We start from the raw sequence: 45,896 nt of genomic DNA on the forward strand, positions 1-45,896 counted from the left end.
CTCCCCCTCTTTCCTCTCCCCCCCCCCCCGTCTCCGAACCCCCCCCCCCCAGGCCCCAGGGCAGCCGGGCCACCTGATGGTGGCTCAGCTGTGTGCGGGTCACCCGTACGCGGGTCAGCCGATGCCCTGGCGGTCGGGGGTGAGGGCGTATGCCCGGTTGTCCGGGTCGGTGACGTGGTCGGCGACGGCCCGGGCGAGCAGCTCCTGCTGGCGCAGCAGCGGGGCCACGTGCTCGGGCGGGGTGATCCGCAGCAGGTCGTCCAGTGCCGCCGCCAGCCGGCGGGTGACCTGCGGCTGGCCGGCGCCGCAGCCGCGGATCTCGGTGAACGCCAGCTCGACCAGGCTCGCCCACGCCGGGACCGGCTGGACCAGGCGGACCGTGCCGTCCCGGTCGCGGTGGCGCAGTTCGCCGAGTTCGCCGAAGCCCTGCCGGCCGAGGGCGACCAGCAGCACCTGGATCCGGTCGATCGCCTGGACCGCCGTGGTCGGGTCGTTGACGGCGGGGGAGAGCGCCCGGATCGCGATGTCCACCAGCTGGCGGAAGCCGAAGCCGATGTCCTGGTGCATGGTGCGGTCCACGCCCACGTTCAGCGCCGAGGCGATCCGGCGCGGCCGGGGCGGGCTGCCGCCGGTCACCAGCACGGTGGGGGTGCCGGGGGCGATGAAGTCGCCGATCCGGGGCACCAGGTGGAACACCGTGCCGTGGCGGCGGGCCAGCCGGACCAGCCGGTACGGGTTGATGTCCCGCAGCACGCCCGAGTGGCCCTCGTGCAGCAGGGTGGTGCCCGGCCCGGGACGGCTGCGCGGTTCGACCTGCGGCCCCAGCCGGCGGTACTGGGCGAGCACCGTCAGCGACTCCCGGGTGACCCGGTCGATCACGTGCGGCACCCGCAGCAGCCGCATGGTGGCCTGCACGTACAGCACGAACAGCCCCAGGCTCAGCAGCACCAGCAGGACGGCGGTGAAGGTGGAGACGATCGGCACCGCCGCGGTGCGCTGCGGGTCGTTGGTCTCCTCGTAGCCGAGCTGCACCAGCAGGGTGAAGAGGAAGGTGGCCAGGCAACTGGCGAAGGTCGCCTTGGTCAGCCGGCTGCGCACGTACAACCGCAGCACCCGCGGGCTGAACTGGCTGGCCGCCATCTGCAGCGAGACCAGCGAGATCGAGAACACCACGCCGATGAAGGTCAGCATGGCCGAGCTGACCGTGGAGACCACGCTCTTGGCGGCCGCCGTGAAACCGGTCAGCTCGGCCGAGGAACCGGTCTCCGACACCATCAGCCGGACCAACTGGTCGTCCAGCCAGGCCGTCAGATCGGCGAGCACCACCGCCCCCAGGCACCCCAGCAGCGGCGCGACCCAGAACGACTCCCGCAGGTGCTCCCGCAGCGGCGACAGCGGCCGCTGCCGCAGTGGGCGGAGGTTCATGGTGCGAGGCTAGGCGGCCCGACGGCCCGGGAGGCCGAGCGTTGCGCAGCGTGTCCGGTGGTGGTCGGGGCGGCCGGGCCCGGCCGGGGCCCGTGTCGGGGGAGTGTCGGTGGCGGTCGCTAGTGTTCCTCACCTGATCAACCGTTCGAGGAGAGGGGCGGGCTGTGCGGCGCTGGGAGTTCGTCGAGGGCGGCTCGGAGAAGTTCTGGGAGGCCACGGTCGACGGGGCCGTGGTGACCGTGCGTCATGGCCGGATCGGCACGGCCGGGCGCGAGCAGGTCAAGGAGCTCGCCACGGCCGAGGCGGCGCAGGCGCACCTCGCCAAGGCCGTGGCGGAGAAGGAGCGCAAGGGGTACCGCGCAGCCACCGGCGGCGCCCCGGCGGTGGCTGCCGTGGGCGCCCCCGCGGAGCCCGCCGCGCTGATACCCGCCCCCGCCGCCCCGACCGCCGATCCAGCCGAGCCGGCCGCCCCCGCCGCTCCCGAGGTGCGCCCCGACGAGGACACCCTGGTGTTCTCCGAGTCCTGGCGCCGGGCGCTGTTCCCGCGCCGCGGGGGCGTCCGCCGCACGCCGCCGGCGCTCGCCCGGGACGCCGTGGCGCGCTCCGGGGCCCGGCTCGACGCCGAGCGGGACTGGGTGGAGCAGGCGCTGGCGGCGCCGCGCAGCGACCCCGGCCTGGTGGCGGCCGCCCGGGCGCACCAGGCGGGGAACCCGGACCCGCGCGGCGCGGCGGTGCTTGCCGTGCTGGGCGAGTCGGGCCAGTGGGACCACAAGGTGACGGCCGACGCCTGGGTGGCCGAGTACGGCCTGCCGTTCGCCGCGCGGGCCTGCGTCGAGCTCTTCGAGATCCAGGTCGACTTCGTCTCGACCAACCACCAGCGCCGCAACCCGAGCCTGCGGGCGGTCCCGGCCGGCTACCACTGGTCGGCGCAGCGCCGCCCGGCGGCCGACCGGGTGCGGGCCCGCCTCGCGGCGTGCGACGAGCAGACCTACCGGGCGGCGGTGGCCGCCCTGGCCGACTGCCGCGGCGAGCTGCCGAAGCTGGTGGCGGCGGCCTACCTGGTGCCCACCGAGACGGCCTGGGTGGACGCCTGCTGCCGGCCCGGCCTCAAGCTGGCCGAGGCCGAGTGGTCGATGCTGCTCTGCTCGCTCTCCTCCGCCGAGCAGCTGGCCCGGCTGGAGCAGCAGCCCGACCTGGGGTGGCAGGGCTGGTCGACGGCGGTCATCGCCACCGCCGCGGAGGGCCTCGGTGGTGCGCTGGCCCCGGTGCTGCTGGCGGCGCTGAGCGCCACCTACCTGTACAGCGACACCGTGCGCGGGCTGTTCGCCGCGCTGGGCGAGCTGCCCTCGGACGAGGGCTTCCGCGGTCTGCTGGCGCGTCAGGCCTCGTACAAGCCGGCCCGCGGGGTGCTCTCCGCCGCCATGCGCCGCTACCCGGTGCGGGCGCTGCGGCTGCTGGCCGACGCGGTGGTCGCGGTGCCCGGCGGCGACGCCGCGCAGCTGCTCGCCGCCCACGTCGCCGTCCACCGCGACCTGGTGCTGGAGCGGCTGCCCGAGCTGACGCCGGCCCAGGCCGCGGTGGTCGCGCCGCTGGTCGACCACGCGGACCGGGTGCCCGAGGTGGCCCCGGAGACGCTGCCGGAGCTGCTGACCAGCCCGCCGTGGACCCGCAAGCGCGTCGCCGCCAAGCCGCGGGTGGTCGCGGGCCTGACCCTGCCCCCGGAGCAGCGGATGCACTGGTTGCCCGAGGAGCGGGCGGCCTGGGCGGCCTCGCCGTCCGGCTTCGACTACTTTCGGACCGGGCAGGACTGGGGCGCGCACGCCGAGCGGCTCCGGGCGGGCAAGCTGGATGCCTACCTGACGATCGGGCTGTTCCTCTTCGGCGACGAGGCGCTGGCCCGGCCGCTGGTGCGGCAGTGGACGAGCGACGACTACGGCTGGGACCACGCGATGTGGGTGATCGCGTCCCGGTTCGAGCTGGACGCGCTGCCCGCCGTGCTGCACGCGGCGCGGCTCACACCCGCCAGTCACGGGCCGCTGCTGCTGCCCTACCTGGACCTCGAGGTGGCCGGGGTGATGGCGGACTGGCTGGTCCGGCTGAAGTCGGCCGGGGACACCGCCCGTGCCTGGTTCGCCCGGCACGGCTTGGCCGCGGCCCGGCTGCTGGTGCCGGCCGCGGTCGGCAAGGCGGGCACCGCGCGGCGCGGCGCCGAACAGGCGCTGCGGCTGGTGGCCCTGGAGCACGGGGTCGCGGCGGTGCACGCGGTGGCCGCCGAGTACGGCGCCGCGCCGGCCGAGGTGGTGGCCGACCTGCTGGCCGGCGACCGGCTGGTGGACGCGCTGCCCGCCAAGCTGCCCGCGGTGGGTGACTGGGCCGACCCGCTGCTGCTGCCGCAGGTGCTGGTGCGCGGCGGCGGGGCGCTGCCGCACGACGCGGTCCGGCACCTGATCACCATGCTGTCGCTGTCCCGGCGGGACGCCTGGTACCCGGGGCTGGCGCAGGTCGAGGAGCTGTGCGAGCCGGCCTCGCTGGCGGAGTTCGGCTGGGCGCTGTTCACCCAGTGGCAGCTGGCCGGGCTGCCGGCCCAGGACGCCTGGGCGCTGTTCGCGCTGGGTCGGATCGGTGACGACGGGACGGTCAGCCGGCTCGCCCCGGTGATCCGCAGCTGGCCCGGCGACGGCGCGCACCAGCGGGCGGTGGACGGCCTGGACGTGCTGGCCGCGATCGGCAGCGACCTGGCGCTGACCCAGCTGCACGCCATCGGTCAGCGGGTGAAGTTCAAGGCGCTCAAGGCCCGCGCCCAACAGAAGATCGGCGAGGTGGCGGCGGGTCTCGGCCTGTCCGGCGAGCAGTTGGCCGACCGCCTGGTGCCCGACTTCGGGCTGGACGCGAACGGCACGACCGTCGTCGACTACGGCACCCGGACCTTCACCGTGGGCTTCGACGAGCAGCTGAAGCCGTACGTGCTGGACGCCGACGGGCGCCGCCGCAAGGACCTGCCGGCCCCCGCCGCCAAGGACGACCCGGGGCTGGCCCCCGCCGAGCGCAAGCGCTTCGCCGCGCTGAAGAAGGACGTCCGGACCGTGGCGGCCGACCAGCTCCGCCGGCTGGAGACGGCCATGGTGGAGCAACGCTCCTGGACCGCGGCCGAGTTCCGCCAGCTGCTGCTCGGCCACCCGCTGCTCCGGCACCTGGTGCGACGGCTGGTCTGGCTGGCCGAGCCGGCCGGCACGGATCAGGATGCCGGTGCGGTGACCGCCTTCCGGGTCGCCGAGGACCACACCCTGGCGGACGTGCAGGACGAGGAGTTCGAGCTCCCCGAGCAGGCGGTGGTCCGGCTGGCCCACCCGCTGCTGCTGGGCACCGAGCTGGCCGCCTGGTCGGAGCTGTTCGCCGACTACGAGATCCTCCAGCCGTTCCGCCAGCTCGGCCGCCCGGTCTTCGAGCTGACCGAGGAGGAGAAGGCGGGCCACCGGCTGACCCGCTTCGAGAACACCGGGACGGTGCCCACCGGCCGGCTGCTCGGCCTGGAGCGGCGCGGCTGGCTGCGTGGCGAGCCGCAGGACGCGGGGGTGGAGCGCTGGCTCTCCCGCCGGGTCGGTCCGAACCGGTACCTGGTGCTCGCCCCCGAGTTCGGCATCGCCGCCGGCTACCACGACATGTACCCCGAGCAGCGGATCGAGAGCGTCTGGCTGGGCAGCAGTCCGGAGGACTACTGGTCGGGCCGGAGCGACTACCCCACGCTGGCGGAACTGGACCCGGTGCTGGCCTCCGAGCTGCTCGCCGACCTGACCGAGCTGACCACCCCGTGACGCGCCGAGGGAGCGACCCCGTGAACCCCACCGCCGCCGACCCCGGCACCGCCGTCGAGCCCGGCACCGACGCCGACCCCGGCACCGACCCGCGGTTGCAGCGACCGCCCGCCGAGGTCCGGTACGCCGACGAACTGGCCGCGCTGCGCGCCGACGACCCCGATCCGCGGCCGCCCGGCTGGCAGTTGAGCCTGCGCGGCGCCCGCCGGTTCATCGTCGGCGACCCGGCGGCCGGCGTCAGCCGCAAGTTCGTCGGCGACCCGGCCCTGGTCGAGCGCGCCCTGGTGACCCTCGCCACCAACCGCGGCCTGCTGCTGGTCGGCGAGCCCGGCACCGCCAAGTCGCTGCTCTCGGAGCTGATCGCGGCCGCGGTCAGCGGCACCTCCACGCTCACCGTGCAGGGCGGCGCGGCCACCACCGAGGACCAGATCAAGTACTCGTGGAACTACGCCCTGCTGGTCTCCGAGGGCCCCTCGCCGCGCTCCCTGGTGCCCGCGCCGATGCTGCGCGGGATGGCCGAGGGGCTGATCGTCCGGTTCGAGGAGATCACCCGCTGCCCGCTCGAGGTACAGGACTCGCTGCTCTCGCTGCTCTCCGAACGCGTGGTGGCGATACCGGAGTTGGACGGGCCGGACGGCATGGTCTTCGCCCGCCAGGGCTTCAACGTGATCGCCACCGCGAACACCCGGGACCGCGGCGTCAACGAGATGAGCTCGGCGCTCAAGCGCCGGTTCAACTTCGAGACGGTCTTCCCGATCCCCGACCTGGACACCGAACTCGCCCTGGTGGCAGCCGAGTCCGAGCACCTGCTGCGCAGCTCGGGGGTGCCCGCGCCGGCCGACCGGGACCTGCTGGAGGTGCTGGTCACCGCCTTCCGCGAGCTGCGCGCGGGCGAGGGCAGCGACCGGTTGACCGCCGTGATGAGCACCGCCGAAGCGGTCTCGGTGGCGCACGCCGTCGGCGTGCGCGGCTGGTTCCTGCGCGGTGAGCCCGGCAGCGCGGCCGACCTGGTCGCCTGCCTGGCCGGCACCGCCGCCAAGGACAACCCGGACGACCTGGCCCGGCTGCGCCGCTACCTGGAGCAGCGGGTGCCGCGCCGGGGCGGCGCCCACTGGCAGGCCCTGCACGACGCCCGCCACCTGTTGGCGGGCTGAGACTCCCCACCCAGGCCACCGCTCCGCCGCCCACCCACCATCCGCCGCGAGGTCCCATGACCGTCGTCCTCCTCGGGATCCGCCACCACTCGCCCGCCTGCGCGCGGTTGGTGGCGGACACCATCCGGCAGCTGCGGCCCGCCCACGTGCTGATCGAGGGCCCGGCCGACCTGAACGGCCGGCTGGACGAGCTGCTGCTCGGCCACCGACTGCCGATCGCCGTCTTCAGCCACTACCGGGACGAGCTGCGCACCGCCACCTCCTGGGCACCGCTGTGCGACTACTCCCCGGAGTGGGTCGCGCTCACCGAGGGCCGGGCGGCCGGCGCCGAGGTCCTCTTCGTCGACCTGCCCTCCTGGCACCCGGCGTTCGCCCACCGGATCAACCGCTACGCCGACGCCGAGGCCCGCTACGAAGCGGCCACCGCCCGGCTCTGCGAGCACTTCGGCACCCAGTCGGTCGACGCCCTCTGGGACGACCTGGTCGAGGTCGCGCCGCCGGAGGGCCTGGCCGAACGGCTGGCCGCCTACTTCGAGCTGGTCCGCGGCGATGCCGAGGCCGACCAGGGCGACCGGGCCCGCGAGGCCTACATGGCCGACTGGGTGCGGGCGGTGGCCGCCGAGGCGGGGGAGCGGCCGGTGCTGGTGGTCACCGGCGGCTTCCACCGGCCGGCGCTGCGCAGGCTCCTCGAGGGCGCCGCCGCGGCCGGGCCGAGCGGGCGGCCCGCGCTGCCCGAGCCGCCCGCCGGCGCCGTCTGCGGCAGCCACCTGGTGCCGTACTCCTTCCGCCAGTTGGACGCCTTCGCCGGCTACCAGTCCGGCATGCCCTCGCCCGGCTACTACCAGCGGCTCTGGGAGGCGGGCCCCGCGGCGGCCGCCGACACGCTGCTGCGCACGGTGGTCAGCCGGCTGCGCGGGCGCCGCCACCCGGTCTCCACCGCCGACCTGGTCGCCGCCGAGGCCCTGGTGGGCGGTCTGGCGGCGCTGCGCGGCCACCGGGCCCCCGCCCGCACCGACCTGCTCGACGGCCTGGCCGGCGCGCTGATCAAGGACGACCTGACCCACCCGCTGCCCTGGTCGGAGCGAGCCCCGCTGGCCCCGGGCTCGCACCCGGTGGTGGTCGAGATGGTCGCCGCCTGCAGCGGCGACCTGGTCGGCCGGCTGCACCCCGACACGCCGGCGCCGCCGCTGGTGCACGACGTGGCCGCCCGGCTCGCCGCGCTCGGCGTCACCGCCGAACAGCCGGTGAGCTGCGACCTGACCACCGAGGACGGCCTGCGGGTCAGCCGCACCCTGCACCGGCTGCGGATCCTCGGCATCCCCGGCCACCGCCGCACCGCGGGCCCGGCGCACGGCGCCGACCCGGTCGCCACCGAGCAGTGGGAACCCGGCCCGGCCACCGGCCGCGAGGCCGCGCTGATCGAGGCCGGCGCGCACGGCGCCACCCTCGACGCGGCGGCGCTGCGGGTGCTCACCGACCGGATCCACCGCACCGGGCCGGCCGATGCCGAGCTCGCCGAGCTGCTCTTCGACACCGTGCTCTGCGGCGCCACCGCCGGCACCGACGAGCTGCTCGCCGCCCTCGCCGCCACCGTCGACCAGCACCCCGACCCGGGCGCGCTCGGCGCGGTGCTCGCGACCGCGCTCGGCCTCTGGCGGCACGACCGGGTCTACGGCACGGCGCGCAGTCCGCTGCTCGCCGCGGTGCTGGACGGCGCCGTCAGCCGCGTCCTCTGGCTGGTCGAGGGCGCGCACGACCGCACCGGCGGCGACCCCGCCCGGCTGCTGGCCCTGGCCGCGGTCCGCGACGCGCTGCGCCACGCCCCGGAGCTGCTGACCGTCACCCCGCGGGTGGCCGGCGGCATCGCGCTGCGGGTGCTGCGCGACCCGGCGGCCCCGGCCGAACTGCGGGGCGCGGCCTTCGGGTTGCACCTGGCGTTGGCGCCGGCGGGTGCGGGTGCGGGTGGGGCTGCGGATTCCGGGGCGGGGGAGGTCGACCTGCGGGCGGCCGCGCTGCGGGCTGCCGGTGACCTGCGGACACTCGGGGACTGGCTCGGCGGACTGTTCGCGCTGGCCCGGGAGGAGACCACGGCGGAGAGCGGGGACGGCTCGCTGCTCGCCGTACTGGACGGCGTCCTCGGCGCCATGACCGACACCGAGTTCCTGATCGCCCTGCCGGCGCTGCGCCAGGCGTTCGGCTGGTTCCCGCCGCGCGAACGCGAGCGGATCGCCCGGGAGCTGATCGACCGCCGCGGCCTGCGCGGCTCGGCGCGCGCCCTGCTGCGCACCACCGCCGACCCGCTGCAGATCGCCACCGCGCGCGCCCTGGAGGAGATCGTGACCGTCCTGCTCGACCACCACGGCCTGCGGAGCGAGCGATGAGCGGGGCGAGCGGGGCGGCGGTGCCCGGCGCCGCCGCGAGTGGCACCGGGGCGAGCGGCTCGGCGCCCGTCCCTGCCGTACCGGCCGCCGGCGCCCCCACCCCCGCCGCGCCCGATCAGGCGCTGGAGCGTTGGCGGCTGGTGCTCGGGGCGCCCGCGGAGCAGTGGACGGGCCCGCTCGGCCCGGCGGCCGCCGCGCAGGACGCCGCCCTGGACTGGCTCTACGGCCGCGACGAGGACCTGGCCCGGCGCGGGGTGCGGCGCACCCCGCCGCCCACCCGCGAAGGTGGCGACGGGCCGTCCCAGCTCACCGCCGTGGACTGGCTGGAGGACGTCCACCGCCTCTTCCCGCGCGAGACGATCGAGCGCCTGGAGCGCGACGCGGTCGAGCGGTACGGCATCGAGGAGATCGTCACCGACCCGACCGTGCTGGAGCGGGTCGAGCCGAGCGCCACCCTGCTGCGGGCGGTGCTGCGCACCAAGCACCTGATGGACGAACGGCTGCTCACACTCGCCCGCCGGATCGTCGAGGCCGTGGTCCGGCAACTGCTGGAGCGGCTCCGGCCCGAGCTGCGGCAGGCGCTCACCGGCACCCGCTCGGCGCGGCCCGGCACCCGCCGGCTGGCCCGGGACTTCGACTTCCGCCGCACGGTGCGCGCCAACCTGGGCCGCTACCAGCCGGCCGAGCGGCGGATCCTGATCGAGCGTCCGCACTTCCACTCCCGCACCCGCCGGCACCTGGAGCAGTGGCAGCTGATCCTGCTGGTCGACCAGTCGGGCTCGATGGTCGGCTCGGTGATCCACTCCGCGGTGACCGCGGCCTGCCTGTGGGGCCTGCCCGGGCTGAAGACCCACCTGATCGCCTTCGACACGGCGGTGGTGGACCTCACCGCCGACGTCACCGATCCGGTCGAGCTGCTGATGCGGGTGCAGCTCGGCGGCGGTACCGACATCGCCCGCGCCGTCGACTACGCCGCGGGACTGGTGGAGAACCCGCGGCGCACCATCGTCGCGGTGATCAGCGACTTCTACGAGGGCGGCGACCGGTACCGGCTGGTCCGCGCGGTGCGGGCGTTGGTCGAGCAGGGCAGCACGGTGCTCGGCCTGGCCGCCCTGGACGAGGAGGCGGCCCCCGCCTACGACCGCGACCTGGCCGCCCAACTGGCCCGGGTCGGCGCCCACATGGGCGCGATGACGCCGGGCATGCTCGCCACCTTCGTCGCCGAGAGGCTGGGCCGATGACCGCCACCCGCAGCGACCTGCTGGCGCTGGACGCCGACACCCTGGCCGCGCTCGCCAACCGCGGGCTGGTCAAGCGGGCGGCCAAGGAACTCGCCGCCGGCGCCGGCCCGGTGACCTGCGTCGAGCCGGACGGCACCCTGCGCGGCCGCTTTCCCGACGGCACCGCCACCGCGTTGCCGCCGGGCGCACCGCTGGACGGCGGCAGCTGCAGCTGCGCCGCGCCGGGGGTCTGCCGGCACCGGGTCGCCCTGGTCCTCGCGTACCAGGAGGCCGGCGTGGCGCCTGCCAACGACGCGCCTGGCACCGACGCGCCCGCCACCGCTGAGACACCCGCGGCCCCGGCCCGTCCCTGGACCCCGGCGGTGGTCGACGACGAAGCGCTGACCGCCGCCGTCGGCCCCCGCGCCCTGGCGACCGCCCGCCGCACCCGGGACCGCGGCTACACCGCCCGGCTGCGCCACCCCACGCCCGCCGACCCGCAGGCCGTCGCCGAACTCCCGGCCTGCACCGTGCGGTTCCCGGTCCCCGGCGAACTCGGGTTCGCCCTCACCGACGCCACCGCCGCCCGCCGCGGGGAGATGGTCGCGCTCGCCGTCTGGGCCTTCCGGGCAGCGGAGGGCCGGCCGAGCGTGACCGTCGGCGGTCGCCCGGCAGCGGACGCGGCACCGGCAGCGGGCGCGGGACCGGGACCGGACGCGGCACCGGCATCGGCGGGACCGGCAGCGGCTGCCGCCGGCGGACCGGACGCATCCCTGGACGCCGTGCTCCGGCTCGTCCACGACCTGCTGCTGGACGGCGCCGTGCACACCGGCCCGGTCGCCCTGGCCAACCTGCGCCGGCTCGGCGACGAACTCACCGCCCGCTCGCTGCACTGGCCCGCCGGCGCGGTCACCGAGCTGATCGCGCAACTCGAGGCGTACGCCGCCCGGTCCGCCGCCCACCGACCCACCGACCACGCCCTGCTGCTCGCCGAACTGACCGCCCGCCGGCGCGCCGCCGCGCACGCGGGCGGGGCCGCCCGGGCCCAGGTGCTCGGCCTGCGGGAGCCGGCCGAAACCGCGCTGCGCCGGGTGCGGCTCACCGCGCTGGGCTGCCGGATCCGGGGCGGTGCTGCGGGCGGCGGAGCCGGGGTGCACGCCGAGCTCTACTTCGCGCACCCCGGGGCCGGCAACGTCCTGCTGCTGCGCCGCTCCTGGCCCGCGCCGGCCGACGGCCCGCCGCCCACCGGCGCCGCGCTCGCCGCCCGCCGGCTGGCCGGCCACCGCCTGGACGCGCTGGCGACCGCGAACGTGGTCAGCGAGAGCATCACCCGCACCGCCGCCCGGACCCTCACCCTGGGCCGCAGCCGGGTCGCCGCCACCAGCGTCACCCCCGTCGGCGCCGCCTGGGCCGACCTGCCCGAGCCGCTGCTGGTCCACGACCTGGCGGCGCACCTGCGCACCCAGGACGGCCTGCCGCCCCGGCTGATCCGCCCCCGGATCGCCGCCGAGGCGGTGCGGGTGGTGCAGCTCGGCGGGGTCGAGGAGGTCGGCTACGACCCGGCCGAACAGCTCCTGGAAGCCACCGTCCGGGACGCCGCCGGCAACCCGGCGGTGATCCGCGCCGAGTACCACCCGACCTGCCCGGGCGCCCTGGACGCACTGGCCGCGGCGCTCTCCGGCGGCGGGGCGAGCCACCTGAGCGCCGTGGTGCAGCGGGTGGGCGGCCGGACCGTGCTGGACCCGATCGCCGTGCTGGCCGACGGCGTGGTCACCGTCCCCGACCTCGCCAAGGGCGGCGGCGATGCACGGCCCACCACGGTCGGCCGACCGCCCGGCCCGGCCGACCCACTCGCGGCGGCGCTGTCCGAGGCGCTGGCCGCCCTCGCGGAGGCTGCCCACCGCGGCCTGCGGCACCTGACCGCCCCGACCCACGACCGCCTCGCCGACGCCGCCGACACCCTCGCCCGCGCCGGTCTGACCACCGCGGCCTCGCTGGTGCGCGAGGTCGCGGCGGCGGCTCGTGGCGGCGATCCGGATGCGGTGGTGGCGGCCTGGGCGGACGCGGCGATCCGGGTCGCGGTCAGCAGCGAGCAGCACGCGGGTCGGCCGGCGGTCTGAGGTTCGCTCAGGCCGCCCGGGCCGTGGCAGGCGGTCGGGCCGGGCGGGCGAGGCCGGTCAGCCGCCCCAACCGTGGCGCCGCGTGCCCGCCCCACGAGCGCTGCCGCCCTCACCCCCCGTCAGGCTGCCCGGCGGGGGCGGGTGAGCAGGCCGGCGACGGCGACGGCGGTGCGACGGGAGACCAGGCGCGGCCCCAGCGTCATGAGGCGGTTCTGCAGGCCGTCGACCACGGTCGGGCGCCGCTTGGCCAGGGCGGCGAGCGTGGCGGCGACCACCTGCTCAGGGCGGCGCCGCCTGCCCAGGTCGGGGATGCCGTCGCCGGCCGCCGCGAAGAACGGCGTCTCGGTGGCGCCGGGGCAGACCGCCAAGGCCTGGACCCCGGTGCCGCGGACCTCGGCGGCCAGTGCCTCGGTGAACGAGAGCACGTAGGCCTTGGTGGCCGCGTACACGGCCATCCGCGGGACGGGCTGGAAGGCCGCCGTGCTGGCGATGTTGACCACGGCGCCGCGCCGCCGCGCCAGCATCCCGGGCAGCAGCCGGGCGGTGAGGTCGGTCAGGGTCAGGCAGTTGAGCTGGACCTCCGCCGCCATCCGGTCCGGGGCGCTCTCGGCGACCGGGCCGAAGGTGGCGAAGCCGGCGTTGTTGATCAGGACGTCGACCTCCCGGCCCAGCTCGGTGACCCGCTGCACCAGCTGCTCGGCCGCGCCGGGCCGGGCCAGGTCGAGCGGGAGCACCTCGACGGCGACGCCGTGCGCGGTGGTCAGCTCGTCGGCCAGTGCACGCAGCTTGTCCGTGCTGCGGGCGACCACGACCAGGTCGGAGCCGCGGGCGGCCAGCTCACGGGCGAAGGCCGCCCCGATCCCGGTGGAGGCCCCGGTGATCAGGGTGGTGGTGCGGGCGAAGTCCATGACTCTCCTCGGGCGATGTAGTCGGCGCCAACAAAGTAGTCACTGGCAACAAAGTAGTCAACGCCAACATCCACGTATGCTGCTCTCATGCGAACGGGCAGCTACCACCACGGAGACCTGCGCGCCGCGCTGCTGGACCGCGCCGAGCAGACACTGCGCGAGCAGGGCGTCGACGCGCTGTCCCTGCGCGAGCTCGCCCGCGGGTTGGATGTCAGCCACGCTGCGCCCAGCCGCCACTTCAAGGACAAGCGTGCGCTGCTCGACGCCCTCGCGTTCACCGGCATCCAGCGGCTGACCGCCTCCTGCCGGGCTCGGCTGGCCCGCAGCGGCGAGGACTTCCGGGCCCGGGTGTTCGCCTTCGCCCGCGCCTACGTCGACTTCGCCGCCGACCACTCGGCCCTGCTGGAGCTGAGCTTCGCCCGCAAGCACGACCCGGTCGTGGAGGAGGCGCTGCAGCTCGCCTGGCAGCCGTTGGAGGCCGACATCACCGCGCTGATCACCGTCGGTCAGCAGGCCGGGGAGATCCGCCCGGGCGGCGTCGACCGGATCGCCGGCGCGGTCTTCGCCGCCGTGCACGGCGTGGCGACCCAGGCGGCCACCGGCATGCTCCAAGGTGAGGCACTCGACCAGGTCTTCGACGACCTGCTGACCCACCTGCTGCGCGGTCTGCGCCCGGCTCCGGGCGACGAGCCGCTGGCGGGCGCCGCACTCTTCCGCTGCTGAGGCCGACCGTTCCGCCGCCGGGCCGGCCGCGTGTCGGGGTGCGGCGGCCCCGACCGGGCGGCCGCTACAACTTGTAGCCGATCAGCCGCAGCAGCCCGTGCCGCTCCGCCACGTCCTCCTCGGTCTCGACGCCGACCGGCGGTTCGCCGTCGATCACCCCGAGCACGCCGCGGCCCCGGTCGGTGACCGCGACCAGGACGTCCACCGGGTTGGCGGTGGCGCAGTAGACGCCGCACACCTCGGGCACCAGCTTCACCGCGTTGAGGACGTTGACCGGGTAGCCCTCGCGCAGCACGATCACGAAGCAGTGGCCGGCCGCGATCGCCTGCGCGTTGCGCACCGCCAGGGCCACCAGCGCGTCGTCGTTGCCGGACCGGCGGACCAGCCGCTTGCCGGAGGCCTCGCAGAAGGCGATGCCGAAGCGCAGCGGGCCGCCGACGCCGACCATCGCCTCGTGCAGGTCCTCGACGGTCTTGATGAAGTGCGACTGACCGATGATCACATTCGCGTCGTCCGGCTTCTCGACGCCGACCACCTCGAAGGACAATCCGCCAACGGCCACCGGGGCACCTCCTGTTCGGGCGCGGCACCGGACGGTGCCCGCCGCCCCGATCATGGCCACACCCGCGCCGTCCGCCCGCCCGGCACGCGGGCGGGGCGGCGCCGAGTCAGCCCACTGGCCTTCCGCGCCGCCCCGCGCCGCCCCGCGCCGGGCGGCGGTCAGCAGCGGCCGTCGGCGATGACGTAGTAGTCCGGTCCGGTCTGTTGCAGGGTGTGCGTGGTGAACACGTTCCACAGGCCCATGGGCTGGTCGGAGCCGTCGGCGTACACGTACCCGCCGCTCTGGTGGGCACGGCCGGCGAGGGTCTGGTCGTAGTTGTCGGTGGTGAAGCAGGGCGCACCGCCCGCCGTGGTGGCGTCGACCGGGGCGGACCGGTCGCCGACGGTGCCGGTGGCGTCGACGGAGGCGACGGTGTAGCCGTAGGTGGTCCCGGCGGCCAGGCCGGTGTCGGTGTAGCCGGTGCCGGTGACGGGTGCGGAGTCGGCCAGGGTGCCGTCGCGGTAGACGTCGTAGGACACCGCGCCCGGGACCGGGTTCCAGCTCAGCGAGGCGCTGCTCCCGGTGGTGCCGGTGACGGCCAGGCCGGTCGGTGCCGCCGGGCCGGGGCCGGGGCCGGGGTTGGTCCCGTCGAGGCCGAAGAAGGCGGCGGTGTAGTAGCTGGAGCAGATGGTGTCGAGGTAGTAGGTGCCGGTGGTGCCGCACTGGTCGGGGCCGGAGCCGGGGTGGACGGCCAGCCCGTGCGCCATGCCGGCGACGGAGTACGTCTCGACCGCAGGCCTGCCGGTGGCGTCGTCGTAGCTGTTCTCGGTGGTGCCGCCGGTGAGGGTCCGGGTGCTGGAGGGGGTCTGGCCGATGCCCCAGACGTCGGTCCAACCGTCCAGGCTGTAGGTCAGTTGGGCGGGGTTGACGGTGGTGTCGGCGCTGCCCTGCCAGATCGCGACGCGCGGGTAGCGGCCGGTGTAGCCGGAGTCCGCGTCCCTGATGGCGCTGCCCCACTGGGCGACCGTGCGATCGGTGGTGCCGGAGAGGCAGTCGGTGTCGGTGATGCCGCTGGTCGAGCACTCGGCGGCGGGGCCGGAGTCGATCGAGCCGGCCGCGAACACGTCCGGGTAGTCGGCGAGCAGGTCGGCGGCCATGCCACCGCCGGCGGACAGTCCGGTGACGTAGATCCGGGACGGGTCGACGTGGTAGGTCGTCTCGGCGTACTGGATCATGTCGTAGATCGACAGCGCCTCGCCCTGGCCGCGGCCGTCGTCGGACGGGGTGCCCCAGTCGAAGCACTTCATGATCGGGCTGACCTGCGAGGGTTGCTCCGGCAGGACCAGCGCGAAGCCGTCCAGGTCGGCGTACTTCGGCCAGCCGGAGTTGGCGTAGTAGTCGGCGGCGCTCTGGGTGCAGCCGTGCAGCGCGACCACCAGCGGCGCGTCGGCCGGCAGGCCGGCCGGCAGGTAGCTGTACATGTTCAGGCCGCCCGGGTTGGCGCCGAAGTCGCCGACCTGGCTCAGGCCGGCGGCTGCGGCTGCGGCTGCGGCTGCGGCCGGGGCCGGGGTCGGGGCAGCGGCGGTGGCGGTGGCCGGAGCGGCCGCGGCCAGTCCCGCGACCAGCAGGGCCGCTCCGGCGAGGAGCGCGCCGAGGCGCCGCGCCCGGCCGGTTCTGACGTCGTGCCTGCTTGCTGAACGCACCATCGGGTACTCCTGGGTGGGGGTGAGTACGCAGGGGGAGCCGGACCCTCCCACCCTCCCGAGCGCGACGGGTGCTGTCCATGTCGACCGCCCACACCCGCCCACCCCGCGATGCGGGTGCCACCCACCTGGCCCGCGTCACCGGCGGCCGGTCAGCAGCTCCAGGCGCAGGGCCAGTTGGAGTTCCAGCCCGCGCTCCGGGCTGTTCCAGTCGGCGCCCAGGATCGCCTGGATGCGGTCCAGCCGCTGGGCGACGGTGTTGACGTGGATGTGCAGCTCGTCCTTGGCCAGGGTCAGGTTCTGCCCGCAGGCGAAGTAGGTCCGCAGCGTCCCGACCAGGTCGGTGCCGCGCCGGGCGTCGTACTCCAGCAGCGGCCCCAGCACGCCCGCCACGAACCCCGCCACGTCGTGCCCGTCCCCGAGGAGCACGCCGACGAACCCCAGGTCCGCTGCGCACCCGCCCTCGCCGGTGCGACCCAGGGCGTGCATGGCGTGCAGGCACCGCTGGGCCTGCGCGTGGGCGGTGGCCAGCGCCGCCGGTCCGGCGGCCGGTCCGGCGGCGGCGACCGTGACCGGCGTGCCGGTGAGGCGGGTGAGCCGCTCCGCCGTGCCGCGGGCCGCCGCCGAGGGGTCGGTGCCGGGCTGGTGCGGGAGCAGGATGACGGTCGTGCCGGCGTGCTCGGTGCAGATGCCGCCGCGGCCGAAGAGGTGTTGCAGGCCCGCCGCGGCCAGCTTGGTCGGGCTGCCGGCCGGGGACTGCGCGACCAGGATCAGGTGCGCGGCGTCCAGGTCGGTGCCCAGCCGCCGCCCGCGCTCCACCAGCCCGGCGGGGTTGCGGTCGGGGCTGGTGAGCAGCTCCGTGAGCAACTCCCCGCGGACCCGGTTCTCGGTCTCGGCCACGGTCCGGCGCAGCAGCAGGAGCAGCGCCGTCACCACGCCCGCCCGCTCGAACAGCCGCCGGTCCGGGGCGTCCAGGCCGGGGTGGTCGAACAGCACCAGGCTGCCCAGCGGATCGGGACCGGCGAGCACGGCGCAGACCCAGTGCCCGCCGGGCCCCAGCGGCACGGCGCGGGCCGCGGCGCGGGAGTCGGCCGCGGCGGCCACCACGGCGTCCGGGGCGAGCTCGGGGCAGTCGCCGGCCCGGGCGAGGCCGTGGCCGGTGGCGTCGTGGACGGCGATCGGCCGGCCCAGCAGGTCGGCGACGGCGGCGGCCACGTCGGCGGTCGCCGCGCCGTTCAGCACCAGGTCGGTGAGGCGGTCGTGGGCCTGTTCGGCCTGTTGGATCGCGGCGGCGTGCGCCTGGATCACCGCGTTGGCCCCGGCCAGCTCCGCGAGCGCCGCCTGGTTGGCGGCGAGGGCGCGCGCGGTGTCGATGGCGATCGCGGCGTGCGCCGCCAGCGAGCCGAGCAGGGCCACCTCCTCGGGGGAGAAGGTGCGCGGGGCGCGGTCGGCGGCGAACAGCACGCCGATCACCTTGCCGCCCTCGGTGCGGCTGGAGCCGAGCAGCAGCGGGACGCCGAGGATGGCGACCAGGCCCTCGTCCAGCACGCCGGCGTCGATCCGGGTGGTGTGGTTGAACCGCGCGTCCGTCCGGTAGTCGGGCGTGGCGTACGGGCGGGCGCTCTGGGCGACCAGGCCGCCGAGCCCGCTGCCGAGTTCGAGCCGCAGCGACTGGAAGAGCGGCGAGATCGAGCCGTCGGTCACCCGCATGTAGGTGTCGCCGGCCTGCTCGTCCGGCATCGTCAGGTAGGCGGTGTCGGTGCCCAGCAGCAGCCGGGCCCGGCGGACGATGGACTGCAGCACGGCGTCCAGGTCGCGCAGCGCGGCGAGGTCGCTCGCGGTGTCGAAGAGCGCGGTCAGCTCGCGCTCCCGGCGGCGGTGCTGGCGCAGCGTCCGGTGGACGCGCAGCGCCAGCCACGTCGCCTCCTCGATCTCGGCGAGCTCGGGCGGTTGGGCACCCGCCGCGCGGGCCCGGGCCGCCGGGCGGCCGAAGTCCTCGGTGCCGGCGGCGCCGTCGGCCAGCAGTTCCAGCAGGCGGCGGTGGGCTGCGGTGACGGTTCGCTCGGACATGGTGGCCGCCATCGTCGCACGGGAGGGTCGGCGGCCGCTGCGCCGACGGAGGGTCAGGAGCCGGTCGCGGTCCGGGCGGGGCCGGCATCGGCATCGGCTCCGGTGCCGGTGTCGGCTTCGGCCGCTGCCTCGGCAAGTCCCGTTCCGGCGGCGCCGGTTGTCCGGCCGGAGCTGGGGGCGACGGCCGTCAGGTCGCGGTCGCGGGTCTCCTTGGCACAGAGCAGCGCGACCACGGTGAGCACCGCGGCGCACCCGACGTAGATCGCGATCGGTGTGGCGTCGCCGTACGCGGCCAGCAGCGCCACCGCGATCAGCGGTGCCGGGGCGCCGGCGGCGACCGAGGCGAACTGGGCGCCGATGGAGGCACCGGAGTACCGCATCCGGGTGCCGAACAGCTCGGTGAAGAACGCGGCCTGCGGGGCGTACATGGCGCTGTGGCAGACCAGGGCCACCGTCACCGCGAGGGTGATCAGCGCGAAGCTCCTCGAGTCGACCAGGGCGAAGAACGGCCCGATCCAGAGGCCGATGCCCACCGCCCCGGCCAGGTAGACCGGCTTGCGCCCGACCCGGTCGGAGAGCGCGCCGAACAGCGGGATCAGGCAGAACTGGATCGCCGAGCCGATCAGCACCGCGTTCAGTGCGGTCTGCTTGGGCAGCTTCAACTGGTCGACGCAGTAGGCCAGGACGAAGGTGGTGATCACGTAGTACGAGATGTTCTCCGCCATCCGGGCGCCCATCGCGACCAGCACGTCCCGCCAGTGGTGCCGCAGCACGGCCACCAGCGGGGTCTGCTCCGCCCGGCCCGCGGCCCGGCGCGCCTCGCTGCTCGCCAGCGCCTGCCGGAAGAGCGGGGACTCCTCCACCGACAGCCGGATCCACAGCCCGACGCCGACCAGCAGCGCCGACAGCAGGAACGGGATCCGCCAGCCCCAGGCCAGGATCCCGGCGTCCGTCTGCACGTGGGACAGCAGGGTCAGCGCGCCGACCGCGAGCAGGTTGCCGAGCGGTGCGCCGCCCTGCGGCCAGGACGCCCAGAACCCGCGTCGCGCCGGCTCGCCGTGCTCGGACACCAACAGCACCGCGCCGCCCCACTCGCCGCCCAGTGCGAAGCCCTGGACCAGGCGCAGCACGGTGAGCAGCACCGGGGCGGCGACCCCGATCGAGGCGTAGGTCGGCAGGCAGCCGATCAGCGCGGTCGCCGAACCCATCATCAACAGGCTGACCACCAGCAGCTTCTTCCGGCCGACCCGGTCGCCGAAGTGGCCGAAGACCAGGGCGCCGACCGGGCGGGCGGCGAAGCCGATGGCGTAGGTGAGGAAGGCGAGCAGGGTGCCGGTCAGCGGGTCGGACTCGGGGAAGAACAGATTGCCGAAGACGAGGGCGGCGGCGGAGCCGTAGAGGAAGTAGTCGTACCACTCGATGGTGGTACCGATCAGGCTGGCGCCGACCACGCGGGCCAGGCCGCTCGGTCTGGCGGGCGCGGGCGCGGCGCTGGGGGCATCGGCCATGGGATCACCGTCTCGGGGGAGTGGGCGGGCGGGGGCGCGCGGGTCAGTGGGCGGTCCAGCCGCCGTCCAGCGGCAGCGAGGTGCCGGTGACGTACTCGCTGGACGGTGAGCAGAGCCAGAGCGCGGCCCGGGCGACCTCGTCCGGCTCGATCAGGCGCTTGATGGCGGAGCGTTCGAGCATGATCCGCTCGACGACGTCCCGGGCGGGGATCCCGTGGGCGCGCGCCTGCGCCGCGATCTGGTCCTCGACCAGGGGTGTCCGCACGTACCCGGGGCTGACGCAGTTGCTGGTCACCCCGTGCGGCGCGCCCTCCAGGGCCACCACCTTGCTCAGCCCCTCCAGGGCGTGCTTCGCGCTGACGTAGCCGGCCTTGAACGGGCTGGCCCGCAGGCCGTGCACCGAGGAGATGTTGACGATCCGTCCCCACCCGTTCGCGTACATGTGCGGCAGCGTGCGGCGGATGATCCGGAACGGCGCCTCCACCATCACCCGGTGGATCACCTGGAAGCGCTCCGGCGGGAAGTCGTGCACCGGTGCGACGTGCTGCAGGCCGGCGTTGTTGACCACGACGTCGGCGCGGTCCGGCAGCCCGTCGACCGCCACCGGGTCCGCCAGGTCCACCACGAGCGCGGTGCCGCCGCACTGTTCGGCCACCGCCTGCGCGCCCTCGGCGTCGCGGTCCACGACCAGGACCCGCGCGCCCGCCCCGGCCAGCGCCAGCGCGCAGGCCCGGCCGATCGCGCCGGCCGCCCCGGTGACCAGGGCGGTGCGGCCGGTCAGGAACGTCGCTGCGGGTGGTGCTTCTCTGCTGCTCGGCATGCCCGTCACGGTAGGGACGGCCGAGGGCCGGGCCCATGTGGTCCGTGGCCACAGTGGTCCGTCGAGATGTGGGTGCGGCCCCCATAGGCGAAGCCCCCGTCACGCGGTCCGGGCGGTGCCCACCTCGCGCAGGACGCAGCACCGCAGCAGCGCGTCGCCCAGCACCAGGGCGGAGCCGGCGAGCAGGAAGGCGATGCCCGGGCCGAGCGGTACCGGCGCGAAGCAGAGCACCAGCAGGAAGCCGAGCGTGCCGGCCGCCGAGGTCAGCGCGCCGCGCATCAGGTCCGCGGCGGCCCGCGGGCCGGCGGTGCGGTGCACCGAGGTGCCCATCACGGAGAGCAGCACCGGCAGCGCGGACAGCACGCCGCCGACGAAGGACCCCAGGGCGGTGGCGGCGGCCAGCGCCGCCAGCACGGTCACGGCCGAGAACGCCATCCGCACCGGTATCTCCCAGGCCCGGGGCCGGCCCGGCGGCAGCGCGCCCGCCGCGGTGGCGGGCCAGGTCAGCAGCCCGCCGCCGACCACGGCCACCGTCAGCGCGGCGGTCAGCCAGACGTTCCCGGCGGCCGCGCAGCCCAGGGCCGCCAGCAGCGTCCGGAGCGGCCGGCGGGTCGCAGCGAGGCGCCCGTAGGCCAGGCAGAAGCAGGCCACCACCAGGGTTCCCGTGACGGTGCCGTGCGCGGCCGCGGCGGCCCGGCCGGGCCCGGAGCCCAGCCAGGTCAGCGCGAGGAACGGTCCCGTGCTGGTCGGGGCGCCGAGCAGTTGCCCGCCCCGGCGCGGCCCCGAGCGGCGTGCGACGAGGGAGGCGAGCAGGACCAGGGAGGGGGCCAGGGCGGCGCGAAACAGCAGCAGTTCCATGCCTGCGATTCTTGCGCCGAAGGCCCCGAAGTTGTCTCGGATCTCTCGGCAGCTGAGCCCCCGGTGCCGAGGAATCCTCGCTGATTCTGCTGATCTGGCGACGAATCCGTACCATGGTGCCGTGGACCGCATCGATCGAGAGCTCCTCGCCCTGCTGCTGCGCGACGGCCGGGCGACCTACCAGGAGCTGGGCCGTCAGGTCCGGCTGTCGGCCAACACGGTGGCCGAGCGGGTGCGCCGGCTCCAGGCGGCCGGCGTCGTCCAGGGCTACCGGGCCGAGCTGAACCTGGAGGCGTTCGGCCGCGGCATGCAGATGGTCAGCGACATCCGGCTGGGCGAGCGGGTGGACCGCAAGGCCTTCGAGTCGCAGCTCGCCGGGGTGCCGCAGGTGATCGGTGCGATGCGGCTCACCGGCGACTACGACTTCCAGCTCCGGCTGGCCTGCACCGACGCCCGCGAGTTCGAGGCCGTGATCGACCGGCTCAAGGCCGAACTGGGCGTGCGGGAGCTGCGCAGCCGACTGGTCCTACACGAAGTGTCCCTGGGCCTCGACCGCATCCTGGAGCCCTGATCCAGGGGCCTGACGCCCACCCAGTCGTTTGTGGGCGGGCGGGAGTCGGCCTGTCAGTGGCGCCTGGCACCATGTCCGCATGTTCGCCACCCCTCCCGACCTGGCCCGTTCGGCCGCAGCCGCGGCGACCCCCGATCCGGGGGTGGCACTGAGCGGTGACTTCGAGGTGCACCTGACCGTGGGGGCGGCGGCCGCCGACGCGCTCGCCGCGTGGGCGGCCGAGCACGAGCTGAAGTTCACCCACATCCTGCTCGCCCGGGGCGCCGCCGTCTCCCAGCCGATGCTCACGCTGCGCGCGTCCGGCAGCTTCGAGGAGGTCGCCGCGGCGACCCGGCGCACCGCCGACCGGGTGGCGGGAGCGGGGTTCGAGGTGCTGCGGGTGAAGATCGAGGCCACGCCGTGGGCCGAGGGCGTGCCGCAGTCGGACGCCGAAGGGGCCCGCCTCGGCCCCCACCGGTACTTCGAACACCACGTCAAACTCCTGCTCTCCGCAGCCGAGTCCGAGGCCGAGTTCGAGTCCGGAGCCGCCGGGCGCCTGGGCCGGCTGGCCGACCGCCACGGCGCCCACCTGTCCCGCAACGCCCGCCGGGTGCGCCCCGACGGCCTTCGCGAGCGGTTCGTGACCCAGCGCTGCCGCCTGGTGGGGCTGGCCACCGCCGGCCGGCGGCTGGACGCACTGCTCGCCGAGCTCGCCGCCGACGGGCGCCGGACGGCCTCGGTGGAGCGGGAGTTCGTGGCCCTGGACACCGACGAGACGCTCGACGCGGGCTGGATCGACGAGGCCCGCCCCGCCGAACACCACCCCGCCGAACACCGCGGCGCCGACGACCGCACCGCACGGCAGGACACCACCGGGCACGACCGACAGGGAGCACCGCGATGACCAGCGACCAGAACGCCCCGGCCGCCGACTGGGAGGGCTTCGAGTACGGCCCGTGGGAGGAGGTCGTGCTCCCCAAGCAGACCCCGAGCGAGGAGCTCCGCGAGCGCCTCGGCCTGCCCAGGGGCGTCCACCCGATCGACCACGAGGCGGTCACCCAGCAGCCGGTCTTCGACCCGGCCCTGGCCGGCTACACCCGGGCGCTGCGCCCCAGCGAGCCCGCCTTCACCGATCCCGAGGTGGCCGCGCGTTGGTGCACCGCCCGCCGCGAGGCGCTGAACACGGTGCTGTCCGCCGTCGCGCAGTCCGACTGGGCCGAGCACCTGGTGCTGCGCGGCAGCATCCTGCTGCGCGCCTGGTTCGGCGACGCCGCCCGGGAGCCCGGCGACCTGGACTTCGTCGTCCGGCCCGTCGACTGGGAGCTCGAGGACCCGCGCACCGAGCGCATGCTCGGCGAGATCGCCGCGGGCGCGCAGCGGCTCTCCGACCGGGTCGTGGTGCACGCCGACCAGGCGACGACCGACGGGATCTGGACGTACGGCCGGGTCCCCGGGCGCCGGCTGGTGGTGCCGTGGAGCGCACCGGGCGTGCCGGGCGGCACCGTCCAGCTGGACTTCGTCTTCACCGAGCCGCTGCCCGCCGAGCCGCGCCCGGAGAGCCTGCCGGGCGTCAGCGGGCCGCTGCTCGCCGCCACCCCCGAGCTCTCGCTGGCCTGGAAGGTCCTCTGGCTGCTCTCCGACAGCTACCCGCAGGGCAAGGACCTGTACGACGCCGTGCTGCTCGCCGGCTCGGCCGAGCTGCCGTACGAGCTGCTCCGGCAGGTGTTCGCGCAGTCGGACCCGCGCTCGGACCGCTGGCCGGTGGTGCCCGAGACGATCACCGACCTCGACGTGGAGTGGGACGAGTTCGCCAAGGACTACCCGCAGCTGGCCGCGGACGGTGAGGAGTACCCGGACCGGCTGCTGGCCGCCCTCGCCCCGACCTTCGCGGGCCGCAGCGAGTACGAGCTGCGCGCCCACTGGCTCGCGCCGCTGGTCGAGCGGCTGCGGGAGGTGCTGGCCGCGGGCGGGACGGACGCGGTCGGCGCGTGGTTCGCCGAGGACTACGTGCAGCAGGACAACCGCATGGTGCTCCTCGCCGAGCTGCTGGGCCGCGACGTCGCCCGCGCCCACCAGGTGATGGACGCCTGGCCGGACGGCTCGGCGTTCCGCGCCGCGGAGCTGACGGGGCTGGCGCGGCGCTTCGCCGCCCAGCTCGCCGGCGAGGGCTGAGCGGGCCGCCCGGCTGCCCGCCCCGCTGGGCTGCACGCATCACCGGGCGCGCAGCCCAGCAGTGCGCGCCCGGTGTGGCCGCCGTGCGCGCGGGTACTCCGAAGGAGTGGGCATGCGAACCGAGGTCACGCACGATGACCACCGGGACCCGGACGGTCAGGACCGCCCGACCGTCGGGGTCGAGGAGGAGTACCTGCTGCTCGACCCCGACAGCGGGCTGCCGCTGCCCCGGGTCGACGCGGTGCGCGCGGCGGCCGGGCTGCACCCCGCCGTCGACCACGCCGAGCTCCAGCACGAACTGCTCCAGGCGCAGGTGGAGATCGCCACTCCGGTCTGCCGGGACCTGGCCGAGGTCGGCGGTCACCTGCTGCGCCTGCGCCACGCGCTGGCGGCGGCCGCGGAGAGCACCGGCTGCCGGTTGGCCGCCTGCGGAACCGCCCCGTACGCGGAGGCCGTCCCGCCGGCGATCGTGGACGCGCCGCGCTACCACTCGATCAGGCGGGACGTCTCCCGGCTCGCGGACGAGGCGCTGATCAACGGTATGCACGTGCACGTCGCCATCCCGGACCCGCAGACCGGCGTGGCCGTGCTCAACCGGCTGCGCGGCTGGCTGCCGGTGCTCATCGCCCTGTCCGCCAACTCCCCGCTCTGGTACGGCTCCGACACCGGGTTCGCCAGCTGGCGCACGGTGGTCTTCGGCCGCTGGCCGATCAGCGGGATCCCGCCGCACTTCGCGGACGCCGAGGACTACCGGCGCCGGATCGACCACCTGCTGGCGGCCGGGCTGATCCGCGACCGCGGGCAGCTGTACTGGCAGGCCCGGCTGTCGTCCCGCTTCCCGACCATCGAACTGCGCGCCATGGACGTGCAGCTGCGGGCCGACGAGGCCGTGATGCTGGCCGGACTGGTCCGGGCCCTGGTCGTCACCAAGCTGCGGGAACACGCCGCCGGCCGCCCGCTGCCCGACCGGACGCCGGAGAGCCTGCACGGGGCGGGCTGGCACGCCGCCCGGTACGGCACGGCCACCACCCTGCACGACCCGGAGAGCGGCCTCGCCCGCCCGGCCGCCGACCTGGTCGGCGACATGCTCGACCACCTCCGGCCGGTGCTGGCCGAACTGGGCGACACGCGTGCCGTGGTCCCGCTGGTGCACCGGATGCTGCGGGAGGGCAACGGCGCCGACCGCCAGCGGCAGGAGCTGGCGGCGCACGGCCGGTCCGGGCTGATCACGATGATCACGCAGCAGAGCGCGGCGGACTGACCGGCCGACTGGCCCGCCGACTGACCGGCCGACTGAGCAGGGGGACCGCCCCGCGGCGCGAACGCCGCCAATGGGACGATATGCACCATGCTCAGCGCACCACCGCACGCCGGCCCCTCCTCGGGCTGCTCCGCCGCCGCTCCGCCCGGCCCCTTCAGCTCCACCGCCACCCCCGCCGCCGTCGCTCCGGCCGGGACCTCCGCTCCCGCCGATCCGCGGCGCCGCCTGCTGCTCGAACTGGGCGCGGCGCTGCTCAGCGGCGGCGTTCCCGTGCCCGAGGTCGAGGAGGAACTGTCCGCCCTGGGGCAGGCGCTGGGAGCTCCGGACATCCGCGTCGCCGCCCTCACCAACGGGCTGTTCATCGCCCTGGACGTGGACGAGGGGACGGCGTTCGAGCCGGTCGGCGCGCCGCTGCGGTTCGAGCAGACGGCCGAGGTCCTCGACGTGGTGCGCCGGCTGCGCGTCGGTGAACTCGACGGCCGCCGGGCGCTGGAGGCCCTCGACGGGATCCGCCGGACGCCCGCCCGCTGGCCCGCCTGGGTCTCGGACCTGGGGGTGCTGCCGGTCGGCGTGGGGATCTGCCTCTACCTCCAGCCGGTGGCGGCGAACGTGGTCGCCGCCGGGCTCGGCTCGCTCGTCGTGGCGGGGCTCACCATGCTCGCGCGCAGAGTGCCGCTGCTGCGACCGCTGTTGCCGGTCACCGCGGGCTTCCTGGTGGCTCTGCTGGTGCTGGCGGCCGCCCGGGCCTCGCTGCTCGACGGCCCGCTGCGCACCATCGTGGCGACCCTGGCGATCCTGCTGCCCGGCAGCCTCATGGTCACCGGGCTGTCCGAGATAGCCGCGGGCGCCGCCAACGCCGGAGCGGCCCGGCTGGTCTCCGGAACGGTGCAGCTCGCCCTCTTCCTCACCGGGGTGGTGGCGGCCGCCGCCGCGATCGGCATGCCGACCTCCGTCCTCGCCGACGTCCAGGTGCCGCAGGCGAGCTGGTGGGTGATCTCCCTCGGGGTGGCGCTCGCCGTGCTGGGGATCGTGATCAACGTGAACGTGCCGCCGCGGGCGATCCCCTGGATCGTCGCCGTGGTCGCGGTGACCGCCACCGCGCAGATCACCGTCGGCACCTCGGACGGCCCCGCCGTCGGCGGCCTGGCCGGCGCGGTGACCGCCGCCGCGGCAGCCACCGTCGCGCACTGGCTGCCCGGCGGCCCGGCCTGGCGGGTGGCCTACCTCCCCGCGTTCTGGATCGTGGTCCCCGGATCCTTCGGCCTGCTGCACACCGCGCAGATCGAGCTGGGCAACGCCGCCCACTCGCTGGTCACGGCCGCCTCCGCCATGTTCGGAGTCTCGATCGGCACCCTGATCGGCTCGGTGATCAGCCGGATCCCCCGCCCGACCGTCCGGCGGTGACCGGGCCGTCAGGCGATGATCGGAGTACCGCCCCCAGGTCCGCCGAACGGTTCTAGCATGGCCGGATGGAGATGACGGGGTTCGACTTCGCTTCGACCGACTGGGACGCCGTGCCGGCGGTGCGGCACCCGGGGGAGGTCGGAGAAGCGCTGTGGCGCACCCGGCAGTTCGGTTCGATCCGGGTGCGCCGGGTCGACTACAGCGTCGGCTACCTGGCCGACCACTGGTGCCGCAAGGGCCACGTGCTCTTCGTGCTGGAGGGCGAACTGGTCACGACCCTGGACGACGGCCGGGTGGTGACCACCGGTGCGGGCTGCAGCTACCAGGTGGCCGACGACCGGGAGGCCCACCGGTCGAGCGCGCCGACGGGGGCCCGCCTGCTGATCGTGGACTGAGACACCAGGAAGGCCCACATGGACATCGAGACGGTCGTACGCACCCGCCGCGCCCTGCACGCGGTGGCCGAACTGGTCCTGGCCGGGCCGCAGTACCGGGCCGCCGGCACGATCCGGCTGCGGGCCTGCCCGGGTGGGTTCGCCACCTGCGCCGAACCGTGGTTGCGGGTGATCGGCGCGGAGCTGGTCGCGCCCGGGCAGGCGCTCTCCCTCGAGTCGACCACCTGCACCGAGCTCGGCGCGGCGCTCGGGCTCGAGGTCGGTGCCCCCGCCGGGCTGTACGGGGACGGACCGGGCGTCGCCACCGTCGACGCGATCGAGGTGGACCCGGGCGCCGCCAGTCTGCTCGCGCACGCCTTCGCGCTCGGCGACGCCGCGCTGCGCGGGCTCTTCCCGGACGCGGAGCCGGTCATCTGGCCCGAGCACTTCGACATCGGAGTGACCGCCGACGACGTCAACTACGGCATCTCGCCCGGCGACGCGTTCCAGCCGGAGCCGTACGCCTACGTCGGCCCGCACACCGCGCGGCAGGGCGAGTTCTGGAACGCGCCGTTCGGCGCCGCCCGGACGATCCGTGAGCTCGGCGACGTCAGCGGCGTCCTGGCCTTCCTCGCGGAGGGCCGCAGACTGACCGCGGGCGCCTGACCCGGCGCACCACTCACCCAGCCCTCACTCCACCCCCACTCACTGCCCGGCGAGTCGGTCCGCGGCCCGCTCGCCGCGCCGCGCGACCGGTTCCACCCCGTAGGCCCGGCCGAGCCCGGTCGGCGGCATGGCGTGGTAGATCGCCTCGTACGACCCCGCCGGCACCAGGAACGTCTCGTGCCAGATGCCGACGCTCCCCGCACCGCTGCGCACCCGGCGGTTGAACGCCGCCCAGGCGGGGCGGTGCTCCCGGTCCGGGGCTGCGGCGTAGGCGAGCAGCTTCTCCCGCGACTCCCAGTACTGGACGACCGTGAAGGCGCGCGGCCCGGACGCGTACCCCTGGTGGCCCAGCAGCCCGTCGTCCTGCGCGCGGCCGAGCTCCTTGAGCATCCGCGGCATGGCCAGCAGGACCGGCAGCCAGTGGCGCACCGAGCGCCAGCGGTTGATCCGCATGCCGATGAGGAAGACGACCACGTCCCCCTCGGCCGCCGTCGTGACCCGCTCCGCGACAGGTGTCGTAGCCATGGTGTGCTCCCCGCACTCGGCTGTTGGATAGCTGTGCTATCCCGTGCTTGGATAGTGCCAGTATCCAGGGAAGGGTGCAAGAGGATGCGACTGGCCGAACTGAGCGAGCGCAGCGGGGTGTCCGCCGCGACGATCAAGTACTACCTGCGGGAGGGGCTGCTCCAGCCCGGCGAGCGGGTCACCGCCACCCAAGCCGCGTACGGCGAGGAGCACCTGCGCCGGCTGCGTCTGGTGCGGGCGCTGATCCAGATCGGCAAGGTGCCGGTGGCCGTCGCGCGCGAGGTGGTCGCCGCCGCGGAGGACGCCTCGCTCGACCACCACCTGCGGCTCGGTGCGGCCACCCAGGCGCTGTCGCGCGCGCCGGGGCCCGCCGAGGACGACGAGGCGACCGAGGCCGCCCGCGGCTCGGTCGACGCGTTGCTGAAGCAGTTGGGCTGGCCCTGCGTGCAGGACGAGCCCTCTCCGGCCCTCGGCACCCTGGTCGCCTCCGTCGCCGCGCTGGTCCGCCTCGGCTACCCCTGCGACACCGCGCACCTGCTGCCCTACGGCCGCCTCGCCGCCGACCTCGCCGTCTTCGACCTGGACACGGTGCAGGAACAGCCGACGGCCGACGGGCAGATCGAGGCGGCTGTCGCGCTGACCGTGCTGTACGAACCGGTGCTGCTCAGCCTGCGCAGACTGGCGCACATCCACGAGTCGGCCCGGCGCTTCCGGGGCGGCGAGAGCACCGCGGGACCGCGGCCGGGCGCGTAGTGCTCCCCGTCCAGCACCCTACCGGCGAGTATGACTCGCCTCACACCGGATCGTGACACCCTGTCATCACCCCTGCTCGGCGGGGTGATGGCCGGCCCTGATGGCCGAATTCGTCAGGAACCCGTCATTGCCGCCGCCAACGGTTCGGACACAGGCTGTGACGGTGTCTCAGCGACGAGTTGTTGTGGTGGTCTACCCCGGTGCCCAGGCCCTGGACATCGCCGGGCCGATCGAGGTGTTCGACACCGCCGACCGGCAGCGGCCGGGTGACCAGGACGGCTACCGGGTCGAGTTCGTCTCGGCGGACGCGCCGCGGGTGCGGACCAGTTCGGGCATGGTGATCGAGGCGGCGCCGCTGGCGGCGGCCGAGGGGCCGATCGACACGCTGCTGGTCCCGGGCGGTTGGAGTCTCTACGAGGCGCTGGCCGACCGGGACCTGGTGTGCTGGATCCGGCGGGCGGCCGCGCGTTCGCGTCGGGTGGTGTCGGTCTGCGGCGGCGCCTTCCTGCTCGCCGAGGCCGGCCTGCTCGACGGGCGCCGGGCCACCACCCACTGGGCGTACTGCGAGGAACTGGCCCGCCGCTACCCGCAGGTGACGGTCGAGCCGGAGCCGATCTTCGTCTGGGACGGCAACTTCGTGACCTCGGCCGGGGTCTCCACCGGGATCGACCTGGCCCTGGCCCTGGTGGAGGCCGACCATGGCGCGGCCTACGCGCTCGAAGTGGCCCGCTACCTGGTGCTCTTCTTCAAGCGGAACGGCGGCCAGTCGCAGTTCAGCACCATCCTGGACGCCCAGCTCGCCGACCGGCCGCCGATCCGGGCCGCCCAGGAGTGGATCCTGGAGAACCTCGAACAGCCGCTGCCCGTCCCCGAGATGGCCGAGCGCGCCAACATGAGCGTGCGCAACTTCGCCCGGGTGTTCCGGCGCGAGGTGGGCACGCCGCCGGCCCAGTACATCGAGCAGATGCGCATCGCCCGGGCCCGCAAGCTGCTGGAGTCCACCAAGTTGCCGGTGGGTCAGATCGCCGGGCGCTGCGGCTTCGCCTCGACCGAGACCTTCTTCCGTTCCTTCGGCCGCACGCTGGAACTCACCCCGAACGAGTACCGCCGCCGCTTCCAGGCCCTGGCGCCGGCCGGCCTGGTCCTGCAGGCGGCGCCGGTCGAGAGGAGTGCCACTCCGTGACCACCGACCTCCGGACGACCCCGCAGCCGGTCGCCCCCGCCCGCACCCCCGCCGCTGTCCCGGCGCCAGCCCCTGCCCAGGCTCCCGCGGCCACCGCCGTGCGGGCCGTCGACCACGTGGCGGCCGTGCTGGCCGCGGCCGGCGTCCGGCAGGTGTTCGGCATCGGCGGCGCGAACATCGAGGACCTGTACGACGCCCTGAACGCCACCGACGGCGCGGTGCGCACCGTGATCGCCAAGCACGAGTTCTCCGCGGTCACCATGGCGGACGGACACACCCGCGCCACCGGGCGGCTCGGGGTGGTCGCGGCCACCTCCGGCGGCGGCGCGACGAACCTGCTGTCCGGGCTGGCGGAGGCCCACGCCTCCCGGGTGCCGCTGCTCGCCCTGGTCGGGCAGCCGCCCACCACGCTGGACGGGCTCGGCGCCTTCCAGGACTCCAGCGGACGGGCCGGATCCCTCGACGCCCGTGCCCTGTTCGGGTCGGTCAGCCGGTTCTGCGCCCGGGTCGAGACGGCCGAGCAGCTGCCGCGGCTGCTGGCTCAGGCGATGGCGGCGGCCACCACGCACCCGCGCGGCCCCGCCGTCCTGCTGCTGCCCAAGGACGTCCAGCAGGCCACCCTGACACCCCCTCGCCCGACGCCGACCGCCCGGCCGGTCGCGTCGGTCGCGCCGCGGACGCCGGCGCCGCAGCTGGACCGCGCGGCGCAGCGGCTGCGGGAGGACGGGCCGGTGCTGATCATCGCCGGCGAGGGCGTCGCGATGGCCGGTGCCAAGGCCGAACTGGCCGAGCTGGCCCGGCGGTCGGGGGCCTGGGTGGCCGTCGTGCCGGACGCCAAGGACGTCTTCGACAACACCGACGGGCAGTTCGCCGGGGTGGCCGGAGTGATGGGACACCCGAACGTGCTGGACTGTCTGCGGCGGGCCGGGCTCTGCCTGCTGGTCGGCACCCGGCTACCGGTGCTGGCCCGCGGCGGCCTGGAGCGGGAGTTGGCCGACACACCCGTGATCTGCCTCGATCCCGAGCCGCCGTTCGTGCCCGTCGACCCCGGGTTGCACCTCGCCGGCGACCTGCGCGACACCCTGCGCCGACTGACCGCCCGGCTCGCACCCGGCGGCCGCCCGGCCCCCGCGCACGCCGGACCGGTCCCGCTGGCGACCCCGCCCGGCGGCGCCGGCCTCGGTCACGCCGCGGCGGTGGCGGCGGTGGCGGACGCGCTGCCCCCGGACGCCCACGTCTTCGTGGACGCCGGCAACGCCGGCGCCAGTGCGATCCACCGCCTGCCGGCCCCGCGGCGCGGACGGTTCGTGGTCGCCGTCGGCATGGGCGGCATGGGGTACACCTTCGGCGCCGGCATCGGGGCGGCGCTCGCCACCGGACGGCGCAGCTACGTGCTGGCGGGTGACGGCTCGTTCTTCATGCACGGCATGGAGGTGCACACCGCCCTCGAGTACGCCGCGCCGGTCACCTTCGTGATCCTCAACAACAACGCCCACGCCATGTGCGCCACCCGCGAGCAGCTGTTCCAGGGCGCCCCGCACCCCGGCAACCTGTTCCGCCCCGCCGACATCGCGGCGGGCGCGGCGGGCCTGTTCCCCACCCTGGACGTCACCCGGGCCGAGACCGCCGGGCAGCTGCGCCGGGCGCTGCTGCGCAGCAACGCGGGCAGCGGACCGGCCCTGGTGGCGGTCGACCTGGACCCCGCCGAGATACCCCCCTTCCTGCCCTTCCTGACCGCCGCCGGCCGGGTGCCGGCCGAATCCGAGGAGACCATCGATGAGCGTTGCACCGTCCACGTCGGCTGAGCCGTCCCACCCGACCGGAGTTCCCGGGCTGACCACGGTGGAGAACACCTCCCCGGCCGAGGTGGCGGCCCGCTGCGCGGACCTCACCCGCCCGGCCTACCCGCACCAGGAGGTCTACGGGCAGTACTGCACGATCCACGAGTACGTCGACTGCCCGCCGGACGAGGCCTACGACTACCTGCGCCAGGGCCACCACCTGGAGGAGTGGACCTTCAGCCTGCGGAACTTCGAGCCCGCCGGCACCCCCGGCCTCTGGGTCGGGGACGACCTGCTGGAGGCGGGCACCCGGATCTTCTGCCGGGTCGAGACCAACGCCGAGGCCAGGACCGTGGACTTCCACTGCGCCTGGGACCAGGGCGAGCAGCTCTGGATGATCTACCTGATGCGGGTGGTGCCCGCCGAGCTGGTGCTGGGCCGGCCCGGCTCGGTGATCACCTGGACGAACTGCCGGCACCCGAACTACGACGCCAACCCCCGCCCCGACCTCGCCCCGCGCCCGGACCGCTCCTGGGTGGGCGCCTACTGGGACCTGTTCTACGCCGGCCACACGGTGGAGATGGCCAACCTCAAGGCGATCCTGGAGCACCGCCACCACGGCGGCCTGCCGATCGGCGTCCCGCCGCGGCGGGCGGCGAAGTGAAGACCGTCAGCCTCGTCGACGTCTCCGGCCACCTGCCCGGCGAGCCGGTACCCGCCACCTTCTACACCGAGGCCCCGGGCGCGGAGGACCGGCTCAGGGACAGCCCGATGTTCCGGGTCCCGCCGCTGCGGCACCACGTGCGGGGCGAGAGCAACGTGGACCTGGTGGAGCGGGCGGTGCAGCCGCTGATCGAGCGGCACGGCCGGGCCGAGATCCGCTCCGTGGACGTGCTGCTGATGCACAGCCAGCTGCCCGACACCCCGTTCGTGGGAGCCGGCACCGAGGTCGCCCGCCGACTCGGCCTGAAGCCGTCCTGGCTGATCGACGTCGCCAACGCGGGCTGCGCCTCCTTCGTGCACATGCTGGAGCTGGCCCGGCAGATCCTGCGCACCACCGAGGCCAGGTCGGCGCTGATCTGCAACGCGCAGACGGCCGCCGGCCAGCTCTTCACCCAGTCCGAGGTGCGGCGCCTGGCCCAGGCGGCGATCCCCGGCGACGGTTGCGGCGTCGGCTACGTCACCACCTCGGCGGCCTCGCCCGTCCTGGGGCTGGCCACCCGTCACATCGGCGCGTACGGCGGCGACATGGCCGCGGTGCTGGACGACGGGCGCCGCTACTGGGAGCCGGGCAGCTCCCAACTGCGGATCGGCTTCAGCGAGGAGAGCGTCAGCACGGTCCTGGAGCGCGGGAACCGCCTGGTGCCCGAGGTGGTCACCGAGGTCTGCGAGCGGCTCGCGGTCCGCACCGAGGAGATCGACCTGCTGGTCACCAACCAGCCCAACCGCACCTTCCTGCACAACTGGCGCCACTCCCTGGGCCTGCCGCCCGAGCGGCACCCCGACACCTTCGACAGCTGCGGCAACCTCTTCGGCGCCGCCATCCCGATCACCCTGGACCGGGCGCTGCGCGCGGGGCGGGTGCAGGACGGCGACCTGGTGGTGCTGGGCGGCTTCGCCCACGCCGGTGACTACGCGGGCGCGGCGGCGATCCGCTGGGGCGGGGTGGGCGCCTGACGGCAGACTGTGCCCATGCGGTGGCTGTGGTTGCGCGTCCTGATCGTCTCGCTGGTCCTGGCGCTGCAGCCGACGGCCACCGCAGCCGCCGTCACAGCAGCCGACGCCGACGCCACCGCAGTCACCGCCGGCCCGCCCGGTGACGCGGTGCCGACCTGTCGGGTCGGCGCGCGTCTCACCGACGTCTACGACGTCCTGCCGGCCGCGAACACCTTCGCGGCGCGCCTGTGGCTGTGGTCGCTCTGTCCCACCCAGGGCCTGGACCCGCTGCCGAGCGCCTCCTTCAGCAACAGCACCGCACCGAAGATCAGCGACACCTCGGTGGTCTTCTCGGCGAACCTCTGGTACGACTCGCGCCTGCTCGACGGGACGTTCCGGCAGGACTTCGACGAGGACGACTACCCGTTCGACCACCAGAAGCTGGTCATCCTCTTCACCGCCCCGCAGGACGCCCAGCACTTCCGCTTCGTCCCCGACACCGCCTCGTCCTCGGCGGCCGAGGACATCAGCGTTCCGGGCTGGCGGGTCACGGACTTCGCGGTGGGCAGCCTGGTGCAGGACTTCAACTCCAACTACGGCGACCCCACGCTCCCGCCCGGCGCCCACAGCCAGTACAGCCGGATGCGGCTGGAGATCGGGCTGGCCCGGGCCGACCGGTTCGGCTTCCTGCGGTCCGTCGGGCCGCTCGTGCTGATCTTCTTCGTCGTCTCGCTGACCTTCGCCATCGGGGCCACCGACGCCTCCCGGTTTTCTTCGCGCTTCGCGACACTGGGCGCCACGCTCTTCGCCGTCCTGGTCAGCATGCAGCGCGCCGACACCATCGCACCCGGGCGCGGGATCACGTTGATCGACCAGCTGCACATCCTCACCATGGCCTGGGTCATGGTGGCCATCGGCATGACCGCCCTGCTCTGGCGGTGGTCCGCCGCCGAGGTGCCGGCGGAGCGGGTCGCGCGGACCAACCTGCGCGGCGTCCTGGTGGGGTCGCTGGTGTACCTGGCCGGCGCCGCCGCCCTGATCGTCAGCGCCGCGGTCCGCGGCTGAGTCCCTACACCCCAGGTGGTTGTATAGTCATAACTATTACTACCGCACAACCAATGGGGGAGGGGCCGTGCCGGAGCCCGGTGCACAGCGGCGGACGCTGATCCTGGCGATCTGCTGCATGAGTCTGTTCGTCGTCGGTATCGACAACACCATCGTCAACGTCGCGCTGCCCGCCATCCAGCACGACCTGAACGCCTCCGTGGCGGGCCTGCAGTGGGTGATCAGCGCCTACACCGTGGTGATCGCCAGCCTGCTGCTGCTCGCCGGCTCGACCGGCGACCGGTTCGGGCGGCGGCGCACCTTCCAGGTCGGCCTGGTGCTCTTCACCCTGGGTTCGCTGCTCTGCAGCCTGGCGCCCGGGCTCGGCTGGCTGGTCGCGGCCCGGGTGGTGCAGGCCGCCGGCGGCTCGATGCTCAACCCGGTGGCGATGGGCATCATCACCAACACCTTCACCGAACCGCGTGAGCGGGCCCGGGCGATCGGTGTCTGGGGCGCGGTGGCCGGGGTGAGCATGGCGCTCGGGCCGGTCTTCGGCGGCCTGCTGGTCGGCAGCATCGGCTGGCGGGGGATCTTCTGGATCAACCTCCCGGTGGGCCTGGCCGCGATGGCCCTCGCCCAGCGCTTCGTGCCCGAGTCGCGGGCCGCCCGGCCGCGCCGCCCCGACCCGCTGGGCCAGGTGCTGATGGTGCTGCTGCTCGGCCTGCTCACCTTCACCCTGATCGAGGCGCCCGACCTGGGCTGGACCGCGCCGCGGACCCTCGCCGGGTTCCTGGTCGCCGCGCTGGCCGGGGTGGTCTTCGTGGCCTGGGAGTCGCGCTGCGCCGAGCCGCTGATCGACCCGCGGTTCTTCCGCAGCGTGCCGTTCTCGGCCGCCACGGTGATCGCGGTGAGCGGCTTCGCCTCGCTGGCCGGCTTCCTCTTCCTCAACACCCTGTACCTGCAGGACGTGCTCGGGTACAGCGCGATGAAGGCGGGCTGCTACGTGCTGCCGATGGCCGTGATGGCGATGGTCCTCTCGCCGGTCTCCGGCCGGCTGGTCGGCGGCCGGGGCCCGCGGCCCCCGCTGCTGGTGGCGGGGGCCGCGATGGCGGTCGCCGGACTGCTGCTCAGCGGCCTGTCCGACCGCACGCCGGTGGCGCAGCTGATGGCGGCCTACGTGGTGTTCGGGATCGGCTTCGGCATGATCAACGCGCCGATCACCTACACCGCCGTCTCCGGCATGCCGCGCAGTCAGGCCGGCGTCGCGGCGGCCGTCGCCTCGACCAGCCGGCAGACCGGTCAGTCGCTCGGGGTCGCGGTGATCGTCTCGGTGGTGGTCTCCCGGGTGCACGGGTCGCTGCGGTCCGGTTTCGCGACGGCCAGTCACACCGGCTGGTGGATGATCGTGGGCTTCGGGCTGCTGGTGGTGGTGCTCGGTATCCTGTCCACCGGCGCGCGGGCGGTGCAGACCGCCACCGCGGTCGCCGCCACCCTCGAACCGACGGACCGCAGGACGCCGAGCTCCCCCACCATGAACGACACCATGAACGACACCGTCAACAGGACCACGAACAACACCGCATGAACGACGACGCCCACCGTGCCACCGCCGTCCGGATCTACCAGCGGATGGCCCATCTCGTCCTGGAGTCCGACAACCGCCGCCGGGAGGTGGTGGAGGCCACCGGGCTGAGCTTCGCCCGGATCAAGGCGCTGCGACGGCTGGCCGGGCAGCCGATGCGGATGACCGAGCTGGCGGCCGAGTTGCTGGTGGACAAGCCGTACACCACGGTGATCGTGGACGAGTTGGAGCGGCGCGGCCTGGTGGTCCGCTCCACCGCGCCGGACGACCGGCGGGCGAAGGTGGTCACTGTGACCGACCAGGGGCGCGAGCTGGCCCGGCTGGCGAACGAGATCCTGGCCACTCCGCCGCAGGCGCTGGTCGAGCTGCCGGCGGCCGAGCTGACCGAACTGGACGCGCTGCTGGCCAAGCTGACGCCGTGACGGGCTGTTCTCGCCCGCGCCCTCGCCCGCGCCCGGAGCCGGCGGACCGTCAGTCCGTCCGCAGGATGGCCGGATGCAGGGTGGTGGCCGGCCCGCGCGCGTAGAGGCGGGCCGGCCGGCCGCCGTCGCGGTTGGTCCGGCCGCCGGTCGGCACCAGCAGGCCGGGCACCCTGGTGACCTTGCGGTGGAAGTTCGACGGGTCCAGCGGCCGCCCCCAGACGATCTCGTAGACGTGCCGGAGTTGGGCGACGGTGAACTCGGGCGGGCAGAACGCCGTGGCGAGCGCGGTGTACTCCAGCTTGCCGCGCACCCGCTCGACCGCGTCGGCCAGGATCCTGCCGTGGTCGAAGGCCAGCTCCGTGCCGGCCGGCCCGGGCGGGAGCACCTGCTGCACCGGGACCCAGGCCGCGGCGCAGGCGTCGCCGCCGGAGACCGGCACCGGCAGGTCGGGCACCAGCGCGACGTAGCTGACGGTGACGACGCGCCCGCGCGGGTCGCGCCCCGGGGTGCCGTAGGTGGCGAGCTGCTCGACGTGCAGCGTCGCGGCGTCCAGCCCGGTCTCCTCGGTCAGTTCGCGGGCGGCGGCGGTGTCCAGGTCCTCGTCGTCCTCCACGAACCCGCCGGGCAGCGCGAGTCGGCCGGTGAACGGCGCGGTTCCGCGGCGGACCAGCAGCACGTTCAACCGGTCCGCCTGCACGGTGAAGATCGCCAGGTCGACAGCGATCGCGGTGCCGTGACGGCCTCTGCTCGGCATGGTGGCAACCCTCTTCTGGTCATCTTGACTAGAACTCACCCGCGTGGCTAGCTTGAGTGCGCGAGTTCTTGTCATCTTGACCAAAATGGCCGGGTCCTGACAACCCCGGCCCGGTCGGTCCGCGTGAGCGGGGGGTGTGGGATGAAGGCAGCACTCGATTTCGGAGCCTCGGCGACCAAGGCCGCCGTCCTGGACGAGGGCGGGCGGTCCAGACCGGTGCTCGTCGACGGCGCCGAGGAGACCTCCAGCGCGGTCTTCCTGCACCGGGACGGGCGGTTGCTCTCCGGCCTGGCCGCGCTCAACAGCGCGCAACGCCGCCCGCACCGCCTGCAGGGCGCCCTGAAACGGCGGATCAACCGTCCCGACGCGGTCGAACCGGTGCACCAGGAAGTGGAGTTCGACGCGGGCACCGAACGCCCGCTGGTGCGCTGCGTGGCCGCGGTGATCGGCTCCGCCTGGCAGGCGATCCTCCGCGAGACCGGCGGTACGGCGGTCCCGCTGCTGCTGACCCACCCCGTCGGCTGGGGCGAGCCCCAGCGGGCGGCGCTGCTGGAGGCCTGCGCGCTGGCGGGGGTGCGGCCGGCAGCCCTGGTCAGCGAGGCGGAGGCGGTGGGGTGGCACGTCTGGGCCGCCCGGCGCCCGGCCGGCCCGCTGCTGGTGGTGGACCTCGGGGCGTCGACGCTGGACCTCGCGGTGCTGGCGGCCGACGGGTCGGGCCGGCTCGACGTCGAATACAGCGACGGCGACAACTACCTCGGCGGCGACGACTTCGACCGCGAGGTCCTGGAACTGGTGGCCGCCGCGCTCGCCGACGACCCGCAGGACGCCGCGCTGCTGGCGGAGTTCACCGAGTTCTGCGACACCCTGCCGCACTTCGCGGCCCGTGAGGCGGAACGGGTGAAGCGCGCGGTCGCCGAGCAGGGCAGCGCGGTCTTCGCCTACGGCGAGGGGATCGCGGTCGAGGTGGTCCGGGACGAGTACCTGGACGCCACGGCGCACCTGGTCGACCGGGTCGTGGGCCGGGTGCGGCGGGCGCTCGAGCGCCCGGGCCCGCCGCCGGCGGCGATGGTGGTCTCCGGTGGGGCGGCACGGCTGCCCAGCGTCCGCGAGGCGCTGACCGACCTGGCCGCTGCCGCCGGCGTCGAGTACCTCGACTGGGACGCCATCGGCCTGCCGGGCAGCGCCACCACGGCGGTCGCCCTCGGCGCCGCGCGGCTGCCGCAGCCGTGGGTCGAGGCCACCGCCCGGGCCCGGCGGCCGGTCACGCTGGAGCGGGCGGCGCTCTCGCCGGGGGTGGGGCAGCCCGTCGCGGTCCCGGGCGGGCTGGCGCTCAGCACCTCGGAGCCCGCCGGACTCCACTCGGGCGGTACGGGCCCGGCGTTCGTGGTCCGGCGCAGCGCGGGCGGCCACTACGACGACCGCCTGGTGTTCCGGCCGCGCGGTGTGGCGAGCCTCGGCTACGACCCGTGCGGCGACCGGCTGGTCGCGGTCGCGCTGGACGGCAGCGTCTGCGTCTGGCAGTTCGACGAGCGGCGCCCGCTCACCTCGCACAGCGTCCACTGGCGCGACCGCACCCCGCCGTCGGGCGCCGTGCTGGCGGTCGCCGCGCGCGGGCGACGGGTGGCCTGGGCCGACGCCACCGGCACGGTGCTGCTGGTCAGCTCGGACTGGCGACCCGCGCGGCTCGGATTCGCGGTCCACCGGCTGGCCTTCGGCACGCCGCAGCACCTGCTGGCCGCGGGCGCGGACCGGATCGCGCTGGTCGACGCGGACACCGGCGCGACCACGGACGAGCTCGCGCTGCCCGGGCTCGCCCGGTCGGCCGTGGCGCTCGCGGCGCAGGACGCGCTGGTCCTCACCGCCGTCGGCCGCCGGCTGCAGTGCCACGACTGCTCGGGCGGACGCTTCACCCCGCTCTGGGAGCATCCGGCCCTGCTCGCGCCGGCGCTGGCCGTGGTCCGGCTGGACGGGGCGCCGGTGCTGGTCGCGTACGACGCGGCGGTGCGGGTGTACCGCGCACTGGACGCGCGCACCGGCGCGCAGCTGGCGCTGAAGGACGCCGAGCACGCCGCCGAGCCCGTCGAGTTGCTGGCCGACGGTCGGACCGGAGTGGCCTACCCGCGCCACGCGGACGGCCGGCTGTCGGTCCTCGGCTTCGCGCAGGCCCGGTCGTGATCGACCGCCCCGGCCCGGCCTGCCTGCTGCTGGCGACCCTGGCCGAGCAACTGGCGGCGCGTGAGGACCTGCGCGGCGAGGCGTTCCTGGCCGAGGTCGCCGCCCAGTGCCGGCAGCCGCTGCGGGTGATGGTCGCCGGCTACGTCTCCGCCGGCAAGTCGACGCTCGTCAACGCCCTGCTGGGGCGGGAGTCGGCCGCGGTGGCCCGGCGGGAGACCACCGCCGAGGTGACCTGGTACCGCCATCCGGCGCTGGCCGGGCAGCGGCCCGCGGGCGGGCACCGCGCGGTCGAGCTCCGGTTCCCGCTGGCCGACCGGCTCGTCCTGATCGACAGTCCCGGCCTCAACACCGAGTCCGCGGCCGAGCGGTCCACGCTGAAGCTGCTGGACCCGGACGACGACGCCGGCGGCACGGCGGCCGCGCTGGTCTACCTGGTGGTGGGGGAGCCGGCCGCCGAGGACGTCCGCCGGCTGGCCGAGTTCGCGGCGCTGGGCCCGGGGGACCTGGGCAACGTGGTGCTGGTCGGCGGCAAGGCGGAGACCGTCTCGGAGACCGCGATCAAGGAGTCGGCCGAGCGGCGGGAGACCGTCGAGGAGGCCGCCGCGAAGACCGAGCGGCGGCTGCTGATCCGCCGGGCCGGCGTGCGGCCGGTCGCGGTCAGCCAGCAGCTGGCGATGGTGGCCCGGTGCGGGCGGGTGCGGCAGGAGCACGTGGACCTGGTCCGGGTGATCGTCGGGGACCCCGAGCTGCGCCGGTTCGCGGCGAACGGCTGGGACCAGCTGAGCCGGGCGTGGGCCGAACGCGGATGTTCGGACGCGCAGTTGGCGCCACTGCGGGCGCTGCTGCCGAGCCTCGGCTGGCTGGCCGCCGAACTGCCGTCCGGTGCGGCGCTCGACGTGGCCTCGCTGACGGCCTGCTGCGAACGGGTCTCCCGGCTCGCGCAGCTGGACCAGGTGCTGGCCGAACTGGCCGACGATGCCGACCTGTTGACCGCGACCACGGCGAGCGAGCGGCTGCGGCGATGGGCCGTGCGGCGTGGCTCGCTGCGGGCGGCCGTGATCCACGAGCAGCTCGACCTGCTCTGGCAGCAGCCGGAGTTCACCGGGTTCCCGCGGCGCCGGGCCGCGCTGCTGCTGAACACCTCGCTGCTGGCCGGCGTGCCGGCGGCCGACCGGGCGTGGGCGATCGCGCTGCTGCGCGGCGAGCCGTACGTGCTCGCCGAACCGCGGGCGGCGCTCGTCGAGCGGTGGCGGCGGCGGACCGGATCCGGGGTGCGCGGGGTGCTGGCGGCCGACGTCGCGCAGCTCGTCGTCACCACCGCGGGGCGGCAGGGCGCGCAGGGACTGAGGAGCAGCGGATGAAGGGAGAGGCCGTGTTGGAGATCGCGTTGTGCGCCGCCGGGGCCGTGCTCGGCTACGCGGCGGGGTACCTGGCCCGGGGGCGGCGGGAGGCGGTGGGGGCGCTTCCGGTGGCGGTGCCGGTGGCCCCGGCGGCTCCGGCGGTGGCGGACGTCGAGCAACCGGCGCCGGACGTCGAGCCGGCCGACGTTGCCACCGAGCAACCCGCCGCGCCGGACGCACCCGAGCCGGACGCACCCGCGCCCACCGACCCCGCGGACGCCCTGCGCACCGCCCGGGAGGTGCTCGACGTGGCCGACCTGCTCGGCAACCCGGAGCTGGCCCGCCGCCTCGCCGAAGCCGTCGTGCTGCTCCCCGGCGTGACCGAGATCCGCCCCCGGCCCGGCGACGCCTTCGAACCGCGCGAACACGAGTGGGTCGCCGCCCGGCCCACCGAGGACCCCGGCCGCTGGGACACCGTCGCCGACCTGCGCGCACCGGGCGCAGCCGCCGCGGGGCGGCTGCTGCGCCCCGCCCACGTCGTCGTCTTCGAACCCCTGGAGGAGTCGTGAACGCGACCGCACCCACCCCTGGACCCACCCCTGGACCCACCCCCGCCCCCGACCCGCTCGACGACCGGATCGCCTACCTGGTGACGCGGACCCGCTCGCTCGCCGACGGTGTCGTCGCCCCGCCCACGCTGGCCACCCTGGACCGGCTGACCGTTCGCCGCACCACCCCGGCGGTCCGCGCCGTCGTGGTCGGCGAGGTCTCGCGCGGGAAGTCCACCCTGATCAACGCCCTGATCGGGCGCACCCTGCTGCCCGACGCGGCGGCCGCGCTCACCGCGACCTGGACGCTGGTGAGCCACGGCACCGGCCTGACCGCCCGGGCCCACGTCGCCACCGGCACCGGGGTCGAACAGGTCCTGCTGGACCGGACGGACCTCGACGCCTACCTGACCGTGGGCGGCGAACGGCTGGTCCGCCGGCGCCACGGCACGCAGGCCCGGGTGGCGTCCGTCGAGATCAGGCTCGACGCGCCGGTGCTGGCCGGCGGCCTCGAACTCATCGACACCCCCGGCGTCGGCGGCCTCGCCGCGGCCCACCGCTACGCGACCCTGGCGGCGCTCGGCGAGGCGGACGCCGTGCTGTTCACCCTCAAGCCCGGCGAGCCGGTCAGCGCCACCGAGCGCCGGTTCCTCGCCGAGGCCGTCAAGCACCTGGACACCTGCCTGATCGTGCAGACCCAGCGGGACCTGGCGGCCGACCCGGACCGCCACCTGGCCGACGACATGGACAGGCTCCGCTCCGCCGACGCCTGGGAGAAACTGCTGGGCGACCCGGCCGAGGCCGCCGAGCTGGCCGCCTACTTCGCCCGGACGAAGTCCGTCTCCGTCTCCGCACTGAACGCGCTGCGTGCCGCGGCCGACCCCACCGACCCGGTCAACGTGCAGCTCCACCGGCAGTCCGGCATCCCGACGTTGGTGGAGCTGCTGAACGACGTGGTCGGCCGCGGCCACGCCGTGCACCGCCGGAACCTGCTGCGCCTGGTCGAGTCCGTGGCCCGGGAGTGCCGCAACCGGCTGCGCGACCGGGTGGAGATGCTCAGCGGGAGCGCCGCCGGGCAGCAACTGCTCGACGAGCGGGCCGCGCGGGTCGCGAAGTGGACCACCGACGACGGCGCCCACTGGCGCAGCGTGCTGGACGAGGTGCACCGCGAGCTCGTCGCGGAGGTGACCAGGCACGCCCGCAGGCGGGCCGAGGAGATCGACGACGACTACCGGAGCCGGCTGCGCGACCTGAAGACCGCGGAGATCGTGGCGGAGACCAAGGGCATGCTCGCGCTGCCCGACGCCGTGCTGGCCGAGCTCAGCCGGCTCGCCACGGACGCGGTGACCGACGGCATCGCCCGGATCCGCCGGTTGCTGGTCGACGACCGGTTGGACGGCTCGCTGAGCCACCTGGGCGCCACCCGCGCGGTGTTCAGCCGGCTGCCCGACGGCTTCGAGGCGATGGCCGGACCGGGTGACCCCAACGAGCTCCGGGTCACCCTGAGCGGCGGGGTGCTCGCGGCCGGCGCCGTCGGCCTCGGCGTCACGGCCCTGGCGAACGCGGCGATCGCCGTGGTGGCCGCGCCGATCGTGATCCCGTTCCTGATCGGTGCCGGGGCGACCTACCTGTTCAACCGCAGGTCGCGAGAGCAGAAGCGCACCCTGCAGGGGGCGCTGGACACGCTGCGGATCGTCTGCGACGAGATCCGCAACACGGCGGCCCCCGCCGTGTTGAAGAACGCCGAGGAGACGAAGGCGAAGCTCGCCACCCTGATCGAGGCCGGGCTCACCGAGCTGGCCGAGCAGGTCCGGCAGGACCAGGAGGACCTGCGCCGGACCGACGGGTTGACCCCCGCGGAGCGGCAGGCCCGGCTGGTCGACGCCCAGCAGGGCCTGCGCGACGCGGAGGACGTGCTGCAGGCCGCCGCGGCACTGCGCGGCCGGATCGGCTGACCGCCGGTCCCGAGCACGACCGGCGGGTCCGAGCAGGACAGCCGGTCCCGAGCAGGACGGAGGGAGGGCAGTGCGGCAGCAACCGTTCGGGAAGGCGCGCCGGGTGGGGGTGATCGTGCCGCTGGGCGAGGAGTTCGAGTACGTCCGCGCCGTGCTGCCGCCCGCCCCGGGGCAGTTGGTGGACGGCGAGCAGTACCACGGCTTCCGGCTGCCGCAGAGCGGGGTGAGCGGGTTCGTCCGGGTGCTGTCGGACATGGGCCAGGCCCCGGCCGCGCTGACCGCGGACCGGATGATCAACCGGCTCGGCGTCTCGTTGGTCGTGCTGATCGGCACCGGCGCGGGCCTGGACGGCGCCGTGCGGCTGGGCGACGTGGTGGTGGCCGACCAGATCCAGGAGCACCTGCGCCAGGCCAAGGTGGTCCCCGGGGCCGGTGCGCCGCTCGCCGTCGAGCGGGCCGGCGAGTCCTGGCGCACCGACGCCCGGCTGATCGACCACGTGCGCAACTTCGGCTGGCTGCCCGCCGGTGCGGCCGAGCTGACGCGGTGGCGGCAGCGCGCGGCCGCCCGTCGGCCGGGCAGCGGCCCGGCGGGGCCCGCGGAGCCGCAGGTCCACGTCGGAGCGCTGGCCACCGGTGACGTGGTGGTCGCGGCCGGCGCCTTCGCCCGGTGGATCCGGCAGGGGAACCGCAAGCTCGTCGCGCTGGACATGGAGGCCGGCGGCGCGGCCCTGGCGGCCCACCGCAACGCGGGCGCGGACCTGTTGGTGATCCGCGGCATCTCGGACCACGCCGACGAGCAGAAGGCGACCTGGGACGCCGGGCGCGGCCCGGGCGGCGCCAGGAACGCCTGGCGGCACTACGCGGTGCACAACGCGGCGGAGTACCTCGTCGTGCTGCTGTCGAGCAGCGGCTTCCCCTGGCGCGAGGGTGCGGCGCCGGGGGGTGCCGCCGCCGTGCGCGGCGCACCGTCGCCGTGGCTGCCGGTGACGCTGGGCCTGGCCGGCGAGCACGTCCTGCACGCCGACCACGCCCACCCGCACCCCGACCACGCCTACCCGGATCACGCCCAGGCCGACCACCCGGACCACGCCCACGCCGACCCCGAGCACGCGGACGGGGCCGAGGCGGAGCACGCCGACGACGACCAGCACCTGCACGACGTGCTCGACGACTGGTGACGGCCCGCCCGACCGCCCGCCCGCTCGACCACCCGTGACCTGCACCGCGCCCCCGAATCGAATGGCGTTCGAGTGGATCACGGCCGTACACTCCGGTGCCTGTGACTGAGCAGTGGGACGCGGCCCTGGCGGCCGATGCGAAGCGGGTCGGCGAGGCGGTCGCCGTCGCCGGCACCGGGATGGTGGACCGCGAGGTGCTCGCCGAGGTGGTCGCCCTGTGCGCCGTCGCGGGGGAGCACCTGCTGGTGGTCGGCGCACCCGGGACCGCCAAGTCCGAGGTGGTGCGGCGGGTCGCCGCGCAGCTCGGCGGGCGGTACTTCGAGTACCTGCTCGGCCGCTTCACCGAGCCCAACGAGCTGTTCGGCTCCGTCGACCTGCGGCAACTGCGCGAGGGCCGGGTCGAGTTCGAGACGGCCGGGATGCTGCCCGAGGCCGAGATCGCCTTCCTCGACGAGGTCTTCCTCGGCTCCACCGCCGTGCTCAACACCCTGCTCGGCCTGTTGAACGAGCGGGTCTTCCGGCGCGGCCGGACGGTCTTCGCCAGTCCGCTGCGGGTCTGCGTGGGCGCGGCCAACGGCCTGCCCGAGGACCCCGCGCTGGAGGCCTTCGCCGACCGGTTCCTGGCCCGGCTCTTCGTCGAGCCCGTCCCCGACGACCGGCTCGAGGACCTGTTGGAGGCCGGGCGCCGGCCCGCACCCGAGCCGCCCGCCGAGGCCGGCCTGCTGGCCGAACTCGACCGCCTCGCCGCCGCCGCCCGCGGATGTGAGCTCGGCGGGGTCACACCCGTGGTCGCCACCGCCGTCCGGCGGCTGCGCGGCGCCGGTGTGCCGATCGGCGACCGCCGCGCCGTGCGGGCCCAGCGCCTGATCGCCGCTGCCGCGGCCCTGGACGGGCGGACCGCGGCGACCGCCGGCGACCTGTGGGTGCTGCCGTTGATCGCGCCGACCGCCGACGCCCAGGTGCTGGCCCGGGAGACCCTGGCCGATCTGGTGGGCGAGGCCGCCAACTGCAGCCTGGTGTACTCCGCCGAGGAGCTGTCCCGCGGCGTCCGGGCGCGCGGCGAGCGCCTCGCCCGGGTCGGCGCCGCCCTGCTCGCCGAGTGCGCGGCGGCTCCCGCCGGCCGCGACCTGCGGCTGCGCCTGGAGGCCACGCTGCGCGAGGTGGACGCCTCCTTCGACGCCGAGAACCTGCCCGAGCACCTGGCCGGCATACGGGCCCGGCTGGTCACCGCGGTCCGCCGGTGACCGCGCCGGCCCGCACCGCCCTGCGCTGGGAGCGCCGGGAGCCGCCGCTGCCGGTGGCCGGCGTGGCCGGTCTCGGGCCGGCGGCCG

37 protein-coding genes are annotated in these 45,896 nt (G+C 75.4%); 27 read left to right on the forward strand and 10 right to left on the reverse strand.

All coding sequences use genetic code 11. From position 1 onward, the window contains the following. Positions 1-114 precede the first annotated feature (114 nt). The gene (locus tag ACQRUO_RS17860) at positions 115-1,425 is read right to left on the reverse strand and encodes a DUF2254 domain-containing protein (protein WP_428316934.1); all 1,311 of its coding nucleotides are present in this window, start codon (positions 1,423-1,425) and stop codon (positions 115-117) included. Between the two features lie 164 nt (positions 1,426-1,589). Here ACQRUO_RS17860 and ACQRUO_RS17865 point away from each other — a divergent pair, with 164 nt between their 5' ends. From ACQRUO_RS17865 to ACQRUO_RS17885, 5 genes are read left to right on the forward strand one after another with little or no spacing between them, the layout of a single operon-like run. Then, positions 1,590-5,237: a DUF4132 domain-containing protein gene (locus ACQRUO_RS17865; RefSeq protein ID WP_428316935.1), complete on the forward strand. Its 3,648-nt coding sequence runs from the start codon at positions 1,590-1,592 to the stop codon at positions 5,235-5,237. 20 nt (positions 5,238-5,257) lie between these two features. Beyond that, entirely contained in the window at positions 5,258-6,391 is a 1,134-nt protein-coding gene (locus ACQRUO_RS17870; protein ID WP_428316936.1) for an ATP-binding protein, read from the forward strand. 56 nt (positions 6,392-6,447) lie between these two features. After that, positions 6,448-8,772 carry a DUF5682 family protein gene (locus tag ACQRUO_RS17875; RefSeq protein WP_428316937.1) on the forward strand — a complete coding sequence of 775 codons (2,325 nt, stop codon included), beginning with the start codon at positions 6,448-6,450 and terminating at the stop codon, positions 8,770-8,772. Continuing rightward, the gene (locus ACQRUO_RS17880) at positions 8,769-10,013 is read left to right on the forward strand and encodes a VWA domain-containing protein (protein ID WP_428316938.1); all 1,245 of its coding nucleotides are present in this window, start codon (positions 8,769-8,771) and stop codon (positions 10,011-10,013) included. The genes ACQRUO_RS17875 and ACQRUO_RS17880 overlap by 4 nt, the downstream gene beginning before the upstream one ends. Then, a complete protein-coding gene (locus tag ACQRUO_RS17885) occupies positions 10,010-12,112 on the forward strand; it encodes a hypothetical protein (RefSeq protein ID WP_428316939.1) in 2,103 nt (700 codons plus the stop codon). Before ACQRUO_RS17880 ends, ACQRUO_RS17885 begins: the two co-directional genes overlap by 4 nt. A 119-nt stretch (positions 12,113-12,231) precedes the next feature. Here ACQRUO_RS17885 and ACQRUO_RS17890 read toward each other — a convergent pair whose 3' ends face one another. Continuing rightward, complete coding sequence (locus tag ACQRUO_RS17890) at positions 12,232-13,020, reverse strand: SDR family NAD(P)-dependent oxidoreductase (protein ID WP_428316940.1); 789 nt, start codon at positions 13,018-13,020, stop codon at positions 12,232-12,234. A gap of 87 nt (positions 13,021-13,107) precedes the next feature. On the opposite strand from ACQRUO_RS17890, the gene ACQRUO_RS17895 reads away from it, so the two are divergent. Then, positions 13,108-13,743 (forward strand): TetR/AcrR family transcriptional regulator, encoded by a 636-nt coding sequence (locus ACQRUO_RS17895; protein WP_428316941.1) that lies wholly within the window; start codon positions 13,108-13,110, stop codon positions 13,741-13,743. A gap of 64 nt (positions 13,744-13,807) precedes the next feature. Here ACQRUO_RS17895 and ACQRUO_RS17900 read toward each other — a convergent pair whose 3' ends face one another. The 6 genes from ACQRUO_RS17900 to ACQRUO_RS17925 all read right to left on the reverse strand — a co-directional run bounded on the left by ACQRUO_RS17900 (position 13,808) and on the right by ACQRUO_RS17925 (position 21,243). Continuing rightward, positions 13,808-14,305 (reverse strand): adenosine-specific kinase, encoded by a 498-nt coding sequence (locus ACQRUO_RS17900; protein ID WP_428316942.1) that lies wholly within the window; start codon positions 14,303-14,305, stop codon positions 13,808-13,810. A gap of 158 nt (positions 14,306-14,463) precedes the next feature. Then, entirely contained in the window at positions 14,464-15,990 is a 1,527-nt protein-coding gene (locus ACQRUO_RS17905) for an extracellular catalytic domain type 1 short-chain-length polyhydroxyalkanoate depolymerase (protein WP_428316943.1), read from the reverse strand. Positions 15,991-16,125: 135 nt separating this feature from the next. After that, positions 16,126-18,057: a helix-turn-helix domain-containing protein gene (locus ACQRUO_RS17910; RefSeq protein ID WP_428316944.1), complete on the reverse strand. Its 1,932-nt coding sequence runs from the start codon at positions 18,055-18,057 to the stop codon at positions 16,126-16,128. Between the two features lie 53 nt (positions 18,058-18,110). Further along, the gene (locus ACQRUO_RS17915; RefSeq protein WP_428316945.1) at positions 18,111-19,565 is read right to left on the reverse strand and encodes an MFS transporter; all 1,455 of its coding nucleotides are present in this window, start codon (positions 19,563-19,565) and stop codon (positions 18,111-18,113) included. A 43-nt stretch (positions 19,566-19,608) separates the two neighbouring features. Beyond that, a complete protein-coding gene (locus ACQRUO_RS17920) occupies positions 19,609-20,385 on the reverse strand; it encodes a 3-hydroxybutyrate dehydrogenase (protein WP_428316946.1) in 777 nt (258 codons plus the stop codon). A 99-nt stretch (positions 20,386-20,484) separates the two neighbouring features. After that, positions 20,485-21,243: a hypothetical protein gene (locus ACQRUO_RS17925; RefSeq protein ID WP_428316947.1), complete on the reverse strand. Its 759-nt coding sequence runs from the start codon at positions 21,241-21,243 to the stop codon at positions 20,485-20,487. 121 nt (positions 21,244-21,364) lie between these two features. On the opposite strand from ACQRUO_RS17925, the gene ACQRUO_RS17930 reads away from it, so the two are divergent. From ACQRUO_RS17930 to ACQRUO_RS17960, 7 genes are all read left to right on the forward strand, one after another. Further along, a complete protein-coding gene (locus tag ACQRUO_RS17930) occupies positions 21,365-21,814 on the forward strand; it encodes an Lrp/AsnC family transcriptional regulator (protein ID WP_428316948.1) in 450 nt (149 codons plus the stop codon). Between the two features lie 79 nt (positions 21,815-21,893). Further along, positions 21,894-22,697, forward strand: coding sequence for a hypothetical protein (locus tag ACQRUO_RS17935; protein ID WP_428316949.1), 804 nt, complete (start codon positions 21,894-21,896; stop codon positions 22,695-22,697). Further along, complete coding sequence (locus ACQRUO_RS17940) at positions 22,694-23,965, forward strand: nucleotidyl transferase AbiEii/AbiGii toxin family protein (RefSeq protein ID WP_428316950.1); 1,272 nt, start codon at positions 22,694-22,696, stop codon at positions 23,963-23,965. Before ACQRUO_RS17935 ends, ACQRUO_RS17940 begins: the two co-directional genes overlap by 4 nt. A gap of 112 nt (positions 23,966-24,077) precedes the next feature. After that, the gene (locus tag ACQRUO_RS17945; protein ID WP_428316951.1) at positions 24,078-25,226 is read left to right on the forward strand and encodes a carboxylate-amine ligase; all 1,149 of its coding nucleotides are present in this window, start codon (positions 24,078-24,080) and stop codon (positions 25,224-25,226) included. Positions 25,227-25,313: 87 nt separating this feature from the next. Beyond that, on the forward strand, positions 25,314-26,630 hold the full coding sequence (locus tag ACQRUO_RS17950) for a threonine/serine exporter family protein (protein WP_428316952.1): 1,317 nt from the start codon (positions 25,314-25,316) through the stop codon (positions 26,628-26,630). 65 nt (positions 26,631-26,695) lie between these two features. After that, a complete protein-coding gene (locus ACQRUO_RS17955; protein ID WP_428316953.1) occupies positions 26,696-27,025 on the forward strand; it encodes a DHCW motif cupin fold protein in 330 nt (109 codons plus the stop codon). An 18-nt stretch (positions 27,026-27,043) separates the two neighbouring features. Then, positions 27,044-27,670, forward strand: coding sequence for a hypothetical protein (locus ACQRUO_RS17960; protein WP_428316954.1), 627 nt, complete (start codon positions 27,044-27,046; stop codon positions 27,668-27,670). Positions 27,671-27,709: 39 nt separating this feature from the next. Here the strand turns inward: ACQRUO_RS17960 and ACQRUO_RS17965 are convergent, their stop codons facing one another. Then, positions 27,710-28,195 (reverse strand): DUF4188 domain-containing protein, encoded by a 486-nt coding sequence (locus ACQRUO_RS17965; protein ID WP_428316955.1) that lies wholly within the window; start codon positions 28,193-28,195, stop codon positions 27,710-27,712. Between the two features lie 84 nt (positions 28,196-28,279). Between ACQRUO_RS17965 and ACQRUO_RS17970 the strand changes: the two genes are divergently transcribed. The 8 genes from ACQRUO_RS17970 to ACQRUO_RS18005 all read left to right on the forward strand — a co-directional run bounded on the left by ACQRUO_RS17970 (position 28,280) and on the right by ACQRUO_RS18005 (position 36,616). After that, positions 28,280-28,948, forward strand: coding sequence for a MerR family transcriptional regulator (locus ACQRUO_RS17970; RefSeq protein WP_428316956.1), 669 nt, complete (start codon positions 28,280-28,282; stop codon positions 28,946-28,948). 163 nt (positions 28,949-29,111) lie between these two features. Further along, positions 29,112-30,131, forward strand: coding sequence for a GlxA family transcriptional regulator (locus ACQRUO_RS17975; RefSeq protein WP_428316957.1), 1,020 nt, complete (start codon positions 29,112-29,114; stop codon positions 30,129-30,131). Then, the gene (locus ACQRUO_RS17980; protein ID WP_428316958.1) at positions 30,128-31,936 is read left to right on the forward strand and encodes a thiamine pyrophosphate-binding protein; all 1,809 of its coding nucleotides are present in this window, start codon (positions 30,128-30,130) and stop codon (positions 31,934-31,936) included. Before ACQRUO_RS17975 ends, ACQRUO_RS17980 begins: the two co-directional genes overlap by 4 nt. After that, positions 31,908-32,576, forward strand: a complete 669-nt coding sequence (locus ACQRUO_RS17985) for an SRPBCC family protein (RefSeq protein WP_428316959.1) — start codon at positions 31,908-31,910, stop codon at positions 32,574-32,576. Before ACQRUO_RS17980 ends, ACQRUO_RS17985 begins: the two co-directional genes overlap by 29 nt. After that, positions 32,573-33,589 (forward strand): 3-oxoacyl-ACP synthase III family protein, encoded by a 1,017-nt coding sequence (locus ACQRUO_RS17990; protein WP_428316960.1) that lies wholly within the window; start codon positions 32,573-32,575, stop codon positions 33,587-33,589. Before ACQRUO_RS17985 ends, ACQRUO_RS17990 begins: the two co-directional genes overlap by 4 nt. A 15-nt stretch (positions 33,590-33,604) precedes the next feature. Then, a complete protein-coding gene (locus ACQRUO_RS17995) occupies positions 33,605-34,633 on the forward strand; it encodes a hypothetical protein (RefSeq protein WP_428316961.1) in 1,029 nt (342 codons plus the stop codon). Between the two features lie 67 nt (positions 34,634-34,700). Then, on the forward strand, positions 34,701-36,197 hold the full coding sequence (locus tag ACQRUO_RS18000) for an MFS transporter (protein ID WP_428316962.1): 1,497 nt from the start codon (positions 34,701-34,703) through the stop codon (positions 36,195-36,197). After that, positions 36,194-36,616, forward strand: a complete 423-nt coding sequence (locus ACQRUO_RS18005; RefSeq protein ID WP_428316963.1) for a MarR family winged helix-turn-helix transcriptional regulator — start codon at positions 36,194-36,196, stop codon at positions 36,614-36,616. Before ACQRUO_RS18000 ends, ACQRUO_RS18005 begins: the two co-directional genes overlap by 4 nt. A gap of 49 nt (positions 36,617-36,665) precedes the next feature. Here the strand turns inward: ACQRUO_RS18005 and ACQRUO_RS18010 are convergent, their stop codons facing one another. Beyond that, positions 36,666-37,370 carry an NUDIX hydrolase gene (locus ACQRUO_RS18010; RefSeq protein ID WP_428316964.1) on the reverse strand — a complete coding sequence of 235 codons (705 nt, stop codon included), beginning with the start codon at positions 37,368-37,370 and terminating at the stop codon, positions 36,666-36,668. Positions 37,371-37,511: 141 nt separating this feature from the next. Between ACQRUO_RS18010 and ACQRUO_RS18015 the strand changes: the two genes are divergently transcribed. From ACQRUO_RS18015 to ACQRUO_RS18040, 6 genes are all read left to right on the forward strand, one after another. After that, entirely contained in the window at positions 37,512-39,545 is a 2,034-nt protein-coding gene (locus tag ACQRUO_RS18015) for an Hsp70 family protein (RefSeq protein ID WP_428316965.1), read from the forward strand. Then, positions 39,542-40,906 (forward strand): GTPase, encoded by a 1,365-nt coding sequence (locus ACQRUO_RS18020; protein ID WP_428316966.1) that lies wholly within the window; start codon positions 39,542-39,544, stop codon positions 40,904-40,906. The genes ACQRUO_RS18015 and ACQRUO_RS18020 overlap by 4 nt, the downstream gene beginning before the upstream one ends. Next, positions 40,903-41,454: a nucleotide exchange factor GrpE gene (gene grpE / locus ACQRUO_RS18025; protein WP_428316967.1), complete on the forward strand. Its 552-nt coding sequence runs from the start codon at positions 40,903-40,905 to the stop codon at positions 41,452-41,454. Before ACQRUO_RS18020 ends, grpE begins: the two co-directional genes overlap by 4 nt. Beyond that, positions 41,451-43,388: a dynamin family protein gene (locus tag ACQRUO_RS18030; RefSeq protein WP_428316968.1), complete on the forward strand. Its 1,938-nt coding sequence runs from the start codon at positions 41,451-41,453 to the stop codon at positions 43,386-43,388. Before grpE ends, ACQRUO_RS18030 begins: the two co-directional genes overlap by 4 nt. Positions 43,389-43,458: 70 nt before the next feature. Beyond that, a complete protein-coding gene (locus ACQRUO_RS18035) occupies positions 43,459-44,565 on the forward strand; it encodes a hypothetical protein (RefSeq protein WP_428316969.1) in 1,107 nt (368 codons plus the stop codon). Positions 44,566-44,666: 101 nt separating this feature from the next. Beyond that, the gene (locus tag ACQRUO_RS18040) at positions 44,667-45,809 is read left to right on the forward strand and encodes an AAA family ATPase (protein WP_428316970.1); all 1,143 of its coding nucleotides are present in this window, start codon (positions 44,667-44,669) and stop codon (positions 45,807-45,809) included. The last annotated feature ends 87 nt before the right edge of the window (positions 45,810-45,896 follow it).

It is taken from the genome of Kitasatospora sp. LaBMicrA B282, assembly GCF_050325825.1.
GTDB lineage: Bacteria > Actinomycetota > Actinomycetes > Streptomycetales > Streptomycetaceae > Kitasatospora.

Excerpts from the sequence above, each read along its gene's own strand:
- ACQRUO_RS17955 (WP_428316953.1), top strand. The coding sequence starts at position 26,696 with ATGGAGATGACGGGGTTCGACTTCGCTTCGACCGACTGGGACGCCGTG.
- ACQRUO_RS17925 (WP_428316947.1), bottom strand. The coding sequence starts at position 21,243 with ATGGAACTGCTGCTGTTTCGCGCCGCCCTGGCCCCCTCCCTGGTCCTG.
- ACQRUO_RS17985 (WP_428316959.1), top strand. The coding sequence starts at position 31,908 with ATGAGCGTTGCACCGTCCACGTCGGCTGAGCCGTCCCACCCGACCGGA.
- ACQRUO_RS17920 (WP_428316946.1), bottom strand. The coding sequence starts at position 20,385 with ATGCCGAGCAGCAGAGAAGCACCACCCGCAGCGACGTTCCTGACCGGC.
- ACQRUO_RS17860 (WP_428316934.1), bottom strand. The coding sequence starts at position 1,425 with ATGAACCTCCGCCCACTGCGGCAGCGGCCGCTGTCGCCGCTGCGGGAG.
- ACQRUO_RS17885 (WP_428316939.1), top strand. The coding sequence starts at position 10,010 with ATGACCGCCACCCGCAGCGACCTGCTGGCGCTGGACGCCGACACCCTG.
- ACQRUO_RS17915 (WP_428316945.1), bottom strand. The coding sequence starts at position 19,565 with ATGGCCGATGCCCCCAGCGCCGCGCCCGCGCCCGCCAGACCGAGCGGC.
- grpE (WP_428316967.1), top strand. The coding sequence starts at position 40,903 with ATGAAGGGAGAGGCCGTGTTGGAGATCGCGTTGTGCGCCGCCGGGGCC.
- ACQRUO_RS18010 (WP_428316964.1), bottom strand. The coding sequence starts at position 37,370 with ATGCCGAGCAGAGGCCGTCACGGCACCGCGATCGCTGTCGACCTGGCG.
- ACQRUO_RS17945 (WP_428316951.1), top strand. The coding sequence starts at position 24,078 with ATGCGAACCGAGGTCACGCACGATGACCACCGGGACCCGGACGGTCAG.
- ACQRUO_RS17905 (WP_428316943.1), bottom strand. The coding sequence starts at position 15,990 with ATGGTGCGTTCAGCAAGCAGGCACGACGTCAGAACCGGCCGGGCGCGG.
- ACQRUO_RS17935 (WP_428316949.1), top strand. The coding sequence starts at position 21,894 with ATGTTCGCCACCCCTCCCGACCTGGCCCGTTCGGCCGCAGCCGCGGCG.
- ACQRUO_RS17875 (WP_428316937.1), top strand. The coding sequence starts at position 6,448 with ATGACCGTCGTCCTCCTCGGGATCCGCCACCACTCGCCCGCCTGCGCG.
- ACQRUO_RS17940 (WP_428316950.1), top strand. The coding sequence starts at position 22,694 with ATGACCAGCGACCAGAACGCCCCGGCCGCCGACTGGGAGGGCTTCGAG.
- ACQRUO_RS18005 (WP_428316963.1), top strand. The coding sequence starts at position 36,194 with ATGAACGACGACGCCCACCGTGCCACCGCCGTCCGGATCTACCAGCGG.
- ACQRUO_RS17950 (WP_428316952.1), top strand. The coding sequence starts at position 25,314 with ATGCTCAGCGCACCACCGCACGCCGGCCCCTCCTCGGGCTGCTCCGCC.
- ACQRUO_RS17970 (WP_428316956.1), top strand. The coding sequence starts at position 28,280 with ATGCGACTGGCCGAACTGAGCGAGCGCAGCGGGGTGTCCGCCGCGACG.
- ACQRUO_RS17965 (WP_428316955.1), bottom strand. The coding sequence starts at position 28,195 with ATGGCTACGACACCTGTCGCGGAGCGGGTCACGACGGCGGCCGAGGGG.
- ACQRUO_RS17960 (WP_428316954.1), top strand. The coding sequence starts at position 27,044 with ATGGACATCGAGACGGTCGTACGCACCCGCCGCGCCCTGCACGCGGTG.
- ACQRUO_RS17910 (WP_428316944.1), bottom strand. The coding sequence starts at position 18,057 with ATGTCCGAGCGAACCGTCACCGCAGCCCACCGCCGCCTGCTGGAACTG.
- ACQRUO_RS17995 (WP_428316961.1), top strand. The coding sequence starts at position 33,605 with ATGCGGTGGCTGTGGTTGCGCGTCCTGATCGTCTCGCTGGTCCTGGCG.
- ACQRUO_RS17895 (WP_428316941.1), top strand. The coding sequence starts at position 13,108 with ATGCGAACGGGCAGCTACCACCACGGAGACCTGCGCGCCGCGCTGCTG.
- ACQRUO_RS17880 (WP_428316938.1), top strand. The coding sequence starts at position 8,769 with ATGAGCGGGGCGAGCGGGGCGGCGGTGCCCGGCGCCGCCGCGAGTGGC.
- ACQRUO_RS17890 (WP_428316940.1), bottom strand. The coding sequence starts at position 13,020 with ATGGACTTCGCCCGCACCACCACCCTGATCACCGGGGCCTCCACCGGG.
- ACQRUO_RS18015 (WP_428316965.1), top strand. The coding sequence starts at position 37,512 with ATGAAGGCAGCACTCGATTTCGGAGCCTCGGCGACCAAGGCCGCCGTC.